The sequence below is a fragment of the Sinorhizobium sp. NG07B genome, assembly GCF_002532005.1.
Classification (GTDB): Bacteria; Pseudomonadota; Alphaproteobacteria; order Rhizobiales; family Rhizobiaceae; genus Sinorhizobium; species Sinorhizobium fredii_C.
This window is the reverse complement of sequence record NZ_NWTD01000020.1, coordinates 1-53,552: the sequence shown is the minus strand read 5'-3', so window position 1 is coordinate 53,552 and position 53,552 is coordinate 1. Positions and strand designations below refer to the sequence as shown.

At 63.4% G+C, this 53,552-nt stretch carries 51 protein-coding genes and 1 pseudogene; 22 read left to right on the top strand and 30 right to left on the bottom strand.

The window, feature by feature from the left end; translation table 11 throughout:
• Positions 1 to 227: 227 nt before the first annotated feature.
• The 3 genes from CO664_RS28570 to CO664_RS28560 all read right to left on the bottom strand — a co-directional run bounded on the left by CO664_RS28570 (position 228) and on the right by CO664_RS28560 (position 3,606).
• Positions 228 to 1,088, bottom strand: coding sequence for a substrate-binding domain-containing protein (locus CO664_RS28570; RefSeq protein ID WP_037422778.1), 861 nt, complete (start codon positions 1,086 to 1,088; stop codon positions 228 to 230).
• A gap of 1 nt (position 1,089) precedes the next feature.
• Positions 1,090 to 1,611 carry a c-type cytochrome, methanol metabolism-related gene (locus tag CO664_RS28565; RefSeq protein WP_097540641.1) on the bottom strand — a complete coding sequence of 174 codons (522 nt, stop codon included), beginning with the start codon at positions 1,609 to 1,611 and terminating at the stop codon, positions 1,090 to 1,092.
• Positions 1,612 to 1,734: 123 nt separating this feature from the next.
• Positions 1,735 to 3,606: a methanol/ethanol family PQQ-dependent dehydrogenase gene (locus tag CO664_RS28560; RefSeq protein WP_097527794.1), complete on the bottom strand. Its 1,872-nt coding sequence runs from the start codon at positions 3,604 to 3,606 to the stop codon at positions 1,735 to 1,737.
• Between the two features lie 484 nt (positions 3,607 to 4,090).
• Here CO664_RS28560 and CO664_RS28555 point away from each other — a divergent pair, with 484 nt between their 5' ends.
• A complete protein-coding gene (locus tag CO664_RS28555; protein ID WP_234820066.1) occupies positions 4,091 to 4,414 on the top strand; it encodes a hypothetical protein in 324 nt (107 codons plus the stop codon).
• 21 nt (positions 4,415 to 4,435) lie between these two features.
• Here the strand turns inward: CO664_RS28555 and CO664_RS28550 are convergent, their stop codons facing one another.
• From CO664_RS28550 to CO664_RS28505, 10 genes are all read right to left on the bottom strand, one after another.
• The gene (locus CO664_RS28550) at positions 4,436 to 5,176 is read right to left on the bottom strand and encodes an ATP-binding cassette domain-containing protein (RefSeq protein WP_097527763.1); all 741 of its coding nucleotides are present in this window, start codon (positions 5,174 to 5,176) and stop codon (positions 4,436 to 4,438) included.
• A complete protein-coding gene (locus CO664_RS28545) occupies positions 5,145 to 5,969 on the bottom strand; it encodes an ABC transporter permease (protein WP_234820060.1) in 825 nt (274 codons plus the stop codon). Before CO664_RS28545 ends, CO664_RS28550 begins: the two co-directional genes overlap by 32 nt.
• The gene (locus CO664_RS28540; protein ID WP_097527796.1) at positions 5,966 to 6,958 is read right to left on the bottom strand and encodes an ABC transporter substrate-binding protein; all 993 of its coding nucleotides are present in this window, start codon (positions 6,956 to 6,958) and stop codon (positions 5,966 to 5,968) included. The genes CO664_RS28545 and CO664_RS28540 overlap by 4 nt, the downstream gene beginning before the upstream one ends.
• 33 nt (positions 6,959 to 6,991) lie before the next feature.
• Positions 6,992 to 7,201 carry a hypothetical protein gene (locus CO664_RS28535; protein WP_097527764.1) on the bottom strand — a complete coding sequence of 70 codons (210 nt, stop codon included), beginning with the start codon at positions 7,199 to 7,201 and terminating at the stop codon, positions 6,992 to 6,994.
• Positions 7,202 to 7,386: 185 nt separating this feature from the next.
• Complete coding sequence (locus CO664_RS28530) at positions 7,387 to 8,016, bottom strand: hypothetical protein (protein WP_097540639.1); 630 nt, start codon at positions 8,014 to 8,016, stop codon at positions 7,387 to 7,389.
• A complete protein-coding gene (locus CO664_RS28525; RefSeq protein ID WP_097540638.1) occupies positions 8,016 to 8,882 on the bottom strand; it encodes an ABC transporter permease in 867 nt (288 codons plus the stop codon). Before CO664_RS28525 ends, CO664_RS28530 begins: the two co-directional genes overlap by 1 nt.
• On the bottom strand, positions 8,879 to 9,661 hold the full coding sequence (locus tag CO664_RS28520) for an ABC transporter ATP-binding protein (protein WP_097540646.1): 783 nt from the start codon (positions 9,659 to 9,661) through the stop codon (positions 8,879 to 8,881). The genes CO664_RS28525 and CO664_RS28520 overlap by 4 nt, the downstream gene beginning before the upstream one ends.
• A 52-nt stretch (positions 9,662 to 9,713) precedes the next feature.
• Positions 9,714 to 10,196, bottom strand: coding sequence for a hypothetical protein (locus CO664_RS28515; protein WP_097540637.1), 483 nt, complete (start codon positions 10,194 to 10,196; stop codon positions 9,714 to 9,716).
• Between the two features lie 35 nt (positions 10,197 to 10,231).
• Positions 10,232 to 11,206, bottom strand: coding sequence for a YVTN family beta-propeller repeat protein (locus CO664_RS28510; protein WP_097540645.1), 975 nt, complete (start codon positions 11,204 to 11,206; stop codon positions 10,232 to 10,234).
• Positions 11,207 to 11,225: 19 nt separating this feature from the next.
• Positions 11,226 to 12,500, bottom strand: coding sequence for an ABC transporter substrate-binding protein (locus CO664_RS28505; protein ID WP_234820059.1), 1,275 nt, complete (start codon positions 12,498 to 12,500; stop codon positions 11,226 to 11,228).
• Between the two features lie 371 nt (positions 12,501 to 12,871).
• On the opposite strand from CO664_RS28505, the gene CO664_RS28500 reads away from it, so the two are divergent.
• The gene (locus CO664_RS28500; RefSeq protein WP_097540635.1) at positions 12,872 to 14,197 is read left to right on the top strand and encodes an MFS transporter; all 1,326 of its coding nucleotides are present in this window, start codon (positions 12,872 to 12,874) and stop codon (positions 14,195 to 14,197) included.
• Between the two features lie 64 nt (positions 14,198 to 14,261).
• Here the strand turns inward: CO664_RS28500 and CO664_RS28495 are convergent, their stop codons facing one another.
• From CO664_RS28495 to CO664_RS28480, 4 genes are read right to left on the bottom strand one after another with little or no spacing between them, the layout of a single operon-like run.
• Positions 14,262 to 15,824: an adenylate/guanylate cyclase domain-containing protein gene (locus tag CO664_RS28495; protein WP_097540634.1), complete on the bottom strand. Its 1,563-nt coding sequence runs from the start codon at positions 15,822 to 15,824 to the stop codon at positions 14,262 to 14,264.
• Between the two features lie 12 nt (positions 15,825 to 15,836).
• The gene (locus CO664_RS28490; protein ID WP_037422759.1) at positions 15,837 to 16,208 is read right to left on the bottom strand and encodes a response regulator; all 372 of its coding nucleotides are present in this window, start codon (positions 16,206 to 16,208) and stop codon (positions 15,837 to 15,839) included.
• A gap of 49 nt (positions 16,209 to 16,257) precedes the next feature.
• Positions 16,258 to 19,011 (bottom strand): response regulator, encoded by a 2,754-nt coding sequence (locus CO664_RS28485; RefSeq protein ID WP_097540633.1) that lies wholly within the window; start codon positions 19,009 to 19,011, stop codon positions 16,258 to 16,260.
• The gene (locus CO664_RS28480) at positions 19,008 to 19,766 is read right to left on the bottom strand and encodes a DUF3365 domain-containing protein (RefSeq protein ID WP_097540632.1); all 759 of its coding nucleotides are present in this window, start codon (positions 19,764 to 19,766) and stop codon (positions 19,008 to 19,010) included. Before CO664_RS28480 ends, CO664_RS28485 begins: the two co-directional genes overlap by 4 nt.
• Positions 19,767 to 19,977: 211 nt before the next feature.
• On the opposite strand from CO664_RS28480, the gene CO664_RS28475 reads away from it, so the two are divergent.
• The 8 genes from CO664_RS28475 to deoA all read left to right on the top strand — a co-directional run bounded on the left by CO664_RS28475 (position 19,978) and on the right by deoA (position 29,604).
• Positions 19,978 to 20,310 carry a hypothetical protein gene (locus tag CO664_RS28475; RefSeq protein WP_037422751.1) on the top strand — a complete coding sequence of 111 codons (333 nt, stop codon included), beginning with the start codon at positions 19,978 to 19,980 and terminating at the stop codon, positions 20,308 to 20,310.
• 320 nt (positions 20,311 to 20,630) lie between these two features.
• Positions 20,631 to 22,883: a heavy metal translocating P-type ATPase gene (locus CO664_RS28470; RefSeq protein WP_097540631.1), complete on the top strand. Its 2,253-nt coding sequence runs from the start codon at positions 20,631 to 20,633 to the stop codon at positions 22,881 to 22,883.
• A gap of 507 nt (positions 22,884 to 23,390) precedes the next feature.
• Entirely contained in the window at positions 23,391 to 24,926 is a 1,536-nt protein-coding gene (locus CO664_RS28465) for an ABC transporter ATP-binding protein (protein WP_097527773.1), read from the top strand.
• A complete protein-coding gene (locus CO664_RS28460; RefSeq protein WP_097540630.1) occupies positions 24,923 to 26,056 on the top strand; it encodes an ABC transporter permease in 1,134 nt (377 codons plus the stop codon). The genes CO664_RS28465 and CO664_RS28460 overlap by 4 nt, the downstream gene beginning before the upstream one ends.
• A 4-nt stretch (positions 26,057 to 26,060) precedes the next feature.
• Positions 26,061 to 27,032 carry an ABC transporter permease gene (locus CO664_RS28455; RefSeq protein ID WP_064241806.1) on the top strand — a complete coding sequence of 324 codons (972 nt, stop codon included), beginning with the start codon at positions 26,061 to 26,063 and terminating at the stop codon, positions 27,030 to 27,032.
• 64 nt (positions 27,033 to 27,096) lie between these two features.
• Positions 27,097 to 27,492: a cytidine deaminase gene (locus CO664_RS28450; RefSeq protein ID WP_018235360.1), complete on the top strand. Its 396-nt coding sequence runs from the start codon at positions 27,097 to 27,099 to the stop codon at positions 27,490 to 27,492.
• Positions 27,489 to 28,286 carry a purine-nucleoside phosphorylase gene (locus CO664_RS28445; protein WP_097540629.1) on the top strand — a complete coding sequence of 266 codons (798 nt, stop codon included), beginning with the start codon at positions 27,489 to 27,491 and terminating at the stop codon, positions 28,284 to 28,286. The genes CO664_RS28450 and CO664_RS28445 overlap by 4 nt, the downstream gene beginning before the upstream one ends.
• Position 28,287: 1 nt before the next feature.
• Positions 28,288 to 29,604 carry a thymidine phosphorylase gene (deoA, locus tag CO664_RS28440; protein WP_097540628.1) on the top strand — a complete coding sequence of 439 codons (1,317 nt, stop codon included), beginning with the start codon at positions 28,288 to 28,290 and terminating at the stop codon, positions 29,602 to 29,604.
• On the opposite strand, the gene CO664_RS28435 is transcribed toward deoA, so the two are convergent.
• From CO664_RS28435 to CO664_RS28405, 7 genes are all read right to left on the bottom strand, one after another.
• Positions 29,597 to 30,121, bottom strand: coding sequence for a TIGR02281 family clan AA aspartic protease (locus tag CO664_RS28435; protein ID WP_097540627.1), 525 nt, complete (start codon positions 30,119 to 30,121; stop codon positions 29,597 to 29,599). The two genes, deoA and CO664_RS28435, sit on opposite strands and share 8 nt — an antisense overlap.
• Positions 30,122 to 30,249: 128 nt before the next feature.
• Positions 30,250 to 30,879, bottom strand: coding sequence for a uracil phosphoribosyltransferase (gene upp / locus CO664_RS28430; RefSeq protein ID WP_097540644.1), 630 nt, complete (start codon positions 30,877 to 30,879; stop codon positions 30,250 to 30,252).
• A gap of 96 nt (positions 30,880 to 30,975) precedes the next feature.
• Positions 30,976 to 31,950, bottom strand: a complete 975-nt coding sequence (locus CO664_RS28425) for an adenosine deaminase (RefSeq protein ID WP_037422713.1) — start codon at positions 31,948 to 31,950, stop codon at positions 30,976 to 30,978.
• A complete protein-coding gene (locus CO664_RS28420) occupies positions 31,947 to 33,167 on the bottom strand; it encodes a phosphopentomutase (RefSeq protein ID WP_097540626.1) in 1,221 nt (406 codons plus the stop codon). Before CO664_RS28420 ends, CO664_RS28425 begins: the two co-directional genes overlap by 4 nt.
• Positions 33,168 to 33,292: 125 nt before the next feature.
• Positions 33,293 to 33,850 carry a TadE/TadG family type IV pilus assembly protein gene (locus tag CO664_RS28415; protein WP_097527800.1) on the bottom strand — a complete coding sequence of 186 codons (558 nt, stop codon included), beginning with the start codon at positions 33,848 to 33,850 and terminating at the stop codon, positions 33,293 to 33,295.
• A gap of 25 nt (positions 33,851 to 33,875) precedes the next feature.
• Complete coding sequence (locus tag CO664_RS28410) at positions 33,876 to 34,481, bottom strand: TadE/TadG family type IV pilus assembly protein (RefSeq protein ID WP_097540625.1); 606 nt, start codon at positions 34,479 to 34,481, stop codon at positions 33,876 to 33,878.
• 156 nt (positions 34,482 to 34,637) lie between these two features.
• The gene (locus tag CO664_RS28405) at positions 34,638 to 35,063 is read right to left on the bottom strand and encodes a pilus assembly protein N-terminal domain-containing protein (RefSeq protein WP_097540624.1); all 426 of its coding nucleotides are present in this window, start codon (positions 35,061 to 35,063) and stop codon (positions 34,638 to 34,640) included.
• 251 nt (positions 35,064 to 35,314) lie between these two features.
• Here CO664_RS28405 and CO664_RS28400 point away from each other — a divergent pair, with 251 nt between their 5' ends.
• From CO664_RS28400 to CO664_RS28360, 9 genes are all read left to right on the top strand, one after another.
• Positions 35,315 to 35,497 carry a Flp family type IVb pilin gene (locus CO664_RS28400; protein WP_097540623.1) on the top strand — a complete coding sequence of 61 codons (183 nt, stop codon included), beginning with the start codon at positions 35,315 to 35,317 and terminating at the stop codon, positions 35,495 to 35,497.
• A gap of 101 nt (positions 35,498 to 35,598) precedes the next feature.
• On the top strand, positions 35,599 to 36,111 hold the full coding sequence (locus CO664_RS28395) for a prepilin peptidase (RefSeq protein WP_097540622.1): 513 nt from the start codon (positions 35,599 to 35,601) through the stop codon (positions 36,109 to 36,111).
• A 124-nt stretch (positions 36,112 to 36,235) separates the two neighbouring features.
• A complete protein-coding gene (gene cpaB / locus CO664_RS28390; RefSeq protein ID WP_097540621.1) occupies positions 36,236 to 37,048 on the top strand; it encodes a Flp pilus assembly protein CpaB in 813 nt (270 codons plus the stop codon).
• Between the two features lie 90 nt (positions 37,049 to 37,138).
• On the top strand, positions 37,139 to 38,611 hold the full coding sequence (locus CO664_RS28385; protein ID WP_234820062.1) for a type II and III secretion system protein family protein: 1,473 nt from the start codon (positions 37,139 to 37,141) through the stop codon (positions 38,609 to 38,611).
• Between the two features lie 56 nt (positions 38,612 to 38,667).
• On the top strand, positions 38,668 to 39,318 hold the full coding sequence (locus tag CO664_RS28380) for a CpaD family pilus assembly protein (RefSeq protein WP_176536703.1): 651 nt from the start codon (positions 38,668 to 38,670) through the stop codon (positions 39,316 to 39,318).
• Positions 39,319 to 39,354: 36 nt separating this feature from the next.
• Complete coding sequence (locus CO664_RS28375) at positions 39,355 to 40,638, top strand: CpaE family protein (protein WP_097540618.1); 1,284 nt, start codon at positions 39,355 to 39,357, stop codon at positions 40,636 to 40,638.
• A 44-nt stretch (positions 40,639 to 40,682) separates the two neighbouring features.
• Positions 40,683 to 42,146: a CpaF family protein gene (locus CO664_RS28370; RefSeq protein WP_097540617.1), complete on the top strand. Its 1,464-nt coding sequence runs from the start codon at positions 40,683 to 40,685 to the stop codon at positions 42,144 to 42,146.
• A 32-nt stretch (positions 42,147 to 42,178) separates the two neighbouring features.
• A complete protein-coding gene (locus CO664_RS28365; RefSeq protein ID WP_097540616.1) occupies positions 42,179 to 43,189 on the top strand; it encodes a type II secretion system F family protein in 1,011 nt (336 codons plus the stop codon).
• A 7-nt stretch (positions 43,190 to 43,196) separates the two neighbouring features.
• Positions 43,197 to 44,180, top strand: coding sequence for a type II secretion system F family protein (locus CO664_RS28360; protein WP_097527788.1), 984 nt, complete (start codon positions 43,197 to 43,199; stop codon positions 44,178 to 44,180).
• Positions 44,181 to 44,339: 159 nt separating this feature from the next.
• On the opposite strand, the gene CO664_RS28355 is transcribed toward CO664_RS28360, so the two are convergent.
• Positions 44,340 to 45,164, bottom strand: coding sequence for a tetratricopeptide repeat protein (locus CO664_RS28355; protein WP_176536702.1), 825 nt, complete (start codon positions 45,162 to 45,164; stop codon positions 44,340 to 44,342).
• A 132-nt stretch (positions 45,165 to 45,296) separates the two neighbouring features.
• Here CO664_RS28355 and CO664_RS28350 point away from each other — a divergent pair, with 132 nt between their 5' ends.
• From CO664_RS28350 to CO664_RS28340, 3 genes are all read left to right on the top strand, one after another.
• The gene (locus tag CO664_RS28350; protein WP_097540615.1) at positions 45,297 to 46,688 is read left to right on the top strand and encodes a M17 family metallopeptidase; all 1,392 of its coding nucleotides are present in this window, start codon (positions 45,297 to 45,299) and stop codon (positions 46,686 to 46,688) included.
• 199 nt (positions 46,689 to 46,887) lie between these two features.
• Positions 46,888 to 47,232, top strand: coding sequence for a MarR family winged helix-turn-helix transcriptional regulator (locus CO664_RS28345; protein WP_097527790.1), 345 nt, complete (start codon positions 46,888 to 46,890; stop codon positions 47,230 to 47,232).
• 8 nt (positions 47,233 to 47,240) lie between these two features.
• Positions 47,241 to 48,092 carry an NlpC/P60 family protein gene (locus tag CO664_RS28340; RefSeq protein WP_097540614.1) on the top strand — a complete coding sequence of 284 codons (852 nt, stop codon included), beginning with the start codon at positions 47,241 to 47,243 and terminating at the stop codon, positions 48,090 to 48,092.
• 93 nt (positions 48,093 to 48,185) lie between these two features.
• Here the strand turns inward: CO664_RS28340 and CO664_RS28335 are convergent, their stop codons facing one another.
• The 5 genes and pseudogenes from CO664_RS28335 to CO664_RS28315 all read right to left on the bottom strand — a co-directional run.
• Positions 48,186 to 49,145: a glyoxylate/hydroxypyruvate reductase A gene (locus tag CO664_RS28335; protein WP_097540613.1), complete on the bottom strand. Its 960-nt coding sequence runs from the start codon at positions 49,143 to 49,145 to the stop codon at positions 48,186 to 48,188.
• A gap of 9 nt (positions 49,146 to 49,154) precedes the next feature.
• Positions 49,155 to 50,783, bottom strand: coding sequence for an ABC transporter ATP-binding protein (locus CO664_RS28330; RefSeq protein ID WP_097540642.1), 1,629 nt, complete (start codon positions 50,781 to 50,783; stop codon positions 49,155 to 49,157).
• Positions 50,784 to 50,791: 8 nt separating this feature from the next.
• Complete coding sequence (locus tag CO664_RS28325) at positions 50,792 to 51,925, bottom strand: ABC transporter permease (RefSeq protein WP_037422659.1); 1,134 nt, start codon at positions 51,923 to 51,925, stop codon at positions 50,792 to 50,794.
• On the bottom strand, positions 51,925 to 53,010 hold the full coding sequence (locus tag CO664_RS28320) for a microcin C ABC transporter permease YejB (protein ID WP_037422656.1): 1,086 nt from the start codon (positions 53,008 to 53,010) through the stop codon (positions 51,925 to 51,927). The genes CO664_RS28325 and CO664_RS28320 overlap by 1 nt, the downstream gene beginning before the upstream one ends.
• A 167-nt stretch (positions 53,011 to 53,177) precedes the next feature.
• Positions 53,178 to 53,552, bottom strand: a pseudogene (locus tag CO664_RS28315) (ABC transporter substrate-binding protein); the annotation flags it as partial.

Below are 53,552 nucleotides of genomic sequence, written 5' to 3'. Positions count from 1 at the left end.
TTCGGGCCCTCGAGCTGAACCGTCATGATTTCCAGCGGCTTGCCGGCCTGAACGGCTACAGCGGCGCGTACGTCCATGTCTCCATCCCCCTTTGCACATTATAATCGACTTGGGCTGCTTCGTCAGTATACCCGACCAAACGCAGCCCTCTTCCCGACGCTCGGCAGTCAATCTTGGCCGGTGACCACCGGTGATCATCTCAGAGACAAGAGCGACGTCGCCGGCCGTCACTGCGTGATCCTCTCGTCCTGTTCATCGAGCAGCGGCACACCATAGGAGAGCAGGAGTTTGTTGATGTCCGCCTGATTGTCCCGGATGAAGGTGTTAAGCGTGCGTTTCCATTGCTGGTCGGACGGCCGCACCCCCATCGTGATCCGATAGGTCATGCGCGAGCCGCCCTTCTCCCCGGTTAGGGGCACGATCGCCATCGCGACCTTCGACTTTTCTGCATAATAGCCCGCCATCGGTCCCCAGACCACGGCCGCGTCAATCACGCCTGCCACCATGTCCCGGATCATCACCTCGGCCATCGATGGCACGTTCCGCGTGTCGACCACGAGAGGATAGACCTTCGCTTTGCGCATCAGTTTTGCCGCCGCCATCTTTGCGGAGGGTGGCGTTGCGTGGACCACGCCGATCCGCTTGTCGAGAAGCCTCGGGTCGCTCAGCGTTTCGACGCCGGCAAGATCGCCATCCTTCCTGTAGATCAGCACATAGGACGAGCGGTAATAGGCGTTGGTATTCTGGACCAGTTCGTCCCCTTGCGCGTAGCCCATGATGATGTCGCAGCGATTGGCGCCGAGCGTATTGCGGACGAAACCCGGGATCGAGGGAAACCACGTGTAGGCGACCGAGCTTCGTCCCGTCGCGGCCGCGACCATCTCGGCGAGCTTGTTCTCGAAGCCTTCGCCGCTCTCGTCGGAGAAGGGCATGTTGGAGGGGTCGGCGCAGACCCGCAGCGTCTCCGGGTCGACCAGTTCGCCGGCAGCCCCGAGCCCGGCACTCTGCGAATGCGCTTGCCATGGCATCAGCACGGCCGCCACCAGGGAAATGAAAGCCCTGCAGGTCCGCTGGATGCCGTGTGCCATCTCATCCCCCCATGCAGGACGTTTCATAGGCGGTAGCCGCCTCCGGCTTGTCGGCCTTCTTGGGCGGACGCCCTCGGGGCGCAGCGCCGACGGCGCGGGCGCGCAGGTAGATGTAGATGTCATCGAGATAGCAATAGATATTCTTGTTTTCGCCGAAGGCCGGCATGACGACCTCCTTGCCGCCGACGACACTCTTGCGTCCTTCGGCGACGATCGACAGGAAGGTCCCGTAATCGAGGTTGATCATGGTCTTGGCGAGAGCCGGCGCATAGGAGGAGCCTTCGCCATCGGGCCCGTGGCAGACATGACAATCGGCGTGATAGCGGCGATATCCGTTGAAAGTGTACCAATCGACGACGCCGTTCTCGATCTTGAAGGTGGGATTGCCGTCGGCGTCGAAATGCTTGCCGTCTTCCTCCGTGGCGCTGGCCGCCTTTTCCTTGCTGTCCTCGGCGCGGAGAGTGCCACTTGCACTCAGCAGGAGGACCACGGCAAGCGCCGAACTGATGAAGCGTGGTGACATGCGTGACCTCGTCTTCCAACCGCCATCGACCATGGCTGAGGGCGTGAGATTCTGTTGGTGAAGCCGAGAGCCCGGCAGCCTCTGCTGATACGGGCTCTCGTTCAGGCAGGGTTTGCCCGGCTATCAATCCGGGAGACCGAATACGGTCAGTTGCCCGCCGAGTGTGGTGTACTCGGCCAGTGCGGCATAGCCGCCCACCGCACCCAAACCCGCCGTGGCGATGGCTTCGCTTTCTTCGGTCGGAGCTTTCTCGCCCGCTACGGCCTGTTGCCACGCCGCTGCACCTTCGGCCGCCAGAAGGCCGCCCGCAAGCCCAATGCCTGCCCAGCCACCGACACCCGACAGCACCGCAATATATTGCTTGCCACCATGCTCGTAGGTGTTGATGTTGCCGATGATGCCCGAGGGAGTCTTGAACTTGTAGAGTTCATTTCCCTGCATATCCACGGCCTTGATGTAGCCTTCAAGCGTGCCGTAGAAGATGACGTCGCCTTCCGTTGCGAGCGCACCCGACCACACCGAGAACTGTTCCGGCTTCGACCAGACGATCTCGCCCTTGGCCGCGTCCCAAGCGATGAAATTGCCCATGCCGCCGTGACTGTTGGGCGTCGGGTACATGTTCACGGTCGCGCCCACATAGGCTTGGCCGGCCGTGTAGCTCACCCGGTAGGGCTCGTAGTCCATGCAGACATGGTTGGTCGGCACATAGAACAGCTTCGTCTTCGGCGAATAGGTTGCCGGTTGCTGGTCTTTCGTTCCAAGCGCCGCCGGGCAAACGCCTGTGGTGTTGAAGTCCTCGCCGTTATGCTCGGTGGAGTACTTGTCCACCACCTGCGGACGGCCATACTGGTCGCTCTTCGGGTCCATCACGACCTCGGTCGCCCAGTTCACCGTGGGATCGTATTTCTTGGCAACCAGAAGCTCACCCGTCGCACGATCGAGCGTATAGCCGAAGCCGTTGCGGTCGAAATGCACGAGCACGTCGCGCGGTTGACCCATGATCTCCATGTCGTCGACAAGGATCATTTCGTTGACGCCGTCATAGTCCCATTCGTCATGCGGCGTCATTTGATAGGCCCACTTGGCCATACCCGTATCGGCGTCGCGCGCGAAGATCGTCATTGACCATCGGTTGTCGCCGGGTCTCTGGTTGGGATTCCAGGTCGAAGGATTGCCCGTACCATAGTAGACGAGGTTGAGTTCCGGATCATAGGCGTACCACCCCCAGGTGGTGCCGCCGCCGGTCTTCCACTGCTCGCCTTCCCAGGTGTTCATTCCGGAGTCCTTGCCGACCGGCTTGCCAAGATGGGTCGTCTTCTCCGGGTCGATCAGCGTTTCTGAATCAGGGCCGGTCGAATAGGCCCGCCAGGCACGCTTGCCGTCGCTCAGATTGTAGGCAGTGAGGTGGCCGCGGACACCATATTCGGCACCCGAGACGCCGACGATGACCTTGTCCTTGACCACCATGGGCGCGGACGTGCCGGATTCGGACAGGCTCCCGTCGATCTTCTCGCCGTTCTGGGCTTGCCAGGCGACCTTGCCGGTCTTGGCATCGAGCGCCGTCACCATGGTGTCGGCCTGGTAGAGGATGATCTTTCCGTCACCATAGGCCGGACCGCGGTTGACTGTGTCGCAGCACATGATCGCGATGACGCTCGGATCCTGCTTCGGTTCGTATTTCCAGAGGATCCTGCCGTCGTTCTTGAGATCAAGTGCATAAACAATGTTCGGGAACGGCGTATGGACGTACATGACGTCGCCGATCACCAGCGGGCCGCCTTCATGGCCGCGCAATACGCCGGTGGAGAAGGTCCACTTGACCTGCAGATCCTTAGCATTGTCCTTGTTGATCTGGTTCAGCTTGGAATAACGCTGATTGGCATAGTCGCCCGTGGGCATGGCCCAGTTCTTCGGGTCGGCCGCAAGGGCCTTCAGTTCGTCATTGGCCAACGCATTTCCGGCAAGCGCCGCTGTCAGAACTCCAGCGGCCGCCATCGGCAGATATGCGAATTTTCCGAGTATGCGCATGCGAAGTCCTCCCGATGTCGATAGTCACCCGAGGCTCGTCTTCACAATTCCGCAGGCGACCACAAAGGCCAGCCCAAGCATGTCATGCTTGTCGTGGGACATGCGCTTCCGTCAGCGTGTCACGGCTCGTTCGGATCGGCAAAGGGCACCGTTATTGCCAAACCTCTTGATAAGCGAGACTTCGCCGCTCCCAGACAAGGCTTGAAGCCGGAAACCGCTGGAGAATAGGCGATCATAAAGAATAAAGCAAGGTTCATTATACAATTGATGCTGCAGCGCAAAACAAAATATGCTGCCGCGCAGCACGAAAGTTACTAATATTTGACAAATCTAGATTGGATACTATGCGAGAATTTACTACACTAATACATCCTCACGGCAGGTTAATTTAAGAACCTGTCCTAGGTGACGAAGCTGGCGGAGGTTCATGGTGACGATTGGTAACTTGGAAGTGATCGGCTTGCTCGTTGCGCTCTCGGGCGCCGCACCGGCATCGGCCGCCGGAGGTTACCCGACGGTTGCCGTCGTCGACTATGTGTATGGCTGCATGAAGGCTAATGGCGAAACGCGTGCCGCCCTCGAACGCTGTTCATGCTCGATCGACGTCATAGCGTCGATCATGACTTACGAACGCTATGAGACGGCCGAGACCTTCAGGAGCCTCGGACTTCAGACAGGCGAAAGAGGGGTTCTGTTCCGGCAAAGCGCGCCAGCAAAATCCGCCGACGCGGAACTCAGGCGAGCGCAGGCCGAGGCGGAGGTCCGCTGCTTCTGACCCGTCGCCCGCTCGGGACAATCAGTCCGCGTCCGGAAACCTCTTGTGAAACTCCGAGACAAGCTGGTCCAGCGATGCCGCCTCACGGGCGTGACGCGGCACGCCGACGTCGAAGATACCCAGCACATGCGCCGGGCGCGGCGACAGCACCACGATGCGATCGGCAAGCAGAAGCGCCTCGCGCAAATTGTGGGTGACCATCAGGGCCGTGGTGGGTCTCGCCGCCCACACCCTCATCAGAAGCTGGCGCAACTTGTCGGCGGTTCGCTCGTCGAGCGAGGCGAACGGCTCGTCCAGAAAAAGTACCGCGGGCTCGGTGGCGAAAGCCCGGGCGAGCGCGGCGCGGCGCGCCAGGCCGAGCGAAAGTTCCGAAGGATAGAGCGCCCGCATTGCCGAAAGCCCCAGAATGTCGAACAGCCAGTCCAGGTCCTTGTCCCTGAGGCGCGGCGCGAGCGCAAGACGGACGTTCTGCTCCACCGTCCGCCAGGGGAGAAGCACCGGCTCCTGGAAGACCGCAGCGACGCGGTCGGAACCGCCTTCGGGCAGTTGATAGCTGCCGGAAAATTGCCGATCGAGGCCCAGCAGAATGCGCAGGGTCGTTGTCTTGCCGCAGCCCGACGGGCCGAGCAGGCAGGCAAATTCGCCCTGTCTCACCGCGAAGGAAAGACCGCGCAGCGCAACGATCGTAACGCCCTCCGCCGAGCGGAACGTCTTCTCGGCAATGTCGACCTTAAGCGGAGCGGCGGCGCCAGCGGGTTGCATGTCGTTCAAGTGGCTGCACCAGAAGGAGTTCGATCGACAGCATGATAGCCACGAAAGCGAGCGTGTAGGCAAGGATGGCGGCAACGTCGAATATCTGGAAGTAGAGATAGATCTGGAAGCCGACGCCGCTCGAACGGCCGAGCAGCTCGACGACGAGCACGATCTTCCAGATCAGCGCAATGCCCAAGCGCGAGGCGGCGGCGAAATAGGGCTGCAACTGCGGCACCAGTATATGGCGAACCTGGTCGAGCGGCCCGAGCCGGTAGACCGTGGCCATTTCCGCGAAACGGGGCTCGAGCGCCCGCGCGCCCTCACGCATGGTGACGACGACGTTGGGTATTTTGTTGATGGCGACGGCGCCGATTGCGGCAGCCTCGGTCAGGCCGAACCAGATATAAGCGAGTACGATGACGACCAGGGCCGGGAGATTGAGGAAGAGCACGAGCCACGGATTGAAGAAGACGTCCGCCCGCCGGTGCATGCCGAGCAGCACGCCGATGACCGATCCGACGATCATGGCGACGACATAGGCGGCCGCGACCCGCCAGAGGGTCATTGCCAGGTGATAACCAAGGTCGCCGCTGGCCGCCTCCTTGAGAAGCACCTGCCAGACTGCGAGCGGCGGCGGGAAAGCACGGCTCGGCCAGATGCCGGCCGCGAGGCTCCAGAGCAGGCACAGGGCGGCGAGCGATGCCACGGCCGTCGCCGCCGGTAAGGCGGCGCCGATCCCACGGGCCCTGCGCGCGCGCCGGCGCGCCGACAGCCCGTTTTCCGATCCGAATTCCGCCGTCATGTCTTCAATGCCGCCCAGAATGTCCCGGGAGCCATCTGCCGCGCTTCGCCGACGAGCTTCTCCCCGCCCAGTTGCGCGAGAACTTCATAGAGCTTAGCGGCATCGCTTTCCTCTTCGGCGAGAGGCCGGTTCGGAATGCCTTCCCGATAGCGATCGCGCAGCACCTCGAGCTCTCTGCCCTCGGCGCGCACGATAGGCGCCAAGCGCTGCCATTCGTCATCCGACCGAGCCAGCAGCTTCTTGGCGTCTGCGCTTGCCTTGACAAAGCCCATCGCCGCATCCGGGTTTTCGTTCGCCCATTTGTCGCGGAACACGTAACCGAGTGCCGAGACCGGCCCCGATGCCCCAAGGGCCTTCGCTGCATCGTCGGCACCGATCAGCCGGCGAAAGCCGTTTGCCTCCAGCCGAGCGCAGAAATGCCAAAAATTCAGGACCGCGTCGAGCTCACCGGAAAGCGCCTTCTCCGACAGCAGCGGCGGGGCGCCGAAAACGACGTCGCTCTCTTTGGCCAGGTCGATCTTGTGGTCGCGCTCGGCAAGTCCCTGGATCAGGAGCCAGCTCTTGTCGAGCGATCCGCCGGCAACGCCGATCTTCTTGCCGATGAGGTCGGGGATTTGGCGGATTGGCGCCTCGTTTTTGACCATGATGGCGCCAACGGCTGTTGAGTAGGGGGCAAGCGTCAGGTCTTCGCCCTCGGAACGTTGACGCGACACCCACAGCCAGTCGGAAACGATGACGTCGAGATCGCGCGCAAGCATGGCGACATTGGTCGCGTCCTCGCCGGCGAAATAGACGACCTCCACCTCGATGCCGTTGGCCGCGTCGAACTTGTTGTGCTTGATGGTATCGAGTTCCCAATTCACCGTGCCGAATTTCAGCACACCCACACGCACTTTCGGCGCCGACGGCGCTGCAAAGGCAGGCAATCCCAGAGGACTGACGGCAGCCAGAAAAGCCACTCCGCAAAGCGCACGCCGCGATATGTTCATGATGTCACCTTCCATCAATTTCCTAAAGGGACGTCAGATTTCCTGCTCCTCGGGCGGGAAAACACATTTCCATCGCACGATCTTCAGTGTCGGATGGCTTACGGACCACTTGGCGATCTCAGCCGGAGCCAGCATCATGCATTGGACCAGCGATCCGTGGCTCTGGAAATACAGGTGCTCGGTGCGGCAACGGGTAGGGTCGGCCAGCATGCAGACGGTCAGGACGAGATCGACGAGGTTCACCTAAGCACCTTTCCGCACGAACGCGCGCAGAGGCAACGCCGACTGAGACGCTTGGCGCACCAGTCCGATAACCGGCTTTCACAAGGTGCCTGATGGAAAGCCCGCATGAGAAGGATACGCGCGCGATAAACCAGCGTCAATTATCGCGGAAAGCCCCGCTTCGCCGTGAGCGACAGCTCCCGGGATTATCGATCGCTGAGCGTCTGCGCGATCGATTTGGCCAGAGCGTAGAGGCGCTGCTCGATGAGCGTCGGCACCTCGCAGACGAAGCCCAGCGATTGCGCGCGCTCCTGAAAAACGCGCGTCTGAAACACCAGCCGGTCGTTCCGCCGTGCAAGCTCCTTCGGGTCGGCAGCGGGCTTCGCTCGCAAGGCATCGACCGCCGACGCCTCCTGCCGCAGGAATGCCGCCATGTCCCTCTGCGCGTGGGCGTAGCGGGCGATGCCGGCGATGACATCCGAGCGTTCCCGGTTCATGTGCTCGAACAGGCCCTGCGCGAGCATGGTCATGCGCCGTTCCTTCTCGCCCTCCGGCAGGCTATCCGCATATTCCCGGATCTTTTGCTGTGCCTCCGGCAGCGGCACGCGGCGCGCCGCGAGCTCCGTCACCAAATGAGCGATGGCCGCATCCTTCGACCAGTCGGCGGCCGTTTGCGGCAGTGCGGCGCCGGTCCATATCTGCCCGAGCGAGAGCTCCGGAACCTTGCGCTGAATGCACGGCCAGTCCGGATCGCCGCCCTGCGCTGCCAAAACGGGCCCTGCGACCGTTGCAGCGATCGCGGCCGGCAGGATGCGCGTCAGAAGCAAGCACCGCATCAGGCATTTCCTCCCGTATCCTGCCTGCGGCTGAGCAAGCCGTTCGACGGATCATAGGCAAGGATCGCGCCGCCAAGAAACAGCACGGTGAACGCAACCACGATCGACAGCGATCCCCAGTCGCTCTGTCCGTAAAGGGCGAAGCGGATCAGTTCGACCGCATAGGTGAACGGGTTTGCGACGCAGATCTTGTGGAGAAGCGGGCTCGATTCCTGAATGCGCCACAGCGGATAAAGTGCCGGCGAGGCGAAATACATCGGGAAGATCACGAAGTTCATGATCCCTGCGAAGTTCTCCAGTTGCTTGATCATCGAGGACAGGAGCATTCCGAGCGAGCAGAGCATCATCCCGGAAAGGAACAGTGCGGGCAGGATCAGCAGATAGCCGGTCCATGGCGGCCTGACGCCCCAGAACCAGGCGATGGCAAGAAAGGCATAGACCTGCAGGATCGAAACGGAGACGCCTGCGAGCAGCTTGGACACCAGCAGGAACCAGCGTGGAAATGGGCTGACCAGCAGGGTCCGCATGTTTCCCATTTCCCGGTCGTAGACCATCGAAAGCGAAGACTGCATGCCACTGAACAACAGGATCATGCCGCATAATCCGGGGGTGATATAGACCTCGTAGAGCACGTAGGTCTTGTAGGGCGGGATGATCGAGACGCCGAGAACCTGACGGAAGCCCGCCGCGAACACGAAGAGCCACAGGAGCGGACGAACCAGCGACGAGACGAAGCGCTCCCGCTGGTTGAGAAAGCGAAGTCCTTCGCGGAAGAGGATGCCCCTGAGGCAGACGAGATACTGGCGGGCGCTGAAGCCCGGTCTGCGATCGGCCGGAATTCCGTCTGCGGCAGAGTGAAAGCTCATTGGGCGCCTCCGCCTGCCGTAGCGACCCCGGTCAGCGTCGCGAAGGCGTCTCGAATGCTGCCTGCGCCTGAGGAGCGGACGACGTCATCGACCCTGCCGTCCGCGAGCACCCTGCCTTGGTGGAGTATGACGACGTGATCGCCGTCCTCGACCTCGTCGATGAGATGGGTCGCCCAGAAGACGCCGATGCCGTCGGTCGCCACGAGCTTGCGAATGGTCGCGAGAATCTCGGCTCGCGATTGTATGTCCAGCCCGACCGTTGCCTCGTCGAGGAGCAGCAGCGGCGGCCGGTGCAAGAGCGCCCGGGCGATTTCGATGCGCCGCATCTGCCCCCCGGAAAGACTGCGCGCCTTGTCGTGCAAACGGTCGCTCATGCCGATCTGGGCCAGCAGCGCTTCGATGCGCGCGCGGGCCTCTCTCTTCCCGATGCCGTGCAGCGAGGCGTGGTAGGAGAGATTCTGATAGACGCTGAGGTCGAGATCGAGGGTGCGCGCCTGAAAGACGATGCCGAGCCGCCGCAGAGCCTCGCCCGGTTCGCGGCTGACGTCGTGGCCGAAGATGCGGATCGACCCCCGACGCGTGTCGAAGAGACGGCTGATCAGCGAGAACAGCGTCGTCTTTCCGGCCCCGTTCAGGCCGAGAAGGACGGTGAAGCGCCCTGCCGCAATCGAGAAGGAAATGTCGGACAGAACCTGCTTCCGGCCGTAGCTGTGGTCGACCGCCGAGATGTCGAGCGCGGCGGGCAGGCTCAATCCGTCGTTTGCCCTCACATGCTGCATGTTGGCATCGTCCTCCTCGATCATCCAACCTCATTTGCCCGATCATCCAACCTTATTTGATCGTGATCGTTCCTTTCATGCCTCTCTCGGCGAGATCGGGAACCGACCAGCTGTAGCTACCCGGGCGCACGGTGGTGAACTGGATCTGGATGGTGCCGTCCGCATCATATTCGAGCCAGGCCGGGGCGCCGTTCATGTGCACTTCGAGATCGTTGATGACGATCTGGTTCATCCACACATTGCGGAAGAGGTCGGTGTGGAATTTATACTCCAGACCGCCCGCAGCCGATATCTTCCAGCGGTAGCCTTGGCCGGCGATCAGAGCGAAATCCTTTTGATTGACGGTGAACGGATCATCCTTCGATCCAAGGATCAGCTCGGGGACGTCCTTGCTGGCCCGCGTCACCTGCTCGGCGGCCGCAGCCGGCTGCGTCGCGTCGTTATCATCGTCGTCGGCTGCCTGCGCGGAACCGGATGTTACCGACAAGATCACGCCGAGAAACGCGGCAGGCGCGAAATTCCGATAGCTCTGCATTTCCTCCTCCGTTGCCAAAGAGCTTTGCCGTCCTGTCAGTTCGGATGCACGACCACGCCCCAGGGCAACGCCCCGACGGTCACCGATTGAATTGCCTCGTCGGTCGCGACGTCGATGAAGGTGATGTCGTTCGATACGCCGTTGGTGCTGATGATCGTCTTCTGGTCGGGGGTGAGGGCGAGCTGCCATACCCGCTGACCGACGAGCACGTATTTTTCAACCTCGTAGGTCTTCGCATTGACCACCGCGACGCGGTTGGCGGGGCCGAGCGCCACATAGGCTTTCGTGCCGTCGGCGGTGATGCGCACGCCGACCGGCTGGATCGATTCCGAGCGCAGGCCAGGAATCTCGAAGGTGATCTTGTGCTTTACCTCACGGCTCGCATTGTCGATGATCGAGACGGTGCCGCCGATTTCGGCGCTGACCCAGACCTCGGAATTGTCGGGCTTGAATTCGGCGAAGCGCGGCCGCGAATCGACGAGAACATTGTGGGTGATCTCGTGGGTTGCCGTGTCGATGAAATGGGCCATGTTGGTCGTCTCGGAGGTGTTGACCATGGTCTTGCCGTCCGGGCTGATGCCCATTCCCTCGGGTTCGACGCCGACCGGCACCTCCGCCACCACTTTCTTGCCCTCGAGGTCGATGACGGTGACCAGATTGTCGTCCTCGTTGGCGACATAGAGCGTCTTGCCGTCGGGTGAGAGGACGAACAGCTCGGGATCCGGGCCGGAGGGTAGCGATCCGACAATCTCGTAGGTGGCCGTGTCGATGATCTCGATCGTGTCGTCGTCGCTTGCGCAGAGATAGATGAACTTGCCGTCGTGCGAAATGGTAATGCCGCGCGGCCGCTGGCCGACATTGATCGTGCGCACCACTTCCTTCGTGAACGAGTCGACCACAGTCACCGTGTTGTCCTTCTCGTTGGAGACATAGACCATGTAGGCGAAGGCCGGCGAAGCCATGCTGGCGGCGACGGCAAGTCCGGCCGAAAGATACGTCAGTCTTCGCAGCACCTGTCTCTCTCCCTGTTTAAGGCAACGTCAGAGCACATTTTGTCTCCGGCTGGTCGACGCCGAGCGTGTCGAGTTCGGAGACCTGATGCAGGAACCCTTCCTGGGGCGAGGTCGAAACCACGGAACGGCCGTCGCCCAGGAAGATCGGCTGGCGCAGCTGCCAGTTCCATTTACGGAAGGTCAGCTTCTGCCCCTTGAAGGCCGCGAGCGAGAAGTCGTCGGAGCGTATATAGGCTGCGAGCGTCTCGGGATCGGCGCTTTGCGTGCGCGTCGCGGCCTCGCCGACGATCCTCGCCGCCGTCCAGGCGGCCATGTCCTTCGACAGCATGCGCCGGCCATTCGCCTTGGCGAAACGGTTCTGGATCTGCGTGCCGCCCCATTGCTCGCTGGCCGGGTGCCAGGCAGAAGGGATCAGGCCGGCAGTGCCGGCCACCGGGCGCGGAATCCAGGTCCGGAACGGCACGTATGTTCCGAAAACCTCGCTTTCGTCGGCGACGAGCAGCACGTCGTGATCGGGGAACGCCTGCGTGAAGACGGGCATCTGCCGCTGGATCTGGACCACCCCGGTATCCGTCCGCCGCGCCGTGCCGGTATCGGTGAACTCCTTTTCGGCGATGATCTCGCCGCCAAAGCGCGTGGCGGCGCGGCGCAGCGCATCGGCGAAGAGCCGGTCGGGCTCATGGGAGCCGTGGACCAGCACCCATCGGCGCCACTGCTTCCAGACCAGATATTGCGCCAGCCCGTCGGCCAGCATGGTGCGTGTCGGGGCGGTATGGAAGACATTCGCCCGGCACTCCTCCTCGCGCAGGCGGTCGTCGGTGGCGCCGACGTTGAAGATCAGCACCCTCTTGTCGCGGGCAATATCGGCGATCGACAGAAGCTGCGCGGCGGAGAGATCGGCGAGAATATAGAGCGCGCCTTTCGACACCATCGCATTGAAGGCCGGCAGGGCGTCGGCGTCCGGCTTGATTTCGGCCAAATCGAGCGTGAACTTCTGTCCGAGGAAGGTACCGGTCGTGTTGTTGTCGCCCACCGCCACCTTGGCCCCGGCGACGCCTTCGTCGCGCGGCGGCACGTCGAGCACCGAAAGGGCGAGCTCCGGCGCATAGGCACGAAGATAGCCCAGCTTGATTTCCAATACCTGCTCGGCTCGAGCCGTCTTTGCGGCGGGTGCAGGGGAGGGCTCCTGCGCAACGGCCCCGGAGACGCCCGAAGCCGCAAGAAGAACCGCGATAAGGAGCGTCAGGGCATAGCGCACCGCTGATCCCATTCGATCGACAGCATGCACCATCTCCGACGCCTGTCGGATCTGTGCAATTGCTCGGTGCCGCAGACAGCTTAGTCGAGATTTCGCTGATTTCAACCCGGCTGCGATGCAGCAGTCCTGCCAACACCTGCATGTTTCTCCGCAATAGAACAGCTCAGACAAAGGCAGGCCGCGCGATCGGCCGCAATGTGTCCTGACGCAATGTTCGGATCTTCCCGGCGCTCCACATGGCAATTCGTCAGCGACAACCGCTGAACTTTAGCAAAGTCGGGTAACCACGACGAACCATTACTTCGGAAAACTGTTGCTGCCGGAGCAAACTCTTTTGCTGCGCTGGTTTCGTGATAGAATACCGGAAAAATAGGGGGCCATGTGTTGAAACGGGAGGAAGAAACATGGCTATCCAGGTCCCGAAGGACTTCCGGCGGGTGATCGTTGCCGCATCGGTCGGAAACATCATCGAATGGTACGATTTCTACATCTTCGGCAGCTTGGCCGCAGTTCTGTCGGTCAAGTTCTTCGAACAGTCGCACCCGGTCGCAGCGCTCCTGAGTACGATCGCGCTGTTCACGGCGGGCTTCCTGATCCGTCCGCTGGGGGCCTTCCTGTTCGGCTGGATGGGCGACCGGGTCGGTCGCAAATACACCTTCCTGATCACGCTCAGCGGAATGGGCTTGGGCACCGGCGCAATCGGCCTGATCCCCACCTATGAGGCGATCGGCCTCACCGCCGCATTTCTTCTCTTCGGCTTGCGGATGATCCAGGGCCTGTGCCTCGGCGGCGAATATGGCGGCGCCATCACCTATGTCGCCGAGCATGTGCCGGACGAGCGCCGCGGCTACTACACTGGCTGGCTTCAGACCTCTCCGACGCTCGGTATCGTGGTGTCGCTCGCCGTCATCATCGCGACCCGCACCTATTTCGGCAACGAGGTCTTCGAAGCATGGGCCTGGCGCGTTCCGTTTCTGGTGTCGTTCCTGCTGGTCGGCATCGCGATCTACATCCGGCTTCAGCTCCAGGAGACGCCGATCTTCGCGGAGATAAAGGCCAAGGGGCAGATGACCCGAAATCCCTGGAAGGAGGCCTTCCTCAGTTCCAACATCAAATTCGTCGGGATCGCCACCATCGTGCTGATCGGGCAGGGGGTGGTCTGGTACAGCGGCCAGTTCTGGGCGCTCTACTTCCTGCAGCAGGTTTCCAAGGTGGATGCATTGAACTCCGCCTATATCGTCGGCGCAGCGCTGCTCCTGGCGACGCCGAGCTTGATCTTCTTCGGATGGCTGTCCGACATCATCGGCCGCAAGCCGGTGATCCTCGGAGGCATGCTGCTCGCCGCGATCACCTACTACCCGCTGTATCTGTGGCTGGGCACCGTCACCCAGCCGGACAATATCAACTACCCGACGGCGATCTTCATCATCTTCATTCTCGTCTGCTATGTCGGGATGGTCTATGGCCCGGTTGGGGCATTCCTGGCGGAATACTTTCCCGGCCGTATCCGGTACACCTCGGTCTCGGTGCCGTATCACATCGGCAACGGCTGGGGCGGCGGATTGGTGCCCTTCGTCACCTCGGCGGCCTTCGCGGCCACCGGCAGCGTCGGCTACGCGCTGATCTATCCGATCGTCGTGCCTGCCGTCTGCTTCCTGCTTGCGCTTTACCTGATGCCCGAGACCCACAAGGTCAGCATTTGGGAGCCGGTCGAGCCCAGAGCGGGTTGAGAATTGAGGAGACGTGTCCAAAGTGCGGGGCTCAGCCCCGCACTTTGGGAACGGGAGCAACTGCCTATCGCACGAGGTAGGTCTCGATCTTGCCGATGCCCTTCAGATCGAGGGCGCGTCTCGGCTCGAGCGTCCACCGGCCATGCAGGGCGCGCCTCGTCGCCTCCGAGATCTGAACGCTGTCGGGAACGCCTTGGGATTCGAGACGGCTCGCAATGTTCACCGTTTCCCCCCAGACGTCGTAGACGAAACGAAGCCGGCCGATCAATCCGGCGACCACCGGCCCCGAGTGGACGCCGATTCGAACCCGGAAGCGGTCGGTGTCGGAGGCTGAGCCCTGCAGCGCTTCCAGCATCGATTTCCCGAGGGCGACGATCCTGTCGGCGTGATCGGCGGAAGGTTCCGGAATGCCGCAGGCGGCCATATAGGCGTCGCCGATCGTCTTGATCTTCTCGACGCGATGCTGCTCGGTCAGAAGATCGAACTTGCTGAACATCCCGTCCAGTCGCCTGACGAGGTCGGACGGCGGCAGCCTTGCGGCGATGGGCGAGAAGCCGACAATGTCGGCGAACAGAATGGACACCTCTTCGAAGCGATCGGCGATGATCTCCTCGCCGCCCTGCAGCCGGGCAACGATCTGGTCGGGCAGGATCGCGTGAACAAGGGAATCGGCGCGCCGCTTTTCCATTTCGATCTGCTCGAGATAGCGGTGCTCGCGGTCTAGCCAGCGTTTCTTTTCGAGCGTGGAGTTGATCCGCGCCCGAAGCAGGACGGGATTGAACGGCTTCGTCAGATAGTCGTCAGCGCCGGCCTCGATGCAACGGGCCACGGCCGCCACTTCGCTGAGGCCCGATATCATGATGACCGGCACGTGCCGCCATCGGTCTTCCGCCTTCAGCCGTGCGAGGACTTCGATGCCGTTCATGTCCGGCATCAGGATATCGAGCAGGATGAGGTCGAACTCCCCCTCCGTTAGTCTTGCAAGCGCCGAGCGGCCGGAATCGGCCACGACGACGCGATGGCCCTCGTGGCGAAGGCGGCGGCTGAGAAGATCGCGATTGCTGGCGACATCGTCGACCACCAGGATCCTGCCGCCCTGATCGGTCCAGGCCTCCTGCCTGCTCTGGAACAGCAGCCGTTCGAGTTCGGCCGTGTCTAGCCCGGTCTCATCCCGCGGTTGAAGCGCCCCGATGGCGGCTCCGCGCGAAAGACCGGCGATGGCGTCGACCTGCTTCAACAGCTCGGAGGCCGCGGCCAGAATTACGCCGAGGTCATCCTTCAGCGTGTGCGGCTGCGGCTCTCCGGCCTCTTCGAGGATCATTTCGGAATAGCCGATGATGGCGTTGAGCGGTGTACGAAGATCGTGCCGCAGCCGTGCCTCCGCCTCGGCGGCGTCTCCGCCCGGGCATCCCGTCTTTGCGTCGACGAGGCTCTCGATAAAACTGTTCAGTTGTCTTGCTGCGGCGCCGATGCGTTCCAGGTCGGCGAGCAGCTCGAGTGCGCCGAGATCGCGCGCCTGTTCGAGCAGCAATTCCTGAAACCCCAGGATCGCCTGTGCCGGGCCGGCCATCCGCTGCGCCACATGGGTGGCAAGGGCCTGACGCTGAAATTCGTTCCCGACGCTCATTTTCAACGCCACTCAGGGAGATGCGGTGAGCAATTGTTCGATCTTCCGGACAAGCTGCGTCAGGTCGACCGGCTTGCTGTCATAGTCGTCGCAACCGGCATCCAGCGCCATGTCCCGGTCGCTGGCCATGGCGTGGGCCGTCAGCGCGATGACAGGTATCCCGGACGTAAGCGGGTTGGCCTTGATCTGTCGGGTCGCTTCCCAGCCGTCCATAACCGGCAGGCTCATATCCATCAGGATCACATCGGGCCTTTCGGAAGCGGCGAGCTCGACGCCGGCCTTGCCGTTTTCGGCAATGAGCACGTCGAAGCCGCGGCGGGACAAACGCCGCGAAAGCATGTCGCGGTTCATTTCATTGTCTTCCACCAGAAGGATTCTCGTCATTTCCGGTCTCCTCCTGCCCGCTGCAGGTTTGCACGGCACGATTTAGCCTTTAGCCGTCGCCGACGGTCTGGCCGGCCGTTTCACGCGATGCGATCTGGCGCTCGAGAGCCTCGACCAGTTGCGACCTGCTGTTTGCCCCCTTGTTGACGACGGCGACCGCCCGCTCGCGCAGCCACCGCAACTCGTTGGCGGAGAGGTCCTTCGACGTGACCACGACCACCGGAATGTTCTGCAGCTCCGGAATTCCCTGCATCTCGCTGAGCGTCTGGAATCCGTCCATTTCCGGCATCAGCAGATCGAGCAGGACGAGGCGCGGCAGAAGCCGTTTCATCATGTCGAGGCCGCGCACGCCGTCACCTGCCTCGTGGACCTTCCAATCCCTCTTCACCAGAATGCGCCGCAGGAATTCGCGGGAACCCAGGTCGTCGTCGATGACGAGCACGTCGCGGTTTCCACCGCCGCAAGCCTCGACGGTCCGGATCAGCTTGTCGGTGTCGATCGGCTTGGTCAGATATTCGACCGCGCCGAGCGAGAGACCGAGCTCGCGATCCGCCAGAATGGTCGCCAGGATCACCGGGATGGTGCAGAGGTCGGGGTCGCTCTTCAGCGTGCGCAGCACCGACCAGCCGTCCTGGTGCGGCATGATGATGTCGAGAATGATGGCGTCGGGCCGATGCTCGCGGGCGACTGCTATCCCCTCCGCGCCGCTCGCCGCCTGCATCGAGGCGAGACCCGCTTCCGCCAGCGCCTTTGCGATCAGGTTGCGGGCGGCCGGGTCGTCGTCGATGATGAGCGCGGTGCGGCCCGGCTGAATGATCTGCGATGGCTCGGCTGCCGGCGCCACGCCGGCCTCCCGCCGGCATCGCGCCGGCACTTCCATCGTGAAGACCGAGCCCTTTCCCACTTCGCTTTCGACATCGACGGCGCCGCCGATCATGCGGCTGAAACTGCGGGTGATGCTCAAGCCGAGGCCGGTGCCGCCGTAGTTGCGGGTGGTGGACGCATCGGCCTGCGTGAAGGCGTTGAAAAGCCGGTTCTGCTGTTCCGGCGTCATGCCGATGCCGGTGTCGGAGACCTTGAAGACGAGCCAGTCGCCGTCGGCTCGCTCTTCGCGCCGGGCCGACAGCGTGACCCGGCCGCTATTGGTGAACTTCGCCGCGTTGCTGAGCAGGTTGAAGAGATTCTGGCGCAGCTTGGTCTGGTCCGAATGCATCTCCCCGAGATCGCCGTCGAACTCCTGGATGAATTCGTTGCGGTTCTTCGCCATCAGCGGCGCGACGGTGGCGGTCACGTCGCCGAGCAGCCGGGCGACGTCGAAGGTTTCGAGGAAGACCTCCATCTTGTTCGCCTCGATCTTCGACAGGTCGAGAATATCGTTGATGAGCGACAGCAGATGCCGGCCGGCCGAAGCGATTTTCTCGAGGTCCGGGACCAGCTCGTCCTCGTCATGGTCGCGCGCTTCCTCTATCAGCATCTCGCTATAACCGATGATCGCATTCAGCGGCGTGCGCAATTCGTGGCTCATCGAGGCGAGGAACCGGCTCTTGGCCTCGCTGGCCGCTTCGGCATTGCTCTTGGCACGCTCGAGCTCGACCTGCCTCTGCTTGAGTTCGGTAATGTCGGTATAGACGGCGACCGTCCCACCGTCCGGGATCTTGCGCTTGGTGATGCGCACCCATTTGTCATTGAACCGCCTCTCGTCGACGAGGCCGGCGGGATCGCGGTGGAGGCGCAGGCGTTCCTCGATCCACTCTTCCGGCGCCTTGCCTTCGAGGTCCACTTTCCCTTTTGCCAGGTTCTGCTCCAGGATTTCGCGGAAGCTCTTGCCGCGCAGTTCGTTCGGCTTGTGGCTGGGGAAGATTTCGCAATATTTGCTGTTGGCGACGAGGATACGGTCGTCCGGATCATAGAGCACGAACCCGTCGGAAATCGCCTCGAGCGCCGCGGCGACCGTCCGCCTTTGCCGCTCCGCCTGGTCCTCGAGTTTCTTCTTTTCGATGGCGTTCTGCTGGAACAGCGAAAGCGTTTTCGCCATCGCCCCGAATTCGTCGCCGCCCTCCTGGGGGACCTCGACATCGTAGCGGCCCTCGGTCAGGTCGCCGATCACCCGGTTGAGGCGCCGGAGCGGCCCGACGATCGAGCGCAGGACGAGGAGCGTCAGGAGCGAGCCGATCAGGACGACCCCGCCGACGAGGATGGCCGCGGTCGTGGCCGTCTTTTGCGTCTGCGCCACGACCTCGTTGCGGGCAGCCTCAGCATCGGCCTTCACCTGCTCGACAAGCCTGTTGAGGTTCCGATCGACATGGCCGCTATGGGTGCGTGCTTCCGCCAGCAGGGTGTTGCCCAGGATGCGGTTGTCCTGGGTATAGCTTTCCGTTGCCTGTAGCGCCGTCGCGACATAGGCGTCGATTTCCGTGCGGATTTCCCTGACGGCGGCCGGAGAGTGCTTGGCAAGGCGCTCCAACTGGACCTGCAGGCGCTCGCGGGCCTGCTCGGCATTGCGCTGCGAATTCATCAGCAGGCTGACGGAGAGATCGGTCAGCCAGTACCGGAGGTCGCCGAAGGCGACATGCGCCGCCGCCGCCGATGCGGCCCGGTCGAAGAGTTCCTGGGTTTCGGCCATGCGCGCGGCGCTGCGATGGAGCGCCTGCGTCAGGAAAACCGACGATAGTACAAGGCTGATCATGCCGGCCGCGGTCAGCGTCGCGACGCGTGCCGAGATCGGCAGATTGGCGATCCGGCTGGCAAGCCTCGGCGCCGGGACAGGCTTTAGTGGCTGCAACTGCTCGCGAAGCGCGCTCATTGGAACAGGACGATGCTGATCGCACCGCCGAGGTCGCCGGCCTTGCCGCCCTCCTTCGGATAGCCGGTGACGTCGATTTCCCCCTTCGGGACACCGTGGCAGACAAGGCAGGAATCGGTGTAGTATTCCGGCAGCAGCATGCGAAAGGCAGGGCGACCGTTGACGGTCGTCACTTCCGTATAGCTCGCCTCCTTCGGTCGCTGCGGATCCGGGAAAACCTCCTCGATGACCTTCGCCTCCCAGGCATCGGGAAGCGACTTGCGATTGCGCACCAGCACCTCCGGCGCCGTGACGCGGACCAGCGCTTCGTTTCCCACCTTGACGGCGAATTTTTCGTTCATCAGGCGCGCGAAGACGGCTGGAACGAAGCCCTTGAAGGCAATGCCCGGACGGTTGATGTCGTCCTGATGCTCGTCGATCACCTCGCGCATGGCGTCGACCTGAGCCTGGAGCAGCTTGCGGTCGCGCTCGGCCAGTTTGTCGGAGATCAACGGACTGCCGGTGCGCTTGCCGTAAAGCGCGATCGCTTCGGCCGTGAACCGTTCGCCGTCGAGATGCTTGTCGGCGACGGCCGGATCGTTGATGAGCGACTGATAGTTCGAAAGGACGCTCCGGGCCGCCCTGAGCAATTCGGCGAGCCGCGTCCCGGTCGCGACATCGGCAGCCTCCTCGGCCGGTGCCGGAGGCGAGAGAAGCATGCAACCGGAGAAGACAGCGACTGCGCAGTTCCGCGTGAAGCCTTTGAGAGCCCCCATAATGCTTTCCTCCGCAAGGAAGCACAAGGCGGAAAGGATAGCACAGGAAGCACCCTGGAAGGAGTCATCTCTGGAACACCACCGTGTACGCTTGCAGGGCCGGGACGCTCCATTTTTGGTGCGTTGCGCGGGAAACGCTGGAAAAAGGGTTGTGGCGCTATCTGTCCTACGTAGGGTACGCGGGCTCAATTCCGGGCGGGGGACTTACTTCATGAAGCATATCGTTCTGGTTGCTGCCGGCATGGCGGCGCTCGCTTTCACGTCGGCGGCTCACGCCGAGGACCTGGTCTTCACGTTGAAGAACGACACAAGCGCGACGCTTGTTCGCTTCCATACGTCTCCGGTCGGCGTCGAGGAATGGGAAGACGACGTGTTCGGCAGCCAGGTTCTGGAGCCGGGCGAATCGATCGAACTGACGATTGCCGATGGCCGCGATGTCTGCGAGTACGACATGCGTTTTGAGTTCGACGAGAATTCGGACCTCGAGACGACGGTAGACAAGCAGGATCTCTGCAAGCTGGCGTCCTATACAATTCACGAGTGATAGCGCCACATAGGAATTGCCCTGACCGTTCCCGGTCAGGGCGATTTCTTTCTCGAGGCTGGGAAGAAAGCAGTGGCACGGCAATGTCGACCGCAGGCCCTTCCGCCGTTATCCTTGGAGGTCCGCAGGTTGTGCCATAGCGGAAGTGAACATACATGGTTGCATTCCTTTTGCAACCAAAAATTAGGGGTTTGTCGCGAGTCGCGCGGTGCTGCGATGCCTGCCCAAGCGCGGCCGGAGGGCCGCCAGGGGAGACTTTTTGCTTGTAGCTCTAGGCGCTAGAGGTTGTAGCCTGTTCCTAAAGCCTAAAGGAGCAGAGCATGACCGGTCTGGTTCGGGAAAGCAGGTATCGCGTCGAAGGCATGGACTGCGCGTCCTGCGCAGCGAAGATCGACACCGCCGTCAGGCGCGTCGTCGGCGTCGGGGATGTGAGCGTCTCGGTGACTGCGGCCACGATGACGGTCCGGCATGCGGACCGCGGCGATGTCGGCCCGGCAATCCTGCGCAAGGTGGCGGGGCTCGGTTACGGGCTGTCGCCGCTGACTGGCGAAGCTTCGCCGGAATTGTCGTCCGCGGGCGAGCATGCCTGCTGCGGCCATGCCCATGCCGCTGGCAGTGCCGACCACGCGCACGGCGATGCTTTCCGCTCCGCACCGTCCGCCGACCTGCCGAATGCCGGCGCCGCAGTCCCTCTGCGCCGAGCGCAGCCGTGGTGGCGCACTAGGAAGGGCAGGCTGACGGTTGCCTGCGGGGTGGCACTTGCCGGTGCCTACGGCGTCGGCAAGCTGTGGCCCGCGACCGAGCCCTGGATATTCACCTTGGCCATGCTTGTCGGGCTGCTGCCGATCGCCAGAAGGGCGGTGATGGCCGCTTCGGCCGGCACGCCGTTCTCGATCGAGATGCTGATGACCATCGCGGCGGCCGGCGCCGTGATCATCGGCGCCGGCGAAGAGGCGGCGATGGTGGTGTTTCTCTTCCTGATCGGCGAACTCCTGGAGGGGATCGCCGCGGGTAAGGCGCGGGCGAGCATCGAAGCGCTGACCGCGCTTGTGCCGAAAACGGCGCTCGTCGATGCGGAGGGCGGCGGCTTGATCGAGGTATCGGCGGAGAGCCTGCCGGTCGGCGCCACTATTCTCGTTCGCCCCGGCGACCGGCTCGCCGCCGACGGGGTGGTTCTCAGCGGCGAGAGCGGCATCGACGAAGCGCCGGTGACCGGCGAGAGCGCGCCCGTTCTGAAGGGCCCCGGCGACAGCGTCTTTGCCGGAACGGTCAACGGCGACGGAGCCTTGCGGCTGCGCGTCACCGCCGCGGCCGCCGACAACACGATTGCCCGCGTCATCCGGCTCGTCGAGGAGGCGCAGGAGATGAAGGCGCCGACGGAACGTTTCATCGACCGGTTCTCCCGTACCTACACGCCGGCCGTTGCCCTCGTCGCGGCGCTCGTTGCGACCGTGCCGCCTCTCTTCCTTGGCGGGCTCTGGCAGGAGTGGATCTACAAGGGCCTGGCGCTTCTGTTGATCGGCTGCCCCTGCGCGCTGGTCATTTCCACCCCGGCGGCGATCGCCGCCAGCCTGTCGGCCGGCGCACGCCGCGGCCTGCTGATCAAGGGTGGCGCCGTGCTCGAGACCGTCGGCAAGGTCACCGCCGTCGCCTTCGACAAGACCGGCACGCTCACCCAAGGTAAGCCGATGGTGACGGATATTATTGGATTCAACCGATCCGAGACGGAGGTTCTCAGCCATGCGGCCGCCCTCGAACGGGGCTCCAGCCACCCGCTGGCGCAGGCGATCCTCTCCCGCGCCGAGGCCGATCGGGTGGCGGTGCCGGCCGTTTCGGATGTCAAGGCGCTCGGCGGCAAAGGCGTCAGCGGCAGGGCGGCGGGCGCCGACCTCTTCCTCGGTTCGCCGCAGGAGGCCGACCGCCGCGTAGCTTTGACGGCCGAGCAGAAGGCGCGCGTGGCAACCCTGCACGATCAAGGAAAGACCGTTTCGCTGCTCATCGCCGATGGCCGTGTGGCCGGCGCGCTTGCCATGCGCGACGAGCCGCGGCCCGATGCTGCGGCGGGTGTCAAGGCGCTCGCCGGACAGGGCCTTCGCGTGATCATGCTCACCGGCGACAACCGGTGCACGGCGGAGGCTGTCGCCGGCCGGCTCGGCATCGAGGCGCGCGCCGAACTCCTGCCGCAAGACAAGCAACGCATCGTCGGTGAATTGAAGGCGGAGGGTCACGTGGTCGCCAAGGTCGGCGACGGCATCAACGACGCGCCGGCGCTGGCGGCGGCCGATGTCGGCATCGCGGTCGGCGGCGGCACCGACGTCGCCCTCGAGACGGCCGACGCCGCCAGCCTCCACGGGCGCGTCGCCGATATCGCCGCGATGGTGGGGCTGTCGCGCGCCACCATGCGCAACATCCACCAGAACATCGCGATGGCGCTGGGCCTCAAGGGCGTCTTTCTCGTGACGACCATTGTCGGCGTCACCGGCCTCTGGCCGGCGATCCTGGCCGACACCGGCGCCACCGTCTTGGTGACCGTCAACGCGCTGAGACTGCTGCGGACGCCTGTGGAAGCATAGGTGACGCGACCCCTTCGTAACCCCTCCCCACAAGGGTGAGGGGCTTCTAGCGCGCCTCGATTAACCCGCCAAGTCGATCCGTTGCAGCACACGCAAAGGCTGACCAGGTACGGGAACTGCGCAGCACCCTAAGTCCCTCCCCCTCGTGGGGAGGGGTTTTGCGCCTTGGAGCGCAGGCTTCGAAGGTGCGCGTCGCGGCGTCGTGCTGCCCTGGCGCATCGGTCCGCAAATCGGACGCGCTTTTCGGAAGGTACGATGCGTATTTTCGAAGAGTTTCAGCGTCCTGTGTGCGGCCCGAAGGATGCGACCGCGCTGTAGGTGTTGCCCACTCCTCCTGTGTATATTCGCGCTGGACTCTCACCGGCGATCCGATGAGAGTATAAGGAGATCGCGATTTGAGGCTTTCGCGCCGGAAAATCGATGATAAACTTATACCAAATGGTAAAAAATTGCCGGCACGTTCTTGGGGCAGGGCCGAAGCGGGCAAGAAGGGGATCGCAGGCCAATATGGACAATATTGCCATCGAATTGCGCGGGATCGACAAGAGCTTCGGTCCGGTCCATGCCAACAAGGACATCAATCTCAAGGTTCGCAAGGGCACGATCCACGGCATCATCGGTGAGAATGGCGCCGGGAAATCGACGCTGATGTCGATCCTCTACGGCTTCTACCAGGCCGACAACGGCGAGATATTCGTCGACGGCAAGGAGGTCGCCATTCGCGATCCGAACACGGCGATCTCCGTCGGCATCGGCATGGTCCACCAGCATTTCATGCTGGTGGAGAATTTCACCGTGCTCGAGAACGTCATGCTCGGCGCCGAGGACAGTCAGATCCTCAACAAGGGCATCGCCAAGGCGCGCCAGGAACTGAAGCGGCTCGAACGGGAATATGCGCTCGAGGTCAATCCAGATGCGCTGATCGAGGAACTGCCGGTCGGCCTGCAGCAGCGGGTGGAGATCCTGAAAGCCCTCTACCGCAGGGCCGACATCCTGATCCTCGACGAGCCGACCGGCGTTCTGACCCCGGCCGAGGCCGACCATCTCTTCCGCATCCTCGGCCAGCTCAAGGCTCAAGGGAAGACGATCATCCTGATCACCCACAAGCTGCGCGAAATCATGGCGATCACCGACGAGGTCTCCGTCATGCGCCGCGGCGAGATGGTCGCGACCCGCACGACGCGCGAGACCTCGGTCGAGGAGCTTGCCGAGCTCATGGTCGGCCGCCGCGTGCTGCTGCGCGTCGAAAAGGGCGAGGCGAGCCCCGGCGACGTGAAGCTTGCGGTTGAGGGGCTGACCGTCAAGGACAGCCGCGGCGTGACCATGGTCGACGACGTCTCCTTCGAGGTCCGCGCCGGCGAGATCGTCGGTATTGCCGGTGTTGCCGGCAACGGCCAGTCGGAACTGCTCGAGGCGATCGCCGGCATCCGAAAGGCGACCTCCGGAACCGTGCTTTTGAACGGCAGGTCCGTCGATGTGACGGGGCACAGGGATCCCGCCGAGCTCCGAGCCCGCGGGCTGGCGCATGTCCCGGAAGACCGGCATCACGTCGGTCTGGTCCTCAAGTTCGAGGAGAGCGAGAACGCCATTCTCGGCTACCACAACGACCCGCGTTACCTGAAGGGCGCCTTCCTCGATATCGACGCGATCCGCAAGGATGCCGAGGAGAAGATCGCCAAATACGACATCCGTCCGCCGAATGCGCGGCTGAAGACCGCCAATTTCTCCGGCGGCAACCAGCAGAAGATCGTCCTTGCCCGAGAGATGGAGCGTGGCCCCGATGTGCTGATCATCGGCCAGCCGACCCGCGGCGTCGACGTCGGCGCGATCGAATTCATTCACAAGCGGATCATCGAGATGCGCGACCAGGGCAAGGCCGTGCTGCTCGTCTCCGTCGAGCTCGACGAAATCCGCTCGCTTTCCGACCGTATCCTGGTGATGTTTGCCGGCCGCGTGGTCGGCGAGCGCAGCCCGGAGGCGACGGAGGGCGAACTCGGCCTGCTGATGGCCGGCGTCGAGGGCCGCAAGGAGGCCGCAGAATGAGCACACCCTATGCGAAGCTCCCGGGCTGGGTCGAATATGGCCTCATCCCGCTGATAAACCTTGCCGTCGCCTTCCTCGTCGCCGGTCTCGTCGTGCTGCTCGTCGGCGAGAATCCGTTCGAGGCCGCCTACCACCTGATCAATGGCGCCTTCGGCCGCGGTGAATATATCGGCTTCACGCTCTACTATGCGACCACCTTCATCTTCACCGGGCTTGCCGTCGCCGTTGCCTTCCATGCCGGGCTCTTCAACATCGGCGGCGAGGGCCAGGCCTATGTCGGCGGCATCGGCGTGGCGCTCGCCTGCCTGTGGCTTGACCAGGTGATGCCCTGGTACGTGGTCTTTGCGCTTGCCATTCTCGGTTCGGTGTTCTTTGGGGCGCTCTGGGCCTTCCTGCCCGGCTGGCTGCAGGCCAAGCGCGGCAGCCACATCGTCATCACCACGATTATGTTCAACTTCATTGCCTCGAGCCTGATGGTCTATCTGCTGACGCGCGTCCTGAAGCCGCTCGGCTCGATGGCGCCGCAGACGCGGACCTTCGCGGAGGGCGGGCAATTGCCGAAGCTAGACTGGCTGCTGTCGATCTTCGGCCTCAATGTCGGAACCGCGCCGTTCAATATCTCCTTCCTGCTGGCGCTCGCCGCCGCCTTCGGCGTCTGGGTGCTGATCTGGCGCACCAAGCTCGGCTACGAGATGCGCACCATGGGCCATAGCCCCTCGGCTGCCCGCTATGCCGGCATTCGCGAAAGCCGCATCACCGTCATCACCATGATGATCTCCGGCGGCCTAGCGGGGATGATGGCGCTGAACCCGATCATGGGCGAGCAGTTCCGCATGCAGCTCGACTTCGTCCAGGGCGCCGGTTTCGTCGGCATCGCTGTGGCGCTGATGGGCCGCTCGCATCCGGGCGGCATCATCCCCGCGGCGATCCTCTTCGGCGTCCTCTACCAGGGCGGCGCCGAGATCGCCTTCGAGATGCCGTCGATCTCGCGCGACATGATCGTCATCATCCAGGGTCTCGTCATCCTCTTTGCCGGCGCGCTCGAAAACATGTTCCGCCCGGCGATCACCCGCGCCTTCGCCATGCGCGGCCAGCGCGCGGCCGCCGTCGTCCAGACCAAGGGGGCCTGAAGCCATGGATTTCTTCCACGTCCTCGTGGTGCTCCTCGAATCGACGATCCGCGTGTCCGTGCCGCTCGTCTTTGCCGCGCTCGCCGGCCTCTTCACCGAGCGTGCCGGCGTCTTCGACATCGGGCTTGAAGGCAAGATGCTCGGCGCCGCCTTCGCGGCCGGTGCCGTCGCCGCCGTCACCCAGTCGGTCTGGATGGGGCTCCTCGCGGCTATCCTCATCTCCATTCTTCTGTCGCTGGTTCACGGCTATGCCTCGATCACCCAGCGCGGCAATCAGATCGTCTCGGGCGTTGCGATCAACTTCATCGTTGCCGGCTCGACGGTGATCCTCGGCGAGGCCTGGTTCCGCCAGGGCGGCCGTACGCCGGCGCTTGCCGAGGGCGCCCGGTTCCAGACGATCAATCTGCCCGGCGCGGACGCGATCCGAGATGTGCCGGTCCTCGGGCCGATCTATGCGGACCTGCTCTCCGGACATTTCCTGCTCACCTATCTCGCCTTCGCCATGGTCCCGGCAAGCTGGTGGATCCTCTACCGCACCCGCTTCGGACTTCGCCTGAGGGCCGTCGGCGAGAACCCTGGCGCGGTCGACACGGCCGGCATCTCGGTAATCTGGCTAAGATACCGCGCGGTCATCTGCTGCGGCATCCTCTGCGGCTTTGCCGGCGCCTATCTGTCGCTGGCGATGACCGCCGGCTTCGTCAAGGGCATGACGGCGGGCAAGGGCTATATCGCGCTCGCGGCGCTGATCTTCGCCAAGTGGCGGCCGAAGAACGTCATGTTCGCCTGCCTGCTCTTCGGCTTCCTCGATGCGCTCGCCATCCGCCTGCAGGGCACGCCCTTGCCGCTCGTCGGCCAGGTTCCGGTGCAGTTGATGCAGGCGCTGCCCTATATCCTCACCGTCATCCTGCTCGCCGGCTTTATCGGCAAGGCCATTCCGCCGAAGGCCGGCGGCGTGCCCTATGTGAAGGAGCGTTAATGCATGTCGCCCAAAAGTGCGTAGCGGTTTTGGGATAATGACATGAACAACATGAGGACAGATTATGCCGAAGAATGAACTCTTCGTCGCCGCGCGCGAGGCCATGGCCAAGGCCCATGCACCCTATTCCAAGTTCCCGGTGGGGGCGGCGATCCGCGCCGAGGATGGCAGGATCTATACGGGCGCCAATATCGAGAACCTGTCCTTCCCGGAAGGCTGGTGCGCCGAGACGACGGCGATCAGCCACATGGTGATGGCCGGCCAGCGCAAGATCATGGAAGTTGCGGTGATTGCCGAGAAGCTTGCGCTCTGCCCGCCCTGCGGCGGCTGCCGGCAGCGGCTGGCGGAATTCTCCGGCGCCAGCACTCGCATCTATCTCTGCGACGAGACGGGGATCAAGAAGAGCCTGGCGCTTTCCGACCTGCTGCCGCACAGCTTCGAGACCGAGATCCTCGGATGACCGGCGCGGCTGAATTCCTGCGTGACAAACTCGGCGATCTGTCGCCGCGCCATGCCATCGTCCTCGGCTCGGGTCTCGGCTCGCTCGTCGAGGCGGTCAGCGCGCCGGTCCGCTTTTCCTATGCGGACATACCGGGCTTCCCGGTCAGCAGCGTCTCCGGCCATGCGGGCGAGCTCGTTATCGGCCGCCTCGGCGACGTTCCGGTCGCCATCCTGTCGGGCCGCGTTCACTATTACGAGCGCGGCGACGCCAATGCGATGCGTGACCCGATCGAAACGCTGAAGCGGATCGGCGTCGAGAATCTGATCCTCACCAACTCGGCCGGATCGCTGCGCGAAGATATGCCGCCCGGCTCGGTGATGCGCATCGCCGATCATATCGCCTTTTCCGGCGCCAATCCGCTGATCGGCGTCGAGAGCGACGATCGCTTCGTCGGCATGACGAACGCTTATGACGCGGCGCTCGCCGTTCAGATGGAAGAGGCCGCCGAGCGGCTCGGCATTCCGCTCGCCCGCGGCGTCTATATGTGGTTCTCCGGCCCGAGCTTCGAAACGCCGGCGGAAATCCGCATGGCCCGCGTTCTCGGCGCCGATGCGGTCGGCATGTCCACCGTGCCGGAGGTGATCCTCGCCCGGTTCTTCGGCATGAAGGTTGCGGCCGCGTCGGTCATCACCAACTACGGCGCCGGCATGACCGGTGCCGAGCTCAGCCACCACGAGACCAAGGAGATGGCGCCTTTCGGCGGCCAGCGGCTGGCGTCGATCCTCAAAGAGATGATTGCGAGCGAAGACTGATATGGCCCCTCTTCCTCAGGAAGTGATCCGCAAGAAGAGGGATGGCGGTCGGCTCGAACCGGCGGAGATACGCGGCTTCATCGAGGGCGTCACCGATGGTTCCGTCTCGGAGGGGCAGGTTGCCGCCTTCGCCATGGCCACCTGGTTCTCGGGCATGAACCGCGACGAATGCGTGGCGCTGACGCTGGCAATGCGCGATTCCGGCGAGACCCTCGACTGGAGCGCGTTCGGCCGCCCCATCGTCGACAAGCATTCGACGGGCGGCGTCGGCGACAATGTCTCGTTGATGCTGGCGCCGATCGTCGCCGCCTGCGGCGCCGCCGTGCCGATGATTTCGGGGCGAGGGCTCGGCCACACCGGGGGTACGCTCGACAAGCTCGAATCGATCCCGGGCTATGACATCCAGCCGCCGCCCGAACTGTTTCGCCAGATCGTCGAGGAGGTCGGTTGCGCCATCATCGGCCAGACCGCCAATCTGGCGCCGGCCGACAAGCGCCTCTATGCGATCCGGGACGTGACGGCGACGGTCGACTCGGTGCCGCTGATCACTGCGTCGATCCTCTCCAAGAAGCTCGCCGCTGGCCTGCAATCGCTGGTGCTCGACGTCAAGGTCGGCAACGGGTCCTTCCTGACGGATCCCGGCGAAACCGAAATCTTGACGCGTTCGCTCGTCGATGTTGCGAACGGGGCAGGGGTGCACACCTCGGCGCTGATCACCGACATGAACGAGCCGCTGGCGGATGCTGCCGGAAATGCGCTGGAAGTCGGGAACTGCCTTGCTTATCTGCGCGGCGAGAAGGCGGGTACCCGTCTCGATCAGGTGGTGATGGCTTTCGCGGCCGAAATGCTGGTCGCGGCGGGGATTTCGGCAGGCGAGGCCGAAGCTGAAGCCATGGCCCGCCGCGCCCTGCAGAGCGGCGCTGCAATGGAACGCTTCGCCCGCATGGTGCACGGCCTCGGCGGACCTGCCGATTTCGTCGATCGTCCCGACGCTTACCTTGAAAGGGCGCCGGCAATAATTCCAGTGCCCGCCATCCGCGACGGCTACCTTTCGGCGTGCGAGACCCGTGAGCTTGGGATGACGGTCATCGCGCTTGGCGGCGGGCGAACGCGCCCGGACGACCGGATCGATCATCGGGTCGGCCTTTCCGGCCTCAAACCGCTCGGGACAAAGGTCGAGAGGGGCGAGCCGATCGCCTTCGTACACGCCGCCGACCGGCAGCGGGCGGAAGGGGTGAGAGACAGGGTTGCCGGGCTCTATGTGATCGCCGACGAGCCGCCTCAACCGAGCCCGGTCATCCTCTCGAGACTTATTTGACGAGCTGGAGCGCACCGTCCTCGACACGATAAGACGATAGCCGGTTGAGGAAGGACATGCCGACGAGCATGCCCGAAAGCGCCTTGTCCGGAAGAACCATGGCCTCGACGTTCCGGAGCGAAATGCCGCCGATCTCGACGCGATCGAGGCTGACCGAGGCCGCTTCGACGATGCCGTTCGCCGTCTGCGCCCGCGCATCGAAGGAGAGGCTGCCGACGGCGATGCCGAACCGCCGGGCCAGGGAAGCATTGATGGCGATCGTGCTTGCGCCGGTGTCGACCAGCCCCTGTTCGGGCCGTCCGTTGATCCGGAACGTGCCGACGAAGTGGCCGGAGCGGTCCGCTTCGAGGACGACGGCCTTGCCGCCGGCATAGTTGGTGGCAGCCGGCGTGGCGCCCGCAGCCGCTTGCTGTGGCGCCCCGGACTCCCGGCGATCGAGATAAGTCGAGACGAGGTCCGGCACGACGAGGGCGATGGCGGCAAGTCCGCCGGCAAAGGCAATGAGACGTGTCAGCATTCTCGGCTCCTGGTCGGCTGGCGCATTTCGCCGATCTTCTGCGGAGCATTGCTAACGTTGCGCAAAAAAGCCGCCGGAAATTCCGGCGGCGTCCCGATTCTTGATCGCCTGGTTAAGAAAGAGCGAAGCTATTTGGTGCCGTACATGCGATCGCCGGCGTCGCCGAGGCCTGGCATGATATAGCCCTTCTCGTTCAGGTGGCTGTCGATCGAGGCGGTGAAGATCGGCACGTCCGGATGCGCCCCCTGAAAATTGCGGATGCCTTCGGGTGCGGCAAGCAGGCAGAGGAAGCGGATATTCCTGGCGCCCCGCTCCTTCAGCTTGTCGATTGCCGCAATCGAGGAATTGCCGGTCGCAAGCATCGGGTCGACGACGATGATCAGTCGCTCCGAGAGGTTCTCCGGCGCCTTGAAGTAATACTCGACTGGCTGCAGCGTTTCATGGTCGCGATAGACGCCGATATGCGAGACGCGGGCGGACGGCACCAGTTCGAGCATGCCCTCGAGCAGCCCGTTGCCGGCGCGCAGGATCGAGGCGAAGACGAGCTTCTTGCCCTCGAGAATGGGAGAGTCCATCTCCTCGAGCGGCGTTTCGATCCGCTCGATGGTCAGTTCCAGATCGCGCGTCACCTCGTAGCAGAGCAGCGTCGAGATCTCGCGCAGCAGCCGGCGGAATCCTGCGGTCGACGTCTCCTTCTTGCGCATGATGGTCAGCTTGTGCTGCACCAGCGGATGATCGATCACTGTCACGCCGTTCATGGCTTCACCTTCCCCGAGAATTGGCATATCCGCCTTCTTTCCATGGAATGAGCGGACGCTGCAAGGGTGTTGGCGTGCTTCCGGCGAATATCGCGGCTACATATGCAGTGCCTTGAGCAGCCTCTCTCTCGTCGGCTCGTCCACGAAGGCGGCTTCGATCGCGGTTCTCGTCATCCGGTCGATCTCGCTGTCGCCAAAGCCCATCACATGCGCGGCGATCTCATATTCCTGGGCAAGCGAGGTGTGGAAGAAGGGCGGATCGTCGGAGTTGAGCGTGACGCGGACGCCCGCCTCGTAAAGCGGCCTGAGCGGGTGCGAGAAGAAATCCGGGAACACTTGCAGCGAAATGTTGGAACCCGGGCAGACCTCGAGCACCACGCCCTCCTCGGCAAGTCGCTTGACGAGATCCGCGTCCTCGATCGCCCGGACGCCGTGGCTGATGCGCGAGGGGCGCACATGGTCCAGCGCGTCGCGGACGCTGAACGCGCCGGAAAGTTCGCCGGCATGGATGGTCAGGCCGAGACCGGCGTCGCGGACCACGTCGAAGGCGCGGGAAAACTCGGCGACGCTGTGCAGCCGCTCCTCGCCCGCCAGGTTGAAGCCGGTCACCAGCGGGTGGCGGCGCATGGCCGCATACTCGGCGGTCCGGACGACCGATTCCGGCCCGAGATGGCGGATGCCGGTGATCAGCATGCGCGACTCGATCCCCCTCTTCGCCCTGGCCGCCTCCATGCCGGCCGCAAGCCCCTCGAGATAGGCGTCGGCGCCGAGCCCGATCGTGTTGCCGTGGTCCGGCGAAACGATGATTTCGCTATAGATCGTTCCCGCCTCGGCGAGTTCGGTGAGATAGGTCTCCGCGAGCAACGCATAGTCGCCCTCGGTGCGGAACAGCGAAGCGACCGCGTCGTAGCATTTCACGAAGCTGGTGAAATCCTCCCAGACATAGGCTCCCTCGCGGATGATGGCGCTCGTGTCGACGCCGTATTTGCCCGCCTGCCGCAGCGCCAGTTCCGGCGGCGTGGCGCCTTCTATGTGGCAATGCAGCTCGGCTTTTTTCAGATGTGCGGTCAAAGAAGGCTTCTCCCATATGGACCCGGCGCGATGCCGAGATGTCGGGCGACGGTCTCGCCGATATGGGCAAAACTGTCCGCAACGCCGAACGATCGGCTCCTGAGCGACGGACCGAACATCAGCACCGGCACGCGCTCGCGCGTATGGTCGGTGCCGCGCCAGGTGGGGTCGCAGCCGTGGTCGGCGGTGAGGATCACCATGTCGCCGGGCCGGAGCCGCCGGTCGAGATCGGGCAGCCGGGCATCGAAGGCTTCGAGCGCCGCCGCATAGCCCGGGACATCGCGTCGGTGGCCGTAAAGCATGTCGAAGTCGACGAAATTGGTGAAGACGAGATCGCCCTCTTCCGCCTCTTCGAGCGCCGCGAGGCTCGCGTCGAAGAGCGCCATGTTGCCGTTCGCCTTGGTGAGCTTCGTCACGCCCTGATGCGCGAAGATGTCGCCGATCTTGCCGATGGCGTGCACCTGGCGCCCGGCATCCTCGAGCCGGTCAAGGATCGTCGGCTCCGGCGGCAGGACGGAATAGTCGCGGCGATTGCCGGTTCGGGTGAAATTGCGGGGACTGTCGCCGACGAAGGGACGGGCGATGACGCGGCCGATATTGTAGTCGTCGACGAGCCGGCGAACGACCTGGCAGAGCTCCAGGAGCCGCTCGAGCCCGAAGCTCCGCTCGTGCGCCGCGATCTGGAAGACCGAGTCGGACGAAGTGTAGCAGATCGGCTTTCCGCTTCGCATATGCTCCTCGCCGTGGCGGGCGATGATATCGGTGCCGGAGGCATGGCAATTGCCGAGAATGCCGGGAACGTCGCCTTCGCGGCAGATCGCCTCGACGAGTTCCGGCGGAAACGCATCGCCCTCGGATGGAAAATAGCCCCAGTCGAACCTCACCGGCGTGCCGGCGACCTCCCAATGGCCCGACGGCGTGTCCTTGCCGCGCGAAACCTCGCTGGCGGCGCCGTAGACGCCGTAGACGCGCTCCGGCAGCGGCATACCGGCAGGAACCCGTCCGGTCGCCAGCCGCGCCGCATGGATCAGCCCGAGCGCCGACATGTTGGGGAGGTGCAGGGGACCCTCGCGCAAGCCGGCGCGGTCTCCGGCGCCGGCCGCGCAGAACTCGGCGATGTGGCCGAGCGTGTCGGCACCGAGATCGCCGAATGCCTCGGCGTCCGGGGCACCGCCGATGCCGAAGGAATCGAGCACGAAGAGAAAGGCACGCGCCATTGAACACCCGCTGGACCGGAGCGCGGGCGCGGTCCGGTGCTATTGACGAGCGCGGGAGCGATCCCGCGCAATCCCGCAGGAATAGCGCGGCGCCAAATTCAATGCAATTGAGCGGGAGGAGTGACTCAGCAGTCGGTGCATTCGATCTTCGTGCCGGAGCGCTGGCGGTAATAGGAGGTCTTGGAGAGATCGATCGTGCTCACGTTGCTCGAAAGATCCGGCGAGAAAAGCAGCAGCTCGTGCGGGACGACCAGTTCGGTGCGCACCACGAAGGCGTTTACAGCCTCGAGATCGGAGGGAACCGTGGTCGTGGAATTCGCCGGATAAGGCGTGCCGCCGTCCTGGTCGCGCGACCAGAGAACGGTGCCGGTCGTGGTGCCGTTGACCTGTATGCCGGTGATCTTCAGCGTGTAGTCCGTTCCGGCATAGGGGGCCAGGACGCTCTCCGCGACATTGTTCATGCTATCCAGGAAGTCCGTATCGACGCTCGACCCCTGGCTGACCAGATCGGCGACGGTGCTCGAGGCGCGGGCGACCTTGCGCACCACGTTCAGTCCGACCGAAAGCTCGAAAGCGCCGATATAGGCCATGATCAACAGCGGCGCGACGAGGGCGAACTCGACGCCGCCGACGCCGCGACGGTCGTGCGACAGACGCGACAGGATACGCCGGGCGGAGGTCATTCCATGCGAGCGTTCCATGGCGTCCTCAATAGTCTTCGTTGCGGAATGTTGCGGTCGCGACCATCAAATAGTCGTCCGGCATGCTGCTGCCCGCCGACCGCAAGTTGGTGACATAGGGCCGCACGAGATCGGTGATCACCTGCCAGCGGTAATAGGCGCGCACCATCGTGTATTCCTTGCCGCCGCCCGGCGCGAACTGGAAGCCGCTGGTGTCGAGATCGGAGGAATCGCCCGACCCGACCCGCGGCACCGCCGCCGGAAACTGCGACGGATCGGTGACTTGGCGAACATCCAGGTAGAGCTTTTCCGGCTCGTCGACCTCCGTCGCGGAGCAGGTCAGGAGGATGGCGATCTCGTCGCAGAAGGCTTGGCGGAACTCTGATTCGCCCATCTCCTGAGTGATCTCGCCAGTGCGGATCTTGCGTGCCAAGGTGTCGGTCGCATTGGCGAGCAGCTGCTCGCCGGCAAAGGCCACGAAGGTCTCTATCGAGGCGAAGACGACGATGAAAAAGGGCAAGGCGAGGATCGCGAACTCGATCGCCGTGCCGCCCCTTTTATCTCCGAGCAGGCGGCGAAAGAGGGGACGCGGTGCGCGCCGGTTCGCCGTGGATGCTTTCACTTTTATCGACATTGCGCCGTTCCGTCATGTCACGTCGTGAGCGAGATTCGGGAAGGGCATGCGAATTCGCCTGCACCTCCGCCTCATGCAATTGTCGATAGAATAAGCTGAGACTGTTGAAGAATCGTTTTCCAAGACCCGAAGAATTTTAGTGGTCTTGGAGAGGCCTCAGTTGCTGCTCGTAGTCGTCGCCTTGCGCTCGGCGTGGCGCTCGCAGTTCGGCGAGCAGGAGAAGACGGTACGGGTGGTCTGCTTGTAGACGCGCACGGTGTTGCCTTCGTCGATCGACACGAGGATGCGCTCGTCGACAATGGCATTGCCGTCCTGGTCGAGGATTACGAGGTTCGTGGTGCCGAAATTGCGGCCCGTCAGGACGATCGTCTTCGAATCCGCCACCGTCGCGTCGGCGACGTCCGAATTGCCGATGATCACCTTGCTCACCGGCCGATCGAGCTTCAGCACGCGCGCGTGGTCCATATAGACGCGCATCATCTGCTCCGCCGCCTGCGTTGCCCCGGCAACAAAGAAACCGAAAAGCGCGGTTGCGAGAAAGGCAAGGGTGGCGACCTGCTTGGTCGCGAAGTGCGTGTTCATGATGCGTCCCGGTGGCGAATGGCTACTCGCATTCTGGCGTGTTTTGGTGAATGAAAGGTTACATTAGTATTTCGCAATCAACCGGATCCCTTTCCGGAACATCCACCCAAGAAACAGCGGTCACGCCTTTACTTCACGCTAACCGGTTTCCTTAAGCCGATGGCAATTCGCCCCCGATAATTTCAGGGTATCCGATCAACGGCAAACAGTTGGCGGAAGTGCTGACAACAACGTGAAGTAGGAGAACCTCCATGAAGACCATTTTCGCCCGCCTGATGAAGGACGAATCCGGTGCGACCGCAATCGAATACGGCCTGATCGCCGCCCTGATCTCTGTCGCCCTGATCACAGGCGCGACGGCGCTTGGTGATCAGCTCGATTTGCTGTTCACGGGCCTTAAGGATGAGATGAAGACCGCCCAAGAAAGCATGTAATTGCGTTCCAGCTTAGCAAAGAACGTAGAGAGCCGTTTCCTTCGAAACGGCTCTCTTTTTGGACAGTAGATTGCCTCTATTGTGCAGCTTAGGAGGACGGCATGACAATTGCGTGCATTCTGGTCATTCTTCCGTTCTGTCTCGCGCTGGCAGCGTTTTCGGACCTGGTCACGATGACGATCCCGAATCGCATCTCGGCGATTCTGCTAAGCGCCTTCATCGTTGTTGCGCCTCTTGCTGGCCTGTCTATCGGAGAGATCGGTCTGCATATTGCGGCGGCGGCTGTGGTCTTTGCCGTGTGTTTCTGCCTTTTTGCGGCGAACATCATGGGCGGCGGTGACGCCAAGCTCTTGACTACAAGCGCAATTTGGTTCGGACCCACCGCTTCGCTTGCCGCATTCGTCTTGTATGTGTCGATTTTTGGCGGACTGTTAACGCTGGCCGTTCTGTTATTGCGTCGACAGGAGAACGCCATTCTGGCGAGCGGCATTCCGGTACCGCAACTTTTGCTGACGGCAAAAAAGATACCCTACGGCATCGCGATTGCGCTCGGCGGCTTTGCCGCCTATCCCTCGTCGCCGCTGATGGAAGCCGTGTTCGCTCAGCTTAGGTGACAACGGCATAGCCGCAAAACGCGGGTTACGTCTCGTTAACCGCGTTCATAAGCGATCCGTTAACTATAATTACACCATTTCCTGATCAATCTGGCCCTGGGGATTTTCAGGGGCTTAGACGATCATGAAACCGGTGCGCATCATCATTCTGGCGGTGGCCGTGGGTTCCGCGGCAATGGCCGGGCTGTTGGCGATGAAGCTCACCCGTGCTCCGGCGCAGCGGACGGCCGAGCCGCTCGTCGAGCAGGCGCCTAGCATCAATGTGCTCGTCGCCAGCAAGAGCCTGCCGGTGGGCTCGCGGCTCGGCGGCGATTCGATCCACTGGATGGCCTGGCCGAAGGACGGCCTCGCCGACGGGATGATCACTGAGGAAAACCGCCCGGCTGCAATCGACGATCTTTCCGGTGCGGTCGTCCGCCTGCCGCTCTTCGATGGCGAGCCCGTCCGCCAGGAAAAGATCGCCGACCCATCCAACCGCATCATGTCGTCGCTTCTGCCGGCCGGAAAGCGGGCCGTCGCCACGGAAATCACCGTCGCGACCGGCGCCGGCGGCTTCATTCTGCCCAATGACCGCGTCGACGTGATCATGGTGCGCAAGTCCGACGGCGATGTCTACCTGACCGAAACCGTACTCAGCAATGTCCGGGTGCTGGCGATCGATCAGCAGGTCGAGGAAAAGGATGACGGCTCGAAATCCGTAATCGGCACCACGGCGACTCTCGAGCTCACGCCCGACCAATCAAAAGTCATGACGGTCGCGCAGCAGATGGCCGAACGCATCTCGCTGGCGCTGCGCAGCGTCGCGGATGCGCAGGAAGCCGATACCGGGGCGGCCGACTATCTCCTGAGCGGCGACGGCCAGCCGAGCATTCAGGTCATCAAATCCGGCTCCATCGTCAAGAGCGATGAAGCCACCACCACGCAGAACCAGCAGTAAGACGGGACGGGCAACGTGAAGCGGAGCGGAAACACATTTCGGACCTGTCTCGCAGCCGGTCTTTCATTCTCGCTGGCATTTTCCGGCCTCATGTTGCCGGCGGCTCCGACCGCAGAAGCGGCCGCCTCGTCGGTGGTCCGCATCGTCGAGAGCGGCCCGGGCGTGAAGAAAAAGGTCAATCTCGGCCTGAACAAGGCCGTGGTCGTCGATCTTCCCACCGACGCCCACGATATCCTCGTTGCCGACCCGGCGCTCGCCGATGCGGTCACGCGCACGTCGCGCCGCATCTACCTGTTCGGCAAAACGGTCGGCCAGACCAATATCTTCGTCTTCGGACCGAATGGCGAGGAAATCGTCAGCCTCGATGTTTCCGTCGAGCGTGATGTCGCCGGCCTCGAGGCCAATCTGCGCCGTTTCATCCCGGAGGCGGATATCAATGTCGAGATCGTTTCCGACAACGTCGTCCTGACCGGAACCGTCCGCACCCCGCTCGATTCGACCAAGGCGGTCGATCTTGCCCGCGCCTTCCTGCAAGGCGGCGAGGCGACTACCCGCAACATTACTGCCCAGGGTACCAATGGCGATGCGGACATATTTGCCGAGGAGCGCCAGACTTCCCAGATCGTCAATCTGCTGACGGTGGAGGGCGAGGATCAGGTAACGTTGAAGGTGACAGTTGCAGAGGTCAGCCGCCAAGTGCTGAAGCAGCTTGGGTTCAACGCTTCCGCGATCGGCAGTTGGGGTTCGATAGCGTTCCGCAATCCGGCCAACTTGGGTAATGCCATTGGTATCGACCCAACGGCTACGATCAGCAAAGCGATCGGTGGTACCGACGTTGATGCCTATGTCACCGCGATGGAACAAGCTGGCGTCATGCGCACGCTCGCCGAGCCCAGCCTGACGGCAATTTCTGGTCAGGAGGCCAAATTCTACGTCGGTGGCGACTTCCGACTGGCGAGCGGGCAGGAAGTTTCCAGGGAGATAGACCCGGATACCGGACAAATCAAAACAGAGGTTGAACGGGAGACCACGGATGTTGAATACGGCATCCGACTGAACTTCAAGCCCGTCGTTCTCGGTCCCGGGCGCATTAGCCTCGCCATTGAGACGGATGTATCCGAGCCAACCTTTGAGGGTTCGGTCGTGACCGGCGACAAGCTGACCGACATTCGCGGTAATACGTACCTCGGCATCCGCCGGCGCGAGGCCTCGACCAGCGTCGAGCTCCCCTCCGGTGGCTCGATCGTCATCGCCGGCCTGGTGCAGGACAACATCCGTCAGGCGATGTCCGGACTGCCGGGTGCTTCAAAGATACCAATTCTCGGCACGCTCTTCCGCAGCAAGGATTTTCAACGCAACGAGACGGAACTGGTGATCATCGCGACGCCCTATCTGGTGCGCCCGGTCGCCCGCGGCGCGCTGTCGCGGCCCGACGACAATTTCAATCCCGCCAATGATCTCGAAAGCTTCTTCGTCGGCCGCGTCAACCGCCTCTACGGACGTCCCGAGGCGGCACCCCCAGTCGGCCGCTATCACGGCAATGTCGGCTTCATCTACAAATAGGTCGGGTCATGCACAACCGAAACACAGCTCAGAAAAGACTTGAAAGACCGGCCTCCATGTCGCTGACTCGCACCTCCGCCCGGATCGCCGCACTGGCGGTCCTTGCCAGCCTGCTTGCCGGCTGCGGCAGCCAGGACAGGCTGACGACCGGTTCGATTCCGGACGACTACCGAACCCGTCATCCGATCGTCATTGCCGAAGGCGAACGGGTGATCGACATTCCCGTCGCTTCAGGCGACCGGCGGCTGACGGCGGGCACGCGCGACGTCATCCGCGGCTTTGCCACCGAATACCGCAACGCGTCGAGCGGCGTCATCCAGATTATGCTGCCGCGCGGTTCCGCCAACAGCCATGCCGCCCAGATCGTCCGCAAGGAAATCCGCCGGGTGCTAGCGGGAAGCGGCGTGCCGCCGAAGAGAATGATCGAGACCAGCTACGAAGCGCTTGCGCCGGGCGACGCCGCCCCCATCCGCTTGAGCTATGTCGCGATCACCGCGCAGACCGCACCCTGCGGCGAGTGGCCGGAGGACCTCACGCTGACGATGGAGAACCGCAACTATTACAATTTCGGCTGCGCCTCGCAGTCCAATCTCGCCGCCCAGATCGCCAGCCCGACGGACCTGATCGGCCCGCGCCAGATGTCGCCGGTCGACGCCGCCCAGCGCGGCGAAGTGATCGACGCCTGGCGTGATGCGGCGGCTGACTGAGCGACGGCGGAATGATGCGGGTTTTGAGGAACCAAGATGAGCGCGATTGAATACAACATCGACACCGGCGGAGCCGAGCTTGCGGCGGACGTTTCGCGCCCCGGCGACCTCGATCAGCTCCGGCCTTTGCCGCGCATTTCGATCCATGCCTTCTGCGAAAGCGAGGCCATGCAGCGCCTAATGGAGCGCTGCGGACAGGATCGCCGCATGGCGAAGGTGAGCCTTCGCATCACCGGGGGCAGCATAGCCGCCGCCGCAAACATGTTTGCGAGCGTGTCGACGCCCAATCTCATCATCCTCGAGACCGACACGGAACCGCGATCTCTCCTTACGGAGCTGGCGCCGCTTGCCGAAGTCTGCGACCCGAGCACCAAGGTCGTCATCATCGGCCGTCACAATGACATTGCGCTTTATCGCGAACTGATCCGCAACGGCATCTCCGAATATATGGTCGCGCCAGTGGCAATGGCGGATCTGCTGGCCGCCGTCGCGGCGATCTTCGTCGATCCGGAAGCCGAGCCGCTCGGGCGAAGCCTCGCCTTCATCGGCGCCAAGGGCGGCAGCGGTTCGTCGGTGATCGCTCACAATTGCGCCTGGGGCATTTCCAACCTGTTTTCGACGGAAACCATTCTTGCCGATCTCGACCTGCCCTATGGCACGGCGAACATCGATTTCGACCAGGACCCGCCGCAGGGAATTGCCGAGGCCGTCTCGGCGCCGGACCGGCTGGACGAGGTTTTTCTCGATCGGCTCTTGACCAAATGTTCCGAGCACCTGTCGCTGCTTGCCGCCCCGTCGATGCTCGACCGCGCCTATGATTTTGAGGCGGGCGCCTTTCAGCCGATCCTCGAGATTCTGCAGCGCAGCGCCCCCGTTTCGGTGCTCGACGTTCCGCATGGCTGGTCGGACTGGACCCGCTCGGTGCTCGGCGAGGCCGATGAGGTGGTGATCACCGCCGTCCCGGACCTCGCAAGCCTCAGAAACACGAAGAATCTCCTCGACGCGCTGAAGAAGCTTCGGCCGAACGACCGGGCGCCGCATCTCGTCCTCAACCAGGTCGGCATGCCGAAGCGGCCGGAAATCGCCCCCAACGAATTCTGCGAGTCGCTGGAGCTCGAGGCCGCCGCCATCATCCCCTTCGATGCGGTGCTCTTCGGAAATGCCGCCAATAGCGGCCGGATGATTGCGGAAATCGACAGAAAGTCCCCCGCCGCCGAGACCTTCTCGCAGCTCGCCCATCTTCTGACCGGACGCACGGCGATCAAGAAGGCGCGCAAGGGCGGCCTCGGCAAGGTTCTGGCAAAGCTCGGCAGGCGATAGGCACCCGGCGGCGGAAGGACCGATGCAGCAAGTGGAATGAAGTGATGTTTGGCAAACGCGGAAATGAGGGATTTGGCAAGACCGGGGCGCAATCGCCCGTGGCGCCGCCGGCCGTGCCGTCGGCGCCCTCGGCGGTGATGGAGCGTCCTGCCGCACCGGTTCTCGCCGAGCCGGCGGCTTCGGTGCCCCGCGTGCAGCCGGCCGCTCCGGCGCGCCGCCGCACACAGCGGGCCGAGGACTATTACGATACGAAATCGCAGGTCTTCTCAGCGCTGATCGACACGATCGACCTGTCGCAGCTCGCCAAGCTCGATACCGAGAGCGCGCGCGAGGAAATCCGCGACATCGTCAACGACATCATCACCATCAAGAATTTCGCGATGTCGATCGCCGAGCAGGAGGAACTGCTAGACGACATCTGCAACGATGTGCTCGGCTACGGGCCGCTCGAGCCGCTTTTGGCCCGCGACGACATCGCCGACATCATGGTCAACGGCGCCGGCCAGACCTTCATCGAAGTCGGCGGCAAGGTCGAGGAGTCGGACGTCCGCTTCCGCGACAATGCCCAGCTCCTGTCGATCTGCCAGCGGATCGTCAGCCAGGTGGGCCGCCGCGTCGACGAATCGAGCCCGATCTGCGACGCGCGCCTGCCGGACGGCTCGCGCGTCAACGTCATCGCGCCGCCGCTGGCGATCGACGGGACGGCGCTGACGATCCGCAAGTTCAAGAAGGACAAGCTGACGCTGGAGCAGCTCGTGCGCTTCGGCTCGATCACGCCGGCGGGTGCCACGCTCCTGCAGATCATCGGTCGCGTCCGCTGTAACATCGTCATTTCCGGCGGCACCGGCTCCGGCAAGACGACGCTCTTGAACTGCCTGACGCGTTACATCGACGCCGACGAGCGGATCATCACTTGCGAAGATTCCGCCGAACTGCAACTGCAGCAGCCGCATGTGGTTCGCCTAGAAACACGTCCGCCGAACATCGAGGGCGAGGGCCAGATCACCATGCGCGACCTGATCAAGAACTGCCTGCGCATGCGCCCCGAACGCATCATCGTCGGCGAAGTGCGCGGCCCGGAGGTGTTCGACCTGCTTCAGGCGATGAACACCGGCCATGACGGCTCAATGGGCACGATCCACGCCAATACGCCGCGCGAGTGCCTGAGCCGCATGGAGTCGATGATCGCCATGGGCGGCTATACGCTGCCGGCCAAGACCGTTCGCGAAATCATCGCCGGCTCGGTCGACATCATCATCCAGGCCTCGCGCCTGCGCGACGGGTCGCGCCGCATCACCCACATCACCGAGGTGACCGGCATGGAAGGCGACGTCATCGTCACCCAGGATCTGATGCGCTACGAGATCGACGGCGAGGACGCCAACGGCCGGATCATCGGCCGCCATGTGTCGACCGGCATCGGCCGGCCGCATTTCTGGGATCGTGCCCGCTACTTCAACGAGGACAAGCGGCTCGCCGCCACGCTCGATGCGATGGAAAAGAACTAGGGCGGCGCTAGAGCGAAGGAACCGATAACTCGATGTTCGGCATAGACATCACCGTTCTGGCGCTGGCCGGCCTCGTCGCGATTGCCGCGGCGGCGCTCGCCTACGGTGTGCTCTATTCCCGCATCGAGAACGACAAGAAGGCGGAAGGGCGCCTTCGCCGCGTCGGTGCCGCCGAGACCGACCGCGCCAAGATCAAGGCGGCACGCGACCGCGTCAACGAGATGTCGAAGCGGCGCAAATCCCTGCAGGATTCGTTGAAGGAGCTCGAAAAGAAGCAGCAGGAGAAATCGGCCAACGCCGCCCCGTCGATGAAGAAGCGGCTGGTGCAGGCCAACCTGTCGATCTCCCCGACGCAGTTCTACCTCTTCAGCGCGGCCTTCGGCCTGTTCGCCCTGGTTGTCGTCCTCATCGCCGGAGCCGGCCTGTGGATTGCCGTCGGCGTCGCTCTGATCACGGCCGCGGGTCTGCCGCGCTGGCTGATCGGGGCGATGATCAAGCGGCGTTGCAAGAAATTCCTCGACGAGTTTCCGAACGCCCTCGACGTGATGGTCCGCTCGATCAAGTCCGGCCTGCCGCTGAACGACGCCTTGCGGCTGATTGCCAGCGACGGTCAGGAGCCGGTGAAGACGGAGTTCCGCCGCGTCGTCGAATCCCAGCAGGTCGGCCTCAACGTGCCGGAAGCCTGCGCCCGCATGATCCAGAGCATTCCGCTGCCCGAGGTCAACTTCTTCGCGATTGTCATCGCCATCCAGGCGCAGGCCGGCGGCAACCTGTCCGAAGCGCTCGGCAACCTCTCCAAGGTGCTGCGCGAGCGCAAGAAGATGAAGGCGAAGGTGGGGGCCCTGTCGATGGAAGCCAAGGCCTCGGCCTGCATCATCGGCGCACTCCCCTTCATCGTGGCAACGCTCGTCTATCTGACGTCGCCGGATTACATGATGGTGCTTTTCACCGATCCGCGCGGCCATCTCATCATGGGCGTTTCGGCCGTCTGGATGAGCATCGGCATCTGGGTGATGCGCAACATGATCAATTTCGACATTTGAGGCTGCGATGGACGGCTGGATAAGGACACTCACCGATCCGAACATCCTCATCGCGGTTCTCGTGTCGATGGCGGTGCTTGCGACGTTCTACTCGCTCGCCGTGCCGTTTTTTGAGCGGGGCGACCTTGCCAAGCGGATGAAGTCCGTCGCCACCGAGCGCGAGCAGATCCGCGCCCGCGAGCGCGCCCGGCTGAACGCCGAAGCGGCCGCCGGCAAGGCAAGCCTCCGGGCGCAGCACAATAGCTCGGTCCGCCAGATCGTCGAGCGGCTCAATCTCCGGCGGGCGCTGGTGGACGAAAACACCGTCAACCGCCTGAAGACCGCCGGCTACCGTACCCAGAACGCGCTGAACACCTTCCTTTTCGCCCGCTTCTGCCTGCCGTTCCTGTTTCTGGCGGTTGCCATCGTATATATTTTCGTGCTGGGCAACTTTGCCGAGAAGCCGTTCATGTTGAGGACATGTTTCACGCTCGGCTTCGCCTATCTCGGGTTCTACGCGCCGAATATCTTCATCGCCAATGCGATCTCGAAGCGCCAGCACTCGATCCGCCGCGCCTGGCCGGATGCGCTCGATCTCCTGCTGATCTGCGTCGAATCGGGCGTGTCGATGGAACTCGCCATGCGGCGCGTCGCCGACGAGATCGCCGCCCAGTCTCCAGCGCTTGCCGAGGAACTGGTGCTGACGACGGCAGAACTCTCCTTCCTGCCCGATCGGCGCATCGCGCTTGAAAATCTCGGCCTGCGCGCAGGCCTCGAGGAGGTCAAGGCGGTGATGCAGGCGCTGATCCAGGCCGACCGCTACGGCACGCCGATCGCTCAGGCGCTGCGCGTGCTGGCGCAGGAAAGCCGCGACCAGCGCATGACCGCGGCGGAAAAGAAGGCGGCCGCGCTGCCGCCGAAACTGACGGTGCCCATGATCCTCTTCTTCCTGCCGGTCCTCGTCGCCGTGATCCTCGGCCCTGCCGGAATTCAGGTCGCGGACAAGTTTTAGGCCGGACGCATTCCCGAAGTAGCGATCGCCCCCCCCCGAGAGAACCGTTGCGCTTCTGAATCGGTCCTGCGAGGGAGACGATTTCGCTGCAACCGATTTGGCGTGAAGATGCTGGGACCGCGATCAGAAAATCGCCGTCGGATTAACGGCACCGCCGGTCTAGTTCGTATTCCCCTCGTCCGCTTTGGCGAGCTCGGTCCAGGCGCCCTTCTGCGACAGCATCGAGCGCAGATAGGCGACGTTGGCCTCCGCCTGCTCGGGCGTCAGCTCCTGCCGGGCAATGGTTTCGGCCTCCTGGAAACGGCCCTGCAGACCGACGGCAAGGGCGAGGTTCTGGCGGACGCTGCTGCCGGCGCCGGGCTGATCTGCGGCGGAGCGGAGGTAGGTCTCGGCGGTCTTGAGGTCCTTGGTGAGAAGATAGGACATTCCGAGATTGGACAGGATGGTGGGTTCGTTCGGCTGAAGATCCAGCGCCTCGCGGTAGCGCAGGCGCGCCTCGGAGGCACGGCCGAGTTGGTCGAGCACGGCGCCTTCCGCCGATTTCAGCTTCCAGTCGGGGCGATCCGGCGTCTGCGCCCGGCCGATGGTCGCGAGCGCTTGTTCGAGCTGCCCGGCGGCGGCCTGGGTCTTGCCATAGGCGCCGAGGACCTCGCGGTCCGTCGGATGGTTGATTGCCACCTGCTGCATCACCGCGAGCGCCTGTTCGTTGCGGCCCGTCATCCGCAGCAGATTGGCGTAGTTCAAGCCCGCCTCGCGGTTCTTGGGATCGCGCTCATAGGCTTGGCCGATACTTTCCGCGGCTGCCGCGAGCTCGGTGGCGTTCATCGATTGCACCGGTTTCGAGAGCTTCGGGATCGAGCCGGTCGTCAGCTCCTTCCTGCCCTCTTGCCCGGCGCAGCCGCCGAGCGCCAGCGCCATCAGCGCAACCGCGGCTCCGGCTGGCAGGCGTTGCATGAAAGAGGAGAGGATGTTTTTCGTCGTCATCGAGTGGTGCCCCAGAATGCGATTGGCACCGGAACTCCGAACATCAACGGCGCAACTTTCACTCCAGCAATAATCTGTTAACCCTAACAGAGCGTTAATTGCGCCATCCCTATCCGTCAGTCGAGGACATTCATGGCTCCCTTCCAGTTCATCGAGCGGCCGTCGCCCTTCAACACCAGTGCCGGCAAGACGCTGCCCATCTTTGCGGTGACGCCGGCGCATATCGATACGGGGAGCATCGACCCGATCGCTCTCGATTGGGCGAGGAAGGCCGGGTTCAAGGCGGAGTCGGGTGCCGTCCTCCTCATTCCTTCTGCCGATGGTCATCTCGGCGGTGCACTGTTCGGCCTCGGCTCAAGGCCGTCGGAGGCCCCCTTCCTGACCGGCAAGCTCGCGCGCAGCCTGCCGCCCGGCAAATGGCACATCGAAACGGCGCCGCTGACCGCCAATCGCCTGGCGCTCGGCTACGGTCTCGGCTCCTATCGTTTCGAGCGCTATAAGTCCCCCAGGCCCGAGGCGCCGACGCTGATGATCCCGGCCGACGCGGACGCGGCCGATATCAAACGGCAGCTCGCCGGCATCTTCCTGGCGCGCGACCTGATCAACACGCCGACCAACGACATGGGGCCGGAAGCGCTGGAATCGGTTTTCCGAGCGCTTGCCGCGCACTATAAGGCGGATGTCTCGGTGATCTCCGGGGAGGCCCTGCTGACCCAGAACTTCCCGCTGGTGCATACGGTGGGCCGGGCCAGCGCCGAGGCGCCACGGCTCCTGGAGCTGCGCTGGGGCAAGAAAGGGCACCGGAAGGTGACGCTCGTCGGCAAGGGCGTGTGCTTCGACACCGGCGGCCTCGACATCAAGACGGCCGCCTCGATGCATTTGATGAAGAAGGACATGGGCGGCGCCGCAAACGTCCTGGGCCTGGCGCTGATGATCATGGACGCGAAGCTGAAGGTCGAGCTCCGCGTCATCGTACCGGCCGTCGAGAATTCCATTTCCTCCAACGCCTTCCGCCCCGGCGACATCTACCGGAGCCGCAAGGGCCTGACGGTGCAGATCGACAACACCGACGCCGAGGGCCGGCTGATTCTTGCCGACGCGCTCGCCTATGCCGACCAGGAGAAGACCGACCTGATGGTCGACATGGCGACGCTTACCGGGGCGGCACGCGTGGCGCTCGGCCCCGACCTGCCGCCCTTCTTTACCGACGACGAGGATCTCGCCCGCGACCTTTTCGAGGCGAGCCTGACTGTGGACGACCCGCTCTGGCGTATGCCGCTCTACATGGGCTACGACAAGGACGTCTCGGCCCGCATCGCGGACCTCACCAACGCTCCCTCGGGCGGCATGGCCGGCTCGATCACAGCGGCGCTGTTCCTCAAGCGCTTCGTCACCAATGCGAAGAGCTGGGTGCATTTCGATATTTACGCCTGGGCGCAATCCGAGCGCCCGCATTCGCCCGTCGGCGGCGAGGCGCAGGCGATCCGGGCGCTTTATCACCATATCGGGCGGTTGGCGGGGTAGCCTTGCTGTCGTCGCCTGCCCCTCATCCCGCTGCCGCGACCTTCTCGCCATTTTGATGGGGAGAAGGGATGTGCGGCGTCTCTTTCCCGCGACGCCGAAGGGGGAGCGCGGCTTGCCCCTGCGGCCCGGCGATAAAGAAACGCTTGCGTAACGATCCTCTGGCTATGGTGCGGGAACGTGACTTACGCAGGAGTTTGCCTTGCCGGTCGAACTGACACCCTCGCAAGCGCTGGGGCTTTGGCATGCCGTCTCAATCGAGCAGGTCCGGGTCGACAGCCGCGATCTGACGCTCCGCCAGATGGCGATCCTGCTCGAAATCTATCTCGTGCCGCCGCCGCACACGGTGCGCGGTCTTGCTGCCAAGCTCGGCGTGACGAAACCGGTGATCACCCGCGCTCTCGATACGATGGGGGCGCTCGGCCTCGTCGATCGGGTGCGCGACGAGCGCGACAGGCGTAATGTGGTCATCAAGCGGACCGTCGAGGGCGCGCTCTATCTTGAAAAATTCGGCGATCTGATCATCAATCAGGGCCGCAAATTGTGAGTTCAGCCATGCCCGAAGTGCTCGATCGCCGTCTCAATGCCTATCGCGAGGACCTCGCGGAGGAGCGCCTGCGCGGCCTCGTTGAAGCGAAGCGCTTCGTCGAAGGGACGCCGGCTGTCGTGTCCGTGCCCGTGGTGCCGCTGAGAGCGAGGCCGGATCTTGCCTGCGGCACCGACACGGAAGTGCTCTATGGCGAAACGGTTCGCGTGCTCGACGCAGCCGACGGATGGGCCTGGGTCAAGTCGGAACGCGACGGCTATGTCGGCTACGTGCCGCAGGACACGGTGGGGCAGGTTGGTGCGGCGGCAACCCATATCGTCGCCGTGCCGCGAACATTTGCCTATCGCGGCGCGGACCTGCGCTTTCCGCTGGCCTTTGCACTTTCCATGGGAAGCCGGATCAATGTCGTCGGCGAGGCGGAGACACGCGGCACCCGCTATGTCCTGCTCGACGGTGGCCTGGCGGTGGTTGCCAACCATTGCGCGCCGGCCGATGGGCCGATCGGCGTCGACTATGTCGCGATCGCCACCCGTTTCATGGAAACCCCATATCTCTGGGGCGGCCGCTCCGGCTTCGGCATCGATTGCTCCGGCCTCGTGCAATTGGCGATGCAAATGACGGGGCGGGAGGCGCCGCGCGACACCGACATGCAGCTCGCTCTCGGCCAGCCGATCGGCCGCGACGAGCTCGCCCGGGGCGATCTCGTCTTCTGGAAGGGCCATGTGGCCATCATGGAGGACGAGAAGACCCTTGTGCATGCCAACGGCCATACGATGACGGTGGCGCGCGAGGGGCTCGACGATGCGATCCGCCGCATCGGCTGGCTCTACGGAGAGCCGACAGGGTATCGACGACCTTGAACTGTTTGCATAGATGCGCTCCTGTAGGGGAGTGACGCCTTGCGCGCCGGCCCAGGCTGCACCGTCCGGCCCGCATGCCCGTCATTCTCAGCTTCAATAGCCGGCTACCTTATCCACCACATGCTCCAGCGGCAGGCCGCTTTCGAAGCGGGTGATCTGCTCTTCGACATGGGCAAAGAGTGCTTTGACGTCGGAGGAGGCGGCGACGTGCGGCGTCACATAGACGTTCGGCATGTCCCAGAAGCGGCTTTCGGGCGTCAGCGGCTCTCTTTCGAAGACGTCGAGCGAGGCTCCACCCAGAACGCCTGAATCGAGGCATTCGAGGATGTCGGCTTCCACCTGGCTGCCGCCGCGGCCGGCATTGATGAAAACCGGTGCGCCGAAAGGTCCCTTGCGGCTGAGCTTCCTGAAGAGGGCTGCGTTGAAAATGCCCCTCGTATCCGGCGTCAGCGGCAGCAGCCCGACCAAAAAATCCGTCCGGCCGAGGAAGGAGTCGAGGCCGGCGGCATCATAGGTGTCGATGCCCTCGACGGTTCGCTTGGTTCGCGACCAGCCGATGACCTCGAAGCCCATCACCGCGAGCTTGCGGGCGGCGTCCTGGCCGAGCACGCCCATTCCCATGATGCCGACGGTAACGTCGGCGGCTTCCGGTTGGCTTAGGTCCCGCCACTCGCGATTGCTGGCCAGCGCCTCATAGGCGCGATGTTGGCGCAGATGCAGGAGGCATTGCATCACCACCCATTCGCTCATCCGCGTCGTCAGCGTCCGGTCGACGAAGCGCACCAGCGGCACATCGGGCAGGCCCGGCAGCGTCAGAACGTGATCGACACCGGCGCCGCCGGAAAAGACGACCTTCAGGTCCGGTGCGCGAGAGAAGAGGTCGGGCGCCGACTTCCAGACCACCGCATAATCGATCGCCGAGAGGTCCCGGCCGCGATGGGACGGATCCGCGAGGTTGATCACCTCGCGTCCGGGAAAGGCGCCCTTAAGGGCGGCGCCCACTTCCTCCGGAATGAATTTCAGGTCGACGATGATGGCGCTCTTGGCAGGCATTCGGACGCTCTACTGACGGATGGCGGAAAGGTTGACGGCGTCGAGATTGAAGGCGGCGGCCATCAGCGCCTTGGTATAGTCTTCGACGGGCGCCTCGAAGATCCGTTCGGCCGGTCCCTGTTCGACCACCTTGCCGAGCCGCATGACGATCACCTCGTTGGCGAGCGCCCGCACCACCTTCAGGTCGTGGCTGATGAACAGATAGGCGAGATTGTGCTTGCGCTGCAGATCGCGCAGGAGGTCGACCACTTGTGCCTGGACGCTCATGTCGAGGGCCGAGGTCGGCTCGTCGAGCATGACGAATTGCGGCTTGAGGACCATTGCCCGTGCAATCGCGATGCGCTGCCGCTGGCCGCCGGAGAATTCATGCGGGTAGCGCCAGCGGGTGGCCGGGTCGAGCCCGACCTCCTGCAGCGCTGCGGCAACGCGTGCATCGCGCTCGTCGTCGGAGAGCGCCCTCTCATGAATCTTCAGCCCCTCGCCGATGATGTCGGCGACCGACATGCGCGGGCTGAGGGAGCCGTAAGGATCTTGGAAGACCACCTGCATGCGGTTCCGGAGCGGCCGCATCTCGCGGAAACTATAGGCGTCGATGTCCTGGCCGACGAAGGCGATCCGTCCCTTCGACGAGATCAGCCGCGTCAGCGCCAGGCCGAGCGTCGTCTTGCCCGAACCGGATTCGCCGACGACGCCGAGCGTCTGGCCGGCACGCAGCGTCAGATCGATGCCGTCCACCGCCTTCACATGATCGACGACACGGCGCAGGAAGCCGGCCTTGATCGGGAACCAGACCTTCACGTCCTTGCCTTCGACGACGATCGGCTTCGATGGGTCGGAAGGCGGCGGCTCGCCCTTCGGCTCGGAGGCGAGCAGATGCCGCGTATAGGCATGCTGCGGATTGGCGAAGATCTCGGCGGTCGGGCCGGTCTCGACGATCTTGCCCTTGGTCATCACGCAGACCCGGTCTGCGATCTTGCGGACGATGCCGAGGTCATGGGTGATGAACAGCATGGACATGCCGTGCTGGTCCTTGAGCGACTTCAGGAGTTCGAGGATCTGCGCCTGGACGGTCACGTCGAGCGCGGTGGTCGGCTCGTCGGCGATCAGGAGTTCCGGCCGGTTGGCGAGCGCCATGGCGATCATCACGCGCTGGCGCTGGCCCCCGGAAAGCTGGTGCGGATAGGCGCCGAGCCGCTTTTCTGCCTCGCGGATGCCGACCTGATCGAGGAGCTCCAGCGTTTTCGCTCGCGCCGCGGGCCCCTTCACGTCCTGGTGCAATTCGAGGATTTCGCCGATCTGCTGCTCGATCGTGTGCAGCGGATTGAGCGACGTCATCGGCTCCTGGAAGATCATGGTGATGTCGTTGCCGCGCACATGGCGCAATTCGGCATCGCTCGCCTTCAGGAGATCCTTGCCGTTGAAGAGGATTTCGCCGCTCGGATGGCTCGCTGCCGGGTAGGGCAGGAGCTTCAGGATCGAATTCGCCGAGACCGACTTGCCCGAGCCGGATTCGCCGACGAGCGCCACCGTCTCGCCGCGCTTGATGTTGAAGGAGATGTGGTCGACGGCGACCGAGGTGTCGCCGCCCTGGTGGAAGGCCACGGAGAGGTCGCGCACGGAGAGGAGGGTGTCTGTCATCGTCGCGCTCACCGGAACGTCTTCCTCGGGTCGAAGGCGTCGCGCGTCGCTTCGCCGACGAAGATCAACAGCGACAGCATGACCGACATGGCTGAGAAGGCGGTGAGCCCGAGCCACGGTGCCTGCAGGTTCGATTTGCCCTGGGCGATCATCTCGCCCAGCGAGGGCGACCCGGGCGGCATGCCGAAGCCGAGGAAGTCGAGCGAGGTGAGCGTCGTGATCGAGCCCGACAGGATGAAGGGCAGGAAGGTCAGCGTCGCCACCATCGCGTTCGGCAAGAGGTGGCGGTACATGATGGTGCCGTTGCCGACGCCGAGCGCGCGGGCCGCATTGACGTACTCGAAATTGCGCGCCCTCAGGAATTCGGCCCGCACCACGCCGACGAAGCCGACCCAGGAAAAGAGCAGCATGATGCCGAGCAGGATGAAGAAGCCGGGCGGCAGGATGGCGGCGATGATCAGCAGGATGTAGAGCACCGGCATCGACGACCAGATCTCGATGAAACGCTGCAGTAGGAGGTCGGTCCAGCCGCCGAAATAGCCCTGGACAGCCCCGGCCGAAACGCCGATCACCGCCGAGGCGATGGTGAGCGCCAGCCCGAACAGCACCGAGATGCGGAAACCGTAGATCATTCGCGCCGTGACGTCGCGTGCCTGATCGTCGGTGCCGAGCCAGTTCAAATTGCCGAGGATGCAGCCGCGATCCGCCGACCCTTGCGGATAGGCCGAGCAGCGCTCCTCCTCGCTCATCAGCCAGAAGGGCGCAGTCGGCGCCGAATGCGGAATATTGGAGTTGACGGTCTGATAGGAATAGCGGATCGGCGGCCAGATCATCCAGCCATTCGCCTCAATCTCGTCGCGGATAAAATCGGAGCGGAAGTCGGTCTCGGCCAGGAAGCCGCCGAATTTCTCTTCCGGATAGTTGACCAGCACCGGGAACAGGATCTCGCCCTTGTAGGAGGCGACGATCGGTTTGTCGTTGGCGATGAATTCGGCACAAAGGCTGAGGCCGAAGAGGACGAGAAATATCCAGAACGACCAGTAGCCGCGCCGGTTGGCCTTGAAATTCTGCCAGCGGCGCCGGCCGATCGGTGTCAGCCAGCCCTTCTCTGGCGCTTGCGAATAGGTCGCGACGGTGCTCATCAGACGTCCCTCCGCTCGAAGTCGATGCGGGGGTCGACCCAGGTGTAGATGAGATCGGAGATGAGGCTGACGATGAGGCCCATCAGCGAGAAGATGTAAAGGGTGGCAAAGACGATTGGATAGTCTCGCTTGACCACGGCGTCATAGCCGAGCCGTCCAAGTCCATCGAGCGAGAAAATGTATTCGATCAGCAGCGAGCCGGTGAAGAAGGCGGAGATGAAGGCGCCAGGGAAGCCCGCGATGATGATCAGCATCGCATTGCGGAAGACGTGGCCGTAGAGCACCTTGCGCTCGCTGAGCCCCTTGGCGCGCGCCGTCGTCACATATTGCTTCTTGATCTCGTCGATGAAGGAATTCTTCGTCAGCAGCGTCGTCGTCGCGAAGGCCGAAAGCAGCAGCGTGATCAGCGGCAGCGTCATGTGCCAGAAGTAATCGAGGATCTTCTGGTACCAGGGAAGCTCGTGGAAATTGTCCGAGACGAGGCCGCGCAGGGGGAACCAGTCGAAGAAGGAGCCGCCGGCGAAAATCACGATCAGCAGGATGGCGAAGAGGAAGCTCGGCACCGCATAGCCGACGATGATGACGCCGGAGGTCCAGACGTCGAAGGTCGAACCGTCGGAGACCGCCTTCCGGATGCCGAGCGGAATCGAGATCGCATAGGAGAAGATCAGGATCCAGACGCCGAGCGAGATCGACACCGGCATCTTTTCGATGATGAGGTCGACGACCGAGGTGTTGCGAAAAAAGCTCTCGCCGAAATCGAAGCGGGCATAGTTCCACATCATGCCGAGAAAGCGCTCGAGCGGCGGCTTGTCGAAGCCGAACTGCTTCTCGAGCTTGGCGATGAATTCCGGATCAAGCCCCTGCGCGCCGCGATACTGCCCACCCTCGCCGCCGCCACCCTCCTGCAGGAGATCGCCGCCGCTGCCGGACAGTCGATCGGAGCCGGCAGCGTTGGTGAGGTCTGAAATCACCTGCTCCACCGGGCCGCCCGGCGCGAACTGCACGACGGCAAAGGAGATCGCCATGATGCCGATGATCGTCGGGATCATCAGGAGCAGCCGGCGCAGGATATACGCACCCATCAGGCGAACCTCGGCATTGTGGCGCCGCCGATCGCGGGGGCGCTGGTTTGCCGTCTATTTCGTCTCAATCCCATACTCCTTGGGCGCGTCCGATGCCGCCGGTCGTCCGTCATTTTACTGATTCGCTTCCTGCATTTGGAATCGAGAGCGGCCTCAAGCGCAAGTCTTCATTGGCTGGCAGCGCCCTTGAGCCACCATACGTCGGGAAAGCCGATCGCATATTTCGGCAGTTCCGCAGGTCGGCCGAACTTGTCCCAATAGGCGACGTTGGCCTTGAGCTTGTAATAGAGCGGGACCACGTAATTATGGGCGAGCAGCACACGGTCAAGCGCTCTTGTGGCGGCGACGAGTGTGTCGCGATCCTTGGCGAAGATGACGCGTTCGATCAGCTTGTCGACACCCGGATCGGCAATCCCGGCATAATTTCTCGAACCCTCGCGCGTCGCGGCCTTGGATCCCCAATAGTCCGCTTGCTCGTTACCGGGGCTCAAGGTCTGGCCCCAGACCTCCCAGGTCATGTCGTAATCGAAGGCGCGCTCCCG

Bases quoted from the DNA above. Each gene is read 5' to 3' on its own strand.
- CO664_RS28570 (WP_037422778.1), bottom strand. From the start codon at position 1,088: ATGGCACACGGCATCCAGCGGACCTGCAGGGCTTTCATTTCCCTGGTG.
- CO664_RS28565 (WP_097540641.1), bottom strand. From the start codon at position 1,611: ATGTCACCACGCTTCATCAGTTCGGCGCTTGCCGTGGTCCTCCTGCTG.
- CO664_RS28560 (WP_097527794.1), bottom strand. From the start codon at position 3,606: ATGGCGGCCGCTGGAGTTCTGACAGCGGCGCTTGCCGGAAATGCGTTG.
- CO664_RS28550 (WP_097527763.1), bottom strand. From the start codon at position 5,176: ATGCAACCCGCTGGCGCCGCCGCTCCGCTTAAGGTCGACATTGCCGAG.
- CO664_RS28545 (WP_234820060.1), bottom strand. From the start codon at position 5,969: ATGACGGCGGAATTCGGATCGGAAAACGGGCTGTCGGCGCGCCGGCGC.
- CO664_RS28540 (WP_097527796.1), bottom strand. From the start codon at position 6,958: ATGAACATATCGCGGCGTGCGCTTTGCGGAGTGGCTTTTCTGGCTGCC.
- CO664_RS28530 (WP_097540639.1), bottom strand. From the start codon at position 8,016: ATGCGGTGCTTGCTTCTGACGCGCATCCTGCCGGCCGCGATCGCTGCA.
- CO664_RS28525 (WP_097540638.1), bottom strand. From the start codon at position 8,882: ATGAGCTTTCACTCTGCCGCAGACGGAATTCCGGCCGATCGCAGACCG.
- CO664_RS28520 (WP_097540646.1), bottom strand. From the start codon at position 9,661: ATGCAGCATGTGAGGGCAAACGACGGATTGAGCCTGCCCGCCGCGCTC.
- CO664_RS28515 (WP_097540637.1), bottom strand. From the start codon at position 10,196: ATGCAGAGCTATCGGAATTTCGCGCCTGCCGCGTTTCTCGGCGTGATC.
- CO664_RS28505 (WP_234820059.1), bottom strand. From the start codon at position 12,500: ATGGTGCATGCTGTCGATCGAATGGGATCAGCGGTGCGCTATGCCCTG.
- CO664_RS28500 (WP_097540635.1), top strand. From the start codon at position 12,872: ATGGCTATCCAGGTCCCGAAGGACTTCCGGCGGGTGATCGTTGCCGCA.
- CO664_RS28495 (WP_097540634.1), bottom strand. From the start codon at position 15,824: ATGAGCGTCGGGAACGAATTTCAGCGTCAGGCCCTTGCCACCCATGTG.
- CO664_RS28490 (WP_037422759.1), bottom strand. From the start codon at position 16,208: ATGACGAGAATCCTTCTGGTGGAAGACAATGAAATGAACCGCGACATG.
- CO664_RS28485 (WP_097540633.1), bottom strand. From the start codon at position 19,011: ATGAGCGCGCTTCGCGAGCAGTTGCAGCCACTAAAGCCTGTCCCGGCG.
- CO664_RS28480 (WP_097540632.1), bottom strand. From the start codon at position 19,766: ATGGGGGCTCTCAAAGGCTTCACGCGGAACTGCGCAGTCGCTGTCTTC.
- CO664_RS28475 (WP_037422751.1), top strand. From the start codon at position 19,978: ATGAAGCATATCGTTCTGGTTGCTGCCGGCATGGCGGCGCTCGCTTTC.
- CO664_RS28470 (WP_097540631.1), top strand. From the start codon at position 20,631: ATGACCGGTCTGGTTCGGGAAAGCAGGTATCGCGTCGAAGGCATGGAC.
- CO664_RS28465 (WP_097527773.1), top strand. From the start codon at position 23,391: ATGGACAATATTGCCATCGAATTGCGCGGGATCGACAAGAGCTTCGGT.
- CO664_RS28460 (WP_097540630.1), top strand. From the start codon at position 24,923: ATGAGCACACCCTATGCGAAGCTCCCGGGCTGGGTCGAATATGGCCTC.
- CO664_RS28455 (WP_064241806.1), top strand. From the start codon at position 26,061: ATGGATTTCTTCCACGTCCTCGTGGTGCTCCTCGAATCGACGATCCGC.
- CO664_RS28450 (WP_018235360.1), top strand. From the start codon at position 27,097: ATGCCGAAGAATGAACTCTTCGTCGCCGCGCGCGAGGCCATGGCCAAG.
- CO664_RS28445 (WP_097540629.1), top strand. From the start codon at position 27,489: ATGACCGGCGCGGCTGAATTCCTGCGTGACAAACTCGGCGATCTGTCG.
- deoA (WP_097540628.1), top strand. From the start codon at position 28,288: ATGGCCCCTCTTCCTCAGGAAGTGATCCGCAAGAAGAGGGATGGCGGT.
- CO664_RS28435 (WP_097540627.1), bottom strand. From the start codon at position 30,121: ATGCTGACACGTCTCATTGCCTTTGCCGGCGGACTTGCCGCCATCGCC.
- upp (WP_097540644.1), bottom strand. From the start codon at position 30,879: ATGAACGGCGTGACAGTGATCGATCATCCGCTGGTGCAGCACAAGCTG.
- CO664_RS28420 (WP_097540626.1), bottom strand. From the start codon at position 33,167: ATGGCGCGTGCCTTTCTCTTCGTGCTCGATTCCTTCGGCATCGGCGGT.
- CO664_RS28415 (WP_097527800.1), bottom strand. From the start codon at position 33,850: ATGACCTCCGCCCGGCGTATCCTGTCGCGTCTGTCGCACGACCGTCGC.
- CO664_RS28410 (WP_097540625.1), bottom strand. From the start codon at position 34,481: ATGTCGATAAAAGTGAAAGCATCCACGGCGAACCGGCGCGCACCGCGT.
- CO664_RS28405 (WP_097540624.1), bottom strand. From the start codon at position 35,063: ATGAACACGCACTTCGCGACCAAGCAGGTCGCCACCCTTGCCTTTCTC.
- CO664_RS28400 (WP_097540623.1), top strand. From the start codon at position 35,315: ATGAAGACCATTTTCGCCCGCCTGATGAAGGACGAATCCGGTGCGACC.
- CO664_RS28395 (WP_097540622.1), top strand. From the start codon at position 35,599: ATGACAATTGCGTGCATTCTGGTCATTCTTCCGTTCTGTCTCGCGCTG.
- cpaB (WP_097540621.1), top strand. From the start codon at position 36,236: ATGAAACCGGTGCGCATCATCATTCTGGCGGTGGCCGTGGGTTCCGCG.
- CO664_RS28385 (WP_234820062.1), top strand. From the start codon at position 37,139: ATGTTGCCGGCGGCTCCGACCGCAGAAGCGGCCGCCTCGTCGGTGGTC.
- CO664_RS28380 (WP_176536703.1), top strand. From the start codon at position 38,668: ATGTCGCTGACTCGCACCTCCGCCCGGATCGCCGCACTGGCGGTCCTT.
- CO664_RS28375 (WP_097540618.1), top strand. From the start codon at position 39,355: ATGAGCGCGATTGAATACAACATCGACACCGGCGGAGCCGAGCTTGCG.
- CO664_RS28370 (WP_097540617.1), top strand. From the start codon at position 40,683: ATGTTTGGCAAACGCGGAAATGAGGGATTTGGCAAGACCGGGGCGCAA.
- CO664_RS28365 (WP_097540616.1), top strand. From the start codon at position 42,179: ATGTTCGGCATAGACATCACCGTTCTGGCGCTGGCCGGCCTCGTCGCG.
- CO664_RS28360 (WP_097527788.1), top strand. From the start codon at position 43,197: ATGGACGGCTGGATAAGGACACTCACCGATCCGAACATCCTCATCGCG.
- CO664_RS28355 (WP_176536702.1), bottom strand. From the start codon at position 45,164: ATGACGACGAAAAACATCCTCTCCTCTTTCATGCAACGCCTGCCAGCC.
- CO664_RS28350 (WP_097540615.1), top strand. From the start codon at position 45,297: ATGGCTCCCTTCCAGTTCATCGAGCGGCCGTCGCCCTTCAACACCAGT.
- CO664_RS28340 (WP_097540614.1), top strand. From the start codon at position 47,241: ATGCCCGAAGTGCTCGATCGCCGTCTCAATGCCTATCGCGAGGACCTC.
- CO664_RS28335 (WP_097540613.1), bottom strand. From the start codon at position 49,145: ATGCCTGCCAAGAGCGCCATCATCGTCGACCTGAAATTCATTCCGGAG.
- CO664_RS28330 (WP_097540642.1), bottom strand. From the start codon at position 50,783: ATGACAGACACCCTCCTCTCCGTGCGCGACCTCTCCGTGGCCTTCCAC.
- CO664_RS28325 (WP_037422659.1), bottom strand. From the start codon at position 51,925: ATGAGCACCGTCGCGACCTATTCGCAAGCGCCAGAGAAGGGCTGGCTG.
- CO664_RS28320 (WP_037422656.1), bottom strand. From the start codon at position 53,010: ATGGGTGCGTATATCCTGCGCCGGCTGCTCCTGATGATCCCGACGATC.